50 protein-coding genes and 2 tRNA genes are annotated in these 50,246 nt (G+C 71.7%); 32 read left to right on the forward strand and 20 right to left on the reverse strand.

What is annotated here, in order from left to right; genetic code table 11:
* The 3 genes from NUV38_RS06910 to NUV38_RS06920 all read left to right on the forward strand — a co-directional run.
* The coding region (locus NUV38_RS06910; RefSeq protein ID WP_308219664.1) for a holo-ACP synthase at nucleotides 1–395 on the forward strand (395 nt) is incomplete at its 5' end.
* A 9-nt stretch (nucleotides 396–404) separates the two neighbouring features.
* Complete coding sequence (locus NUV38_RS06915) at nucleotides 405–782, forward strand: YidH family protein (protein WP_257728422.1); 378 nt, start codon at nucleotides 405–407, stop codon at nucleotides 780–782.
* On the forward strand, nucleotides 779–1,093 hold the full coding sequence (locus NUV38_RS06920) for a DUF202 domain-containing protein (RefSeq protein WP_257728423.1): 315 nt from the start codon (nucleotides 779–781) through the stop codon (nucleotides 1,091–1,093). Before NUV38_RS06915 ends, NUV38_RS06920 begins: the two co-directional genes overlap by 4 nt.
* A gap of 7 nt (nucleotides 1,094–1,100) precedes the next feature.
* Here NUV38_RS06920 and NUV38_RS06925 read toward each other — a convergent pair whose 3' ends face one another.
* The 3 genes from NUV38_RS06925 to NUV38_RS06935 form a co-directional block, all read right to left on the reverse strand.
* Nucleotides 1,101–1,724: a TetR/AcrR family transcriptional regulator gene (locus NUV38_RS06925; RefSeq protein WP_257728424.1), complete on the reverse strand. Its 624-nt coding sequence runs from the start codon at nucleotides 1,722–1,724 to the stop codon at nucleotides 1,101–1,103.
* A gap of 109 nt (nucleotides 1,725–1,833) precedes the next feature.
* On the reverse strand, nucleotides 1,834–2,865 hold the full coding sequence (locus NUV38_RS06930; protein WP_257728425.1) for a phosphotransferase family protein: 1,032 nt from the start codon (nucleotides 2,863–2,865) through the stop codon (nucleotides 1,834–1,836).
* 6 nt (nucleotides 2,866–2,871) lie between these two features.
* Nucleotides 2,872–3,630 (reverse strand): SDR family oxidoreductase, encoded by a 759-nt coding sequence (locus NUV38_RS06935; protein ID WP_055964923.1) that lies wholly within the window; start codon nucleotides 3,628–3,630, stop codon nucleotides 2,872–2,874.
* Between the two features lie 178 nt (nucleotides 3,631–3,808).
* On the opposite strand from NUV38_RS06935, the gene NUV38_RS06940 reads away from it, so the two are divergent.
* The 3 genes from NUV38_RS06940 to NUV38_RS06950 are packed head-to-tail and all read left to right on the forward strand — an operon-like array spanning nucleotide 3,809 to nucleotide 6,370.
* A complete protein-coding gene (locus tag NUV38_RS06940; RefSeq protein ID WP_257728426.1) occupies nucleotides 3,809–5,359 on the forward strand; it encodes an acyl-CoA carboxylase subunit beta in 1,551 nt (516 codons plus the stop codon).
* Nucleotides 5,356–5,613: a biotin/lipoyl-binding carrier protein gene (locus NUV38_RS06945; protein ID WP_257728427.1), complete on the forward strand. Its 258-nt coding sequence runs from the start codon at nucleotides 5,356–5,358 to the stop codon at nucleotides 5,611–5,613. The genes NUV38_RS06940 and NUV38_RS06945 overlap by 4 nt, the downstream gene beginning before the upstream one ends.
* 25 nt (nucleotides 5,614–5,638) lie before the next feature.
* Nucleotides 5,639–6,370 carry an acyl-ACP thioesterase domain-containing protein gene (locus NUV38_RS06950; RefSeq protein WP_257728428.1) on the forward strand — a complete coding sequence of 244 codons (732 nt, stop codon included), beginning with the start codon at nucleotides 5,639–5,641 and terminating at the stop codon, nucleotides 6,368–6,370.
* On the opposite strand, the gene NUV38_RS06955 is transcribed toward NUV38_RS06950, so the two are convergent.
* Nucleotides 6,357–6,806 carry a globin gene (locus tag NUV38_RS06955; protein WP_257728429.1) on the reverse strand — a complete coding sequence of 150 codons (450 nt, stop codon included), beginning with the start codon at nucleotides 6,804–6,806 and terminating at the stop codon, nucleotides 6,357–6,359. The two genes, NUV38_RS06950 and NUV38_RS06955, sit on opposite strands and share 14 nt — an antisense overlap.
* A complete protein-coding gene (locus NUV38_RS06960; RefSeq protein ID WP_257728430.1) occupies nucleotides 6,803–7,717 on the reverse strand; it encodes a mechanosensitive ion channel family protein in 915 nt (304 codons plus the stop codon). Before NUV38_RS06960 ends, NUV38_RS06955 begins: the two co-directional genes overlap by 4 nt.
* Before the next feature lie 32 nt (nucleotides 7,718–7,749).
* On the opposite strand from NUV38_RS06960, the gene NUV38_RS06965 reads away from it, so the two are divergent.
* On the forward strand, nucleotides 7,750–8,031 hold the full coding sequence (locus tag NUV38_RS06965; RefSeq protein WP_257728431.1) for a hypothetical protein: 282 nt from the start codon (nucleotides 7,750–7,752) through the stop codon (nucleotides 8,029–8,031).
* 274 nt (nucleotides 8,032–8,305) lie between these two features.
* On the opposite strand, the gene pepN is transcribed toward NUV38_RS06965, so the two are convergent.
* Both pepN and NUV38_RS06975 read right to left on the reverse strand, forming a co-directional pair.
* On the reverse strand, nucleotides 8,306–10,822 hold the full coding sequence (gene pepN / locus NUV38_RS06970; protein WP_257728432.1) for an aminopeptidase N: 2,517 nt from the start codon (nucleotides 10,820–10,822) through the stop codon (nucleotides 8,306–8,308).
* A gap of 63 nt (nucleotides 10,823–10,885) precedes the next feature.
* Nucleotides 10,886–11,560, reverse strand: coding sequence for a class I SAM-dependent methyltransferase (locus tag NUV38_RS06975; RefSeq protein ID WP_257728433.1), 675 nt, complete (start codon nucleotides 11,558–11,560; stop codon nucleotides 10,886–10,888).
* A 47-nt stretch (nucleotides 11,561–11,607) separates the two neighbouring features.
* On the opposite strand from NUV38_RS06975, the gene NUV38_RS06980 reads away from it, so the two are divergent.
* The 8 genes from NUV38_RS06980 to NUV38_RS07015 all read left to right on the forward strand — a co-directional run bounded on the left by NUV38_RS06980 (nucleotide 11,608) and on the right by NUV38_RS07015 (nucleotide 18,461).
* Nucleotides 11,608–12,792 (forward strand): glutamate--cysteine ligase, encoded by a 1,185-nt coding sequence (locus tag NUV38_RS06980; RefSeq protein WP_257728434.1) that lies wholly within the window; start codon nucleotides 11,608–11,610, stop codon nucleotides 12,790–12,792.
* A gap of 2 nt (nucleotides 12,793–12,794) precedes the next feature.
* Nucleotides 12,795–13,412 carry a DsbA family protein gene (locus tag NUV38_RS06985; RefSeq protein WP_374626377.1) on the forward strand — a complete coding sequence of 206 codons (618 nt, stop codon included), beginning with the start codon at nucleotides 12,795–12,797 and terminating at the stop codon, nucleotides 13,410–13,412.
* A gap of 80 nt (nucleotides 13,413–13,492) precedes the next feature.
* Nucleotides 13,493–14,395, forward strand: coding sequence for an alpha/beta hydrolase (locus NUV38_RS06990; RefSeq protein WP_257728435.1), 903 nt, complete (start codon nucleotides 13,493–13,495; stop codon nucleotides 14,393–14,395).
* Nucleotides 14,396–14,418: 23 nt separating this feature from the next.
* Nucleotides 14,419–15,858, forward strand: a complete 1,440-nt coding sequence (locus NUV38_RS06995; protein ID WP_257728436.1) for a CDP-glycerol glycerophosphotransferase family protein — start codon at nucleotides 14,419–14,421, stop codon at nucleotides 15,856–15,858.
* Nucleotides 15,859–15,891: 33 nt separating this feature from the next.
* Nucleotides 15,892–16,350 (forward strand): ribose-5-phosphate isomerase, encoded by a 459-nt coding sequence (locus tag NUV38_RS07000; protein WP_257728437.1) that lies wholly within the window; start codon nucleotides 15,892–15,894, stop codon nucleotides 16,348–16,350.
* A gap of 15 nt (nucleotides 16,351–16,365) precedes the next feature.
* A complete protein-coding gene (locus NUV38_RS07005; protein WP_374626382.1) occupies nucleotides 16,366–17,214 on the forward strand; it encodes an Fpg/Nei family DNA glycosylase in 849 nt (282 codons plus the stop codon).
* Complete coding sequence (locus tag NUV38_RS07010) at nucleotides 17,211–18,323, forward strand: PP2C family protein-serine/threonine phosphatase (protein WP_257728439.1); 1,113 nt, start codon at nucleotides 17,211–17,213, stop codon at nucleotides 18,321–18,323. Before NUV38_RS07005 ends, NUV38_RS07010 begins: the two co-directional genes overlap by 4 nt.
* Before the next feature lie 64 nt (nucleotides 18,324–18,387).
* A tRNA-Gly gene (locus NUV38_RS07015) sits at nucleotides 18,388–18,461 on the forward strand.
* Nucleotides 18,462–18,630: 169 nt separating this feature from the next.
* Here NUV38_RS07015 and NUV38_RS07020 read toward each other — a convergent pair.
* The 3 genes from NUV38_RS07020 to NUV38_RS07030 form a co-directional block, all read right to left on the reverse strand.
* Nucleotides 18,631–19,167: an AAA family ATPase gene (locus NUV38_RS07020; RefSeq protein WP_257728440.1), complete on the reverse strand. Its 537-nt coding sequence runs from the start codon at nucleotides 19,165–19,167 to the stop codon at nucleotides 18,631–18,633.
* A gap of 53 nt (nucleotides 19,168–19,220) precedes the next feature.
* On the reverse strand, nucleotides 19,221–20,171 hold the full coding sequence (locus NUV38_RS07025; RefSeq protein ID WP_257728441.1) for an NAD(P)/FAD-dependent oxidoreductase: 951 nt from the start codon (nucleotides 20,169–20,171) through the stop codon (nucleotides 19,221–19,223).
* A 92-nt stretch (nucleotides 20,172–20,263) separates the two neighbouring features.
* The gene (locus NUV38_RS07030; protein WP_257728442.1) at nucleotides 20,264–21,340 is read right to left on the reverse strand and encodes an alkene reductase; all 1,077 of its coding nucleotides are present in this window, start codon (nucleotides 21,338–21,340) and stop codon (nucleotides 20,264–20,266) included.
* Nucleotides 21,341–21,519: 179 nt separating this feature from the next.
* Here NUV38_RS07030 and NUV38_RS07035 point away from each other — a divergent pair.
* Nucleotides 21,520–21,593: transfer RNA gene (locus NUV38_RS07035), tRNA-Pro, on the forward strand.
* A 25-nt stretch (nucleotides 21,594–21,618) separates the two neighbouring features.
* Here the strand turns inward: NUV38_RS07035 and NUV38_RS07040 are convergent.
* From NUV38_RS07040 to NUV38_RS07050, 3 genes are all read right to left on the reverse strand, one after another.
* Nucleotides 21,619–23,448 carry a carboxypeptidase-like regulatory domain-containing protein gene (locus tag NUV38_RS07040; protein WP_257728443.1) on the reverse strand — a complete coding sequence of 610 codons (1,830 nt, stop codon included), beginning with the start codon at nucleotides 23,446–23,448 and terminating at the stop codon, nucleotides 21,619–21,621.
* Nucleotides 23,449–23,503: 55 nt separating this feature from the next.
* Complete coding sequence (locus NUV38_RS07045; RefSeq protein WP_257728444.1) at nucleotides 23,504–24,259, reverse strand: NADPH-dependent F420 reductase; 756 nt, start codon at nucleotides 24,257–24,259, stop codon at nucleotides 23,504–23,506.
* A 73-nt stretch (nucleotides 24,260–24,332) separates the two neighbouring features.
* Nucleotides 24,333–25,298 carry an MsnO8 family LLM class oxidoreductase gene (locus NUV38_RS07050; protein WP_257728445.1) on the reverse strand — a complete coding sequence of 322 codons (966 nt, stop codon included), beginning with the start codon at nucleotides 25,296–25,298 and terminating at the stop codon, nucleotides 24,333–24,335.
* Nucleotides 25,299–25,463: 165 nt separating this feature from the next.
* Between NUV38_RS07050 and NUV38_RS07055 the strand changes: the two genes are divergently transcribed.
* Complete coding sequence (locus NUV38_RS07055) at nucleotides 25,464–27,077, forward strand: alkaline phosphatase (protein ID WP_257728446.1); 1,614 nt, start codon at nucleotides 25,464–25,466, stop codon at nucleotides 27,075–27,077.
* A gap of 68 nt (nucleotides 27,078–27,145) precedes the next feature.
* Here the strand turns inward: NUV38_RS07055 and NUV38_RS07060 are convergent, their stop codons facing one another.
* Complete coding sequence (locus NUV38_RS07060; RefSeq protein ID WP_257728447.1) at nucleotides 27,146–27,652, reverse strand: calcium-binding protein; 507 nt, start codon at nucleotides 27,650–27,652, stop codon at nucleotides 27,146–27,148.
* 283 nt (nucleotides 27,653–27,935) lie between these two features.
* On the opposite strand from NUV38_RS07060, the gene tig reads away from it, so the two are divergent.
* From tig to NUV38_RS07085, 5 genes are all read left to right on the forward strand, one after another.
* Complete coding sequence (gene tig / locus NUV38_RS07065) at nucleotides 27,936–29,342, forward strand: trigger factor (protein WP_257728448.1); 1,407 nt, start codon at nucleotides 27,936–27,938, stop codon at nucleotides 29,340–29,342.
* A 191-nt stretch (nucleotides 29,343–29,533) separates the two neighbouring features.
* Nucleotides 29,534–30,790: an alpha/beta hydrolase gene (locus tag NUV38_RS07070; protein WP_257728449.1), complete on the forward strand. Its 1,257-nt coding sequence runs from the start codon at nucleotides 29,534–29,536 to the stop codon at nucleotides 30,788–30,790.
* Nucleotides 30,791–30,877: 87 nt separating this feature from the next.
* Nucleotides 30,878–31,354 (forward strand): SRPBCC family protein, encoded by a 477-nt coding sequence (locus NUV38_RS07075; RefSeq protein ID WP_257728450.1) that lies wholly within the window; start codon nucleotides 30,878–30,880, stop codon nucleotides 31,352–31,354.
* Entirely contained in the window at nucleotides 31,344–31,838 is a 495-nt protein-coding gene (locus NUV38_RS07080; protein WP_257728451.1) for an SRPBCC family protein, read from the forward strand. The genes NUV38_RS07075 and NUV38_RS07080 overlap by 11 nt, the downstream gene beginning before the upstream one ends.
* Nucleotides 31,839–32,013: 175 nt before the next feature.
* On the forward strand, nucleotides 32,014–32,901 hold the full coding sequence (locus NUV38_RS07085; protein ID WP_257728452.1) for a TIM barrel protein: 888 nt from the start codon (nucleotides 32,014–32,016) through the stop codon (nucleotides 32,899–32,901).
* A gap of 600 nt (nucleotides 32,902–33,501) precedes the next feature.
* Here the strand turns inward: NUV38_RS07085 and NUV38_RS07090 are convergent.
* The 6 genes from NUV38_RS07090 to NUV38_RS07115 form a co-directional block, all read right to left on the reverse strand.
* Nucleotides 33,502–34,995: a CoA-acylating methylmalonate-semialdehyde dehydrogenase gene (locus NUV38_RS07090; RefSeq protein ID WP_055965023.1), complete on the reverse strand. Its 1,494-nt coding sequence runs from the start codon at nucleotides 34,993–34,995 to the stop codon at nucleotides 33,502–33,504.
* A 54-nt stretch (nucleotides 34,996–35,049) separates the two neighbouring features.
* Nucleotides 35,050–36,972, reverse strand: a complete 1,923-nt coding sequence (iolD, locus tag NUV38_RS07095) for a 3D-(3,5/4)-trihydroxycyclohexane-1,2-dione acylhydrolase (decyclizing) (RefSeq protein ID WP_257728453.1) — start codon at nucleotides 36,970–36,972, stop codon at nucleotides 35,050–35,052.
* A 1-nt stretch (nucleotide 36,973) separates the two neighbouring features.
* Complete coding sequence (gene iolB / locus NUV38_RS07100; RefSeq protein WP_257728454.1) at nucleotides 36,974–37,894, reverse strand: 5-deoxy-glucuronate isomerase; 921 nt, start codon at nucleotides 37,892–37,894, stop codon at nucleotides 36,974–36,976.
* The gene (locus NUV38_RS07105; RefSeq protein WP_257728455.1) at nucleotides 37,891–38,796 is read right to left on the reverse strand and encodes a deoxyribose-phosphate aldolase; all 906 of its coding nucleotides are present in this window, start codon (nucleotides 38,794–38,796) and stop codon (nucleotides 37,891–37,893) included. Before NUV38_RS07105 ends, iolB begins: the two co-directional genes overlap by 4 nt.
* Nucleotides 38,797–38,801: 5 nt before the next feature.
* Nucleotides 38,802–39,776: a 5-dehydro-2-deoxygluconokinase gene (gene iolC / locus NUV38_RS07110; protein WP_257728456.1), complete on the reverse strand. Its 975-nt coding sequence runs from the start codon at nucleotides 39,774–39,776 to the stop codon at nucleotides 38,802–38,804.
* 123 nt (nucleotides 39,777–39,899) lie between these two features.
* Nucleotides 39,900–40,643 (reverse strand): GntR family transcriptional regulator, encoded by a 744-nt coding sequence (locus NUV38_RS07115; protein ID WP_257728457.1) that lies wholly within the window; start codon nucleotides 40,641–40,643, stop codon nucleotides 39,900–39,902.
* A 170-nt stretch (nucleotides 40,644–40,813) separates the two neighbouring features.
* On the opposite strand from NUV38_RS07115, the gene NUV38_RS07120 reads away from it, so the two are divergent.
* From NUV38_RS07120 to NUV38_RS07165, 10 genes are all read left to right on the forward strand, one after another.
* Complete coding sequence (locus NUV38_RS07120; protein WP_257728458.1) at nucleotides 40,814–41,770, forward strand: sugar ABC transporter substrate-binding protein; 957 nt, start codon at nucleotides 40,814–40,816, stop codon at nucleotides 41,768–41,770.
* 87 nt (nucleotides 41,771–41,857) lie between these two features.
* Nucleotides 41,858–42,892 (forward strand): ABC transporter permease, encoded by a 1,035-nt coding sequence (locus tag NUV38_RS07125; protein WP_257728459.1) that lies wholly within the window; start codon nucleotides 41,858–41,860, stop codon nucleotides 42,890–42,892.
* Nucleotides 42,889–43,761, forward strand: a complete 873-nt coding sequence (locus NUV38_RS07130) for an ATP-binding cassette domain-containing protein (RefSeq protein WP_257728460.1) — start codon at nucleotides 42,889–42,891, stop codon at nucleotides 43,759–43,761. Before NUV38_RS07125 ends, NUV38_RS07130 begins: the two co-directional genes overlap by 4 nt.
* Before the next feature lie 142 nt (nucleotides 43,762–43,903).
* Entirely contained in the window at nucleotides 43,904–45,064 is a 1,161-nt protein-coding gene (locus tag NUV38_RS07135; RefSeq protein ID WP_257728461.1) for a Gfo/Idh/MocA family protein, read from the forward strand.
* Entirely contained in the window at nucleotides 45,061–46,059 is a 999-nt protein-coding gene (locus tag NUV38_RS07140) for a Gfo/Idh/MocA family oxidoreductase (RefSeq protein WP_257728462.1), read from the forward strand. Before NUV38_RS07135 ends, NUV38_RS07140 begins: the two co-directional genes overlap by 4 nt.
* 8 nt (nucleotides 46,060–46,067) lie before the next feature.
* Nucleotides 46,068–46,856 (forward strand): TIM barrel protein, encoded by a 789-nt coding sequence (locus NUV38_RS07145; protein WP_257728463.1) that lies wholly within the window; start codon nucleotides 46,068–46,070, stop codon nucleotides 46,854–46,856.
* Between the two features lie 47 nt (nucleotides 46,857–46,903).
* Complete coding sequence (locus NUV38_RS07150) at nucleotides 46,904–48,106, forward strand: phytanoyl-CoA dioxygenase family protein (protein ID WP_257728464.1); 1,203 nt, start codon at nucleotides 46,904–46,906, stop codon at nucleotides 48,104–48,106.
* 1 nt (nucleotide 48,107) lies between these two features.
* Complete coding sequence (locus NUV38_RS07155; RefSeq protein ID WP_257728465.1) at nucleotides 48,108–48,881, forward strand: SDR family oxidoreductase; 774 nt, start codon at nucleotides 48,108–48,110, stop codon at nucleotides 48,879–48,881.
* 149 nt (nucleotides 48,882–49,030) lie between these two features.
* A complete protein-coding gene (locus NUV38_RS07160; protein ID WP_257728512.1) occupies nucleotides 49,031–49,618 on the forward strand; it encodes an ATP-dependent Clp protease proteolytic subunit in 588 nt (195 codons plus the stop codon).
* The gene (locus NUV38_RS07165; RefSeq protein ID WP_055965072.1) at nucleotides 49,615–50,217 is read left to right on the forward strand and encodes an ATP-dependent Clp protease proteolytic subunit; all 603 of its coding nucleotides are present in this window, start codon (nucleotides 49,615–49,617) and stop codon (nucleotides 50,215–50,217) included. The genes NUV38_RS07160 and NUV38_RS07165 overlap by 4 nt, the downstream gene beginning before the upstream one ends.
* The last annotated feature ends 29 nt before the right edge of the window (nucleotides 50,218–50,246 follow it).

Below are 50,246 nucleotides of genomic sequence, written 5' to 3' on the forward strand. Positions count from 1 at the left end.
ACGTGCCGACGTTCGTGGACCAGCTCGACCTCCCCGGCACCCGGTTCGCCGGGGTCTTCACCCCGGGGGAGCGACGCGACGCGGCCGAGCGCGCCGCGCAGGTCGGTCGTGGGCAGCACGGTGGCGGCGAGGGTCGCCACCTCGCGGCGCGCTGGGCGGCGAAGGAGGCCTTCGTGAAGGCCTGGTCGGCCTCGATCTTCGGCGAGCCGCCGGTCATGGGCGACGAGGTGCTGGGACTCGTCGAGGTGGTGTGCGACGCGTGGGGCCGTCCCCGCCTGCGCCTGCACGGGGAGGTCGCGGAGCACCTGTCCGGCGTGGAGGCGCACGTCAGCCTCAGCCACGACGGTGACCATGCCGTCGCCTACGTCGTCCTGGCAGAGGGTGTGCGTCGCTAGGGTCGTCCCATGACCACCGAGGGCCGTGGCGACCGTCGTTGGCCGCGCAGCGTGTACGGCGTCGGCGACGAGCCTGATCCGCGCTTCTCGCTCGCGAACGAGCGCACGTTCCTCGCCTGGATCCGTACCTCGTTGGCCCTGCTGGCCGGGGCGGTGGCGGTGCACGTGCTCGATCTCGAGCTGCCCGACCTCGTGGTGGCCCTGACGTCGACCGGGCTCGCGCTCGCCGGTGCGCTGTGCGCCACGCATGCCTGGCGGAGCTGGGCGCGTACCGAGCGCGCGATGCGCCAGGGTCGGCCGCTGCCCTCCAACGGGGTCGGGGTCCTGCTCGTCGGAGCGGTGGTCGTGGCCTGCGTCGTCCTGGTCGTGCTGGCGGTGCCCGGGTGAGTCCTCCGCCGGCTGTTCCGCAGGAGCGGACCTGGCTCGCCTGGCGGCGCACCGCCGCGTCGTGCGTGGTGCTGGGGCTGCTGGTGGCGCGGGTCGCCTGGATCGAGGGCACGGCGGTGACCGTGGTCTCCGCCGTGCTCGTGCTCGCGATGGTCGGATGGGTCGGCGCCCTGGTGCTTCGGGATCGAGGAGCGTCGTCGAGCGTCGGTGAGGTGTCGATCGAGCTCATCGGCGACGGCCGGGTGCCGGCGAGCGTGGCTGCGCTGGCGCTCGCGGTGGCAGCGGTCGTCGTGCTGCTGGCCTGGTCCTGAGACGCCGTCAGCGCGCGTCGGGCTCCGACGACAGCAGGTACGAGGCGAGCAGCCGCTTGAGCTCGATGACGGCCTCGGCGTGGCCCTGGCCGTCGCGGACCGAGAAGTTGAGCATCGAGTACGTCACGTGCACCAGCACCTCGGCCATGATCCTGCGGCGCTCGCGCGGGGTGCCGGGGGTGAGGGGAGCGAGGAAGCGGGCCACGTCGGCTGCGAGCTCTCGTTCGGTGACGGCAGCGGTCGCGCGGGTGGCCGGTGTCGACTGCACCGCGAGCCAGACGGCCCGCCGCGACGGGTCGTCGGCCCACAGCCGCGCCATGTGGTCGATCATCCGGTCGAGGAAGCGCAGCCAGTCCAGCGACGGGATCATCTCCGAGAAGCTGGTCAGCTCCTCGTGGACGGCCACGGCATCCTGCCGGTCGAGCTCGCACACGATCACGTACTTGTTCGCGAAGTACTGGTAGAGGGTCCCGGTGGGGAGTCCGGCCCGCTGCGAGACCTCCTCGCAGGTGAACGACTCGAAGCCGACGTCGAGCAGGAGGTCGCGCGACGTGCGCAGCAGCAGCTCGAACTTCGCCCGGCTGCGGTCCTGCGTCGGGCGACGTCGGGGTTCGAGGATCTCCGCGGTCACGCGGCCCACCCTAGGGGACGGGCGCCGCGTGGCAGGCCACTTCGGCGCTCGACCTACTGATGAGTCACCTCACGGAGCCCGACCGACCGGCTGGTGCTCGTCGACGCCGTCAGGCGCGCAGGCCGGCCTGGATGAGCGGCTCGATCAGGTCGCCGATGCCGTCGAAGCCTGCGCCGAGCGTCTGTCCGTGCGCGTGCCGGTAGTGGATCCCCTCGAGGATCACGGCCAGCTTGAAGAACGCGAGCGCCAGGTGGAAGTCGATGTCGGAGACGTCGCGTCCGGACCGTTCGGCGTACCGGCGCAGCACCTCCTCGCGCGGGAGGTAGCCCGGAGCCTTCGCGGCGTCGGTGACCATGGCGGCACCCGGGCCGTCGGCCGCGCTCTCGGCGAGCTGCTGGTAGGCCAGCAGGATCGCGACGTCGGTGAGCGGGTCGCCCAGCGTGCTCATCTCCCAGTCGAGGACGGCCGTCAGACGGTCGCCACCCTCGGGGCGGGTGTCGACGAGCACGTTGTCGAGGCGGTAGTCGCCGTGCACGATCGTGCCCTCGCTGCTCGTCGGGATCGACGAGTCGAGCCGGGCGATGAGGTCGTCCATGCCGGGCAGGTCGCGGCTGCGGGACGCGTCGAGCTGCTTCTTCCAGCGACGGACCTGCCGCTCCAGGTAGCCGTCGGGGCGACCGAAGTCGCCGAGTCCAACTTCGTCGGGGGAGACGGCGTGCAGGTCGGCGAGCACGTCGACCATCCGCTCGGTGATGGTGCGGGTGCGCTCCTCGCCGATCTCGACCAGCTGGGCGGCGCGGGCGAAGGGTGTGCCGACGACCCGCTCCATCACGTAGAACGGCGCGCCGATGACCGCGTCGTCCTGGCAGAGGCCGTAGGTCGCGGGGACCGGCACGGCGGTGCCCGCCAACGCGTCGATGACCCGGTGCTCCCGCGTCATGTCGTGCGCGGTGGCGAGCACGTGCCCGAGGGGCGGGCGACGCACGACGACGTCGCGCTCACCGTCGGTGACGGCGTACGTCAGGTTCGACTTGCCGCCGGTGATGAGCGTGGCCTCGAGCGGTCCGGCGAGCAGGCCGGGGGCCTGGTCGTCGAGCCAGCGTCGAAGCGCGTCGAGGTCGAGCCCCTCGGGTCCGGTCACGTGCGATCAGTCCTTCGGTCCGCCGGCGACGTAGATGACCTGGCCCGAGACGAACCCGGCACCCTCGCTCACGAGGAACGAGGCGGTGTGGGCGATGTCGTCGGGCTGGCCCACGCGCTGCACGGGGATCTGCTCGGCGCTGAACTTGATGAAGTCGTCGAACGGGACGCCGATGCGCTCGGCGGTGGCCGCGGTCATGTCGGTCTGGATGAAGCCGGGCGCGATCGCGTTGGCGGTGACGCCGAACTTGCCCAGCTCGATGGCGAGGGTCTTGGTGTAGCCCTGGAGCCCGGCCTTGGCGGCGGAGTAGTTGGCCTGGCCACGGTTGCCGAGCGCCGAGGTGCTGGAGAGGTTCACGATGCGGCCGAACTTCGCCTCGACCATGTGCTTCTGGGCGGCCTTGACCGTGTTGAAGGAGCCGCGCAGGTGCACCGCCATGACGGCGTCCCAGTCGTCGACGGTCATCTTGAACAGCAGGTTGTCGCGGATGATGCCGGCGTTGTTGACGACCACCGTCGGTCCGCCCAGCTCGGCGGCGATGCGCTCGACCGCGGCGTCCACGGCGGCGGCGTCGGACACGTCGGCCCCGACGGCGATGGCGGACCCGCCCGCGGCGGTGATCGCGTCGACGGTGCCGGCGCAGGCTCCCTCGTCGAGGTCGACGACGGCGACGGCGAGGCCGTCGGCGGCCAGGCGCTGGGCCACGGCGGCGCCGATGCCCTGGGCGGCTCCGGTGACGAGTGCGGTGCGGCGGTTCTCGCTCATGCAGATTCTCCTGAGGTAAGCGCTTGCTTAGGTCTGGGCTCACGGTAGCGCACGGGTGCAGCCGCGGCCAGACCCCTCGGCGGGCGCGCGACTCCCGGGGCGAGGTGGGTCACAAAGATGAGGGATTCCTCGGCTTTGAGGTACAGTTGAGGAAACCCTCACGTTTACAGGAGATCGCATGACGCAGCTCGACGTGCCCACCGCCCTCGACGCGGGAGCCGACGCAGCAGTCGACAGCGGGCTGGACGCCGGCCGACCGCACCACCGTGACGTCCTCGCGCAGCGACGTCAGGAGCGGACCGCCCGCGTCGAGCCCCGTGGCCGACGCGTCAACACCGCGCGCGAACGCGCGCACCTCCTGGTCGACGAGGGCACGTTCGTGGAGATCTCGCCGTTGCGCACGGCGGGACCCTCCAGCGGCAGCGGTGTGGTCATCGGGTGGGGGCTCGTCGGCGGTCGACCCGTGGTCGTCGCGAGCCACGACGCGGCGGTCGCCTCCGGGGCCATCGGTGCGGTGTTCGCCGAGACGGTCCAGCGGGCCCAGCGCATCGCGATCGACCGTGGCCACCCGATCGTCTACATCAACGACTCCGGCGGAGCGCGGATCCACGACGGCATCCACGCCCTCCACGGCTGCGGCGGCATCTTCGCCAACAACGTCGAGGCGAGCCGGAAGATCCCTCAGATCTCGCTGATCCTCGGCCCGTGCGCCGGTGCCGCGGCGTACTCGCCCGCGCTCACCGACTGGACCATCATGGTCAAGGAGCAGGGCCAGATGTTCCTCACGGGACCGGAGATCGTGCGGGCCGCCACGGGCGAGGACGCCACCGCCGACGAGATCGGCGGGTCCGGCATGCACACCCGCACCAGCGGGGTCGCCCACCTCGAGGTGGACGACGAGCAGGCCGCGCTCGACGCAGCCCGCGGCATCCTGTCCTTCCTGCCGTCGCACGTGGGGGGCACCCAGGCCCTCGTCGAGCCGGTGCCCGCTCGCCCCGAGGCCGTCGCGCGTCTGCCGCACGTGGTGCCGGACAAGTCGAGCATCGTCTTCGACATGCACGAGGTCCTCGACGGCGTCCTCGACGACCGTCCCCGGCTCGAGCTCAGCCCTGAGCACGCCCCGAGCGTGCTCACCGTGCTGGCCCACCTCGACGGACGCCCGGTCGGCATCATCGCCAACCAGCCGAAGGCCCGCGGCGGCATCCTCGACGCGAAGGCGTCGGTCAAGGCGTCCCGCTTCGTCGACTTCTGCGCCCGCTACGGCCTGCCCGTCCTGACCTTCGTCGACGTGCCCGGCTTCCTGCCCGGCACGGTCGAGGAGGGTCGCGGCGTGATCACCCAGGGCGCCACGATGCTGCGCGCCTACGTCGAGGCGCAGTCGCCCGTGCTCACCGTCGTGGTGCGCAAGGCGTACGGCGGTGCCTACATCGCCATGGGCTCGCGCTCGCTCGGTGCCGACTTCACGTGGGCCTGGTCGGGCTCCGAGATCGCCGTCATGGGTCCCGGTGGCGCCGTCGCGCTCCTGCACCGACGTGCACTGAAGGACGCCGAGGACCCCGACACCCTGCGCGACGAGCTGGCCGCGGAGTACCGCGAGAACGTCGCCCGCCCCTACCTCGCCGCGGAGGCCGGCATCCTCGACGACGTGATCGTCGCCGAGGAGACCCGCGACCGCATGGTCCAGGCGCTCGGCGTCCTCGCTCCGCGCGGCCAGGGGAACCTGGCGTGAGCGCCCCCGGGACGTCGGCCGCGAAGGCCGACATCGTCTCCAACGTCTGGAAGCTCGTCACCGAGGTGGGAGCCCAGGTGGTCGAGGGCGACGTGCTGGCGGTCCTGGAGTCCATGAAGATGGAGCTGCCGGTGCACGCGCCGGCCACCGGCACGGTCTCCGAGGTGCTCGTGACCGAGGGCCAGATCGTCCAGGAGGGCGACACCCTCGTGGTCATCGAGACGACCGACCAGGGCGTCCCCACCCCGGCCTGAGAGCACGGTCTGAGAGCATCGTCGGGTGTCGAACCCGCCTCATGACCCGACCCGGCTCGAGCACGAGCTGCCCATGCGCTGGGCCGATCTCGACGAGCTGAGCCACGTCAACAACGTCGTGTACCTCGACTACGCCTCCGAGGCGCGCGCCGTGCACGTGGCCGCCGGTGAGCTGGCCGACCGCCCGGCCCGCTCGATCTCCGTGGAGTTCCTGCGCCCCCTGCTGCTCAGCCGCACGCCGCTGCGCGTGACGTCCACCGACGACGGCAGTCGGCTGGTGCAGGAGATCGCCCCCGCCACCAGTGCGTCGCCCTTCGCGCGGGTCACGTGGTCGGACGCCCTGGCGCCTGAGGGCGACGTGCCGGGTGGGGGCGAGGGCTACGACGTGGCGGTCCGGCGCAGCGACCTCGGGACGGGTGACGTGGCCACGCCGATCGCGGTGTTCGAGTACGCCCAGGAGGCGCGCATCGCCTCGGTGGCACGGGTGCGTGGCGCCGGTGGTGCCGGGCGCTTCGTCGTCGCCCAGGTCGACCTCACCCTCGGTGAGCCCTTCGGGTGGCAGCGCGAGCCCCACCCGGCCCGGACGGTCGTCACGCGGGTCGGCCGCTCGTCCTTCACCGTCACGACGCTCTTCGACGAGGGGCGGCGCGGGCGGGCCGACGCCGTGCTCGTCGGCTTCGACCTGCAGGCGCAGCGCTCACGGGTGCTCGACGACGACGAGCGCGCCGCGCTCTCGGAGCAGCTCAGTCCTCGTTGAGCGGCGCCGCGCCGCGCCGCACGGTGGGCGTGAGCCCGGGTGAGGCCTGGTCGGGGGAGGGCTCGTCGGCGGTGTTCACCATGAACGTCGCCGCGTGCTGCACGTAGGCCCAGAACTGGGCGTCCTGCTCGGGCGTGAGCTGCGCGGCGTCGAGCCCGGCCCGGAAGTGGTGCAGCCACCGGTCGCGCGCGGCCATGGTGACGGCGAACGGGGCGTGTCGCATGCGCAGGCGCGGGTGCCCTCGGGTGTTGCTGTAGGTGGTCGGCCCGCCCCAGTACTGCTCGAGGAACAGCGTGAACCGCTCCGCCGCGGGGCCGAGGTCCTCCTCGGGGTACATCGGGCGCAGCAGCTCGTCGGTGGCCACACCCGCGTAGAACACGTCGACGATGCGCGCGATCGTGGCGTGGCCGCCGATCTCGTCGTAGAACGAGCTCACTCGGGGGTCCTCTCGAACGGGATGGCCGCCGTGGACGGGATGCGGATGCCGGACTGGTCGAAGCGCCGCTTCACGCGCTGACGCAGGGTGCGGGCCACCAGCCACTGCTGCAGCGGTGCGGTCTTGAGCACGACACGGACGACCACGCCGTCCTTGTCGAAGCGCTCGACGCCCCAGACCTCCGGCTCCTCGATGATCACTCCGGCGAAGCGCTCCTCGTGGTACATCGCCTCCGCCTCCTCGGCCAGGATCGCCTGCACGACGTCGAGGTCGGAGTCGTAGGCGACGGTCACGTCCAGGACCGTCCGGGCCCAGTTCTGGCTCTGGTTGCCGACCCGCAGGATCTCGCCGTTGCGGACGTACCAGACGGTGCCGTTGACGTCGCGCAGCCGCGTGATGCGCAGGCCCACCGCCTCGACGATCCCGCTGGCCTCGCCGAGGTCGACGGAGTCGCCCACGCCGTACTGGTCCTCCAGGATCATCGAGACGCCGGCGAGGTAGTCCTTCACCAACGTCTGGGCGCCGAAGCCGAGCGCGATGCCCACGATGCCGGCGCTGGTGAGCAGCGGCGCGATGGGGACGCCCACGACGTCGAGGATCATGACGAAGGCGACACCGGCGATGACCAGGCCGACGATGGAGCCGAGCAGGTCTCCCATCGCCTGGGCCCGCTGCTTGCGCCGCTCGCCCGCGCCGGGGCGCATGTCCGACAGGATGGCGCCGGCCCGGGTGTTCGCGATGGCGCCGGGCACCTGGCCCTCTCCGGTCTTCTTGACGATGCGACCGATGGCCCGGCGGGCGACCCAGCGCAGCAGCAGCGCCAGGGCGATGATCGCCACGATGCGGGTCCCGCTGGTGGTGAGGGTCTCCCACGTCCAGGACTGGGGAAGGTTCACGTCGAGGCCGAGCATGGCTCCAGCCTACGGGCGATACGATGGTGGCCATGAAGGCTCCCGCGCGCACCCTCGCCGTCGTCGTCTCCACGCTCGTGGTGCTCGGCACGACCTCTGCCACCGCCTGGGCCGACTCGCCGGCCTCCGAGGCCTGGCCTGCGGCCCCCGAGCGCAGCACGCTCGAGTGGCTGCTGCTGTTCGGCGGCGGCACCATCGGCCTGTTCGTGGTCGTGTCGCTCTTCGGCCTCCTCACGGCGCGCAACAACTACGTGCCCCCGCCGCCCTCCACCGACCTCGAGGTGGCCCCGGGCAACGAGGCCGCCCACCACTGAGCCCGGCCGTCTCGGTGATTCCCATCAGCTGATGGGAATCACGAGCTCACCTGCGTTCTCACCCACTCACCATGGCGTGCCCGCCATGGTGAGTGGGGCGTTCCCATCAGCTGATGGGAATCGCGGAGCGGGCGCACCCGCTCCGACGCGTCACGCAGATTCCCAGGTCGACCTGGGAATCCCAGGGGCGCACGGCGTGCTTGCCGTGCACGGCTGAGATCCCCGTGCGTGGGTGGGAGATTCCCAGGTCGACCTGGGAATCTCCCGGCCGTGGTCAGCGGGGAGCGCGGGCGCGCAGGGCGCGGGCGAGGTCGTCGCGACCCTCGCTCACGTAGCGCTTGGCCGCGGCCGAGGCCTCGGTGGAGCCGAGCCACGCGTCGACCGCGTCGAGGGTGGACGGCACGGGGTTGGCGAGCGGGAACAGGTAGACCAGCGCCACCTGCCCGATCCAGACGCCCTTGTCCTCGATGACCGACTCGGCCATCTCGAGGTAGCGCTGCACGTAGGGCTCCAGCACGTCACCCTGCCCCGAGACCTGGAAGGCCGAGGCCGTCTGGCGACGGGTCTCGTTGGGGGTCGACTCATCGACCACCGCGGCCTGCCAGGCTGCCTCCTTGGCCTCCGCCGTGGGACGGATGGCGCGTGCGGCGGCGGCGCGCTCACGGCCGGAGATGGTGTTGTCGCGCTCCAGCTCGGCCGCGATGTCGGACTCGTCGGCCGCGCCCAGGCGGGCGAGGGCGGTCACGAACGTCCAGCGCAGGTCGGTGTCGACGTCGAGCCCGGGCAGGCCGTCCTCGAGCAGCGCACGCAACTGGTCGGCCGACGTGGCCGCGGCGGCGTAGCCGCGCACGAACGCCAGCTGGTGGTCGCTGCCCGGCTCCGCCGCATCGACGAGGGCACGCACCCCGGCCTCCCAGCGCTCGGCGAGCGGCGGCCGGTCCTCGTCGGAGGTGTACAGGTTGACGGCGGACTGACCCTGGCGCAGCAGCGACGCGACGGCGGTCAGGTCGGTCTCGGAGCCGACGCCGGCCAGCACGAGCGACACGAAGTCGGCCGACGCGAGCTCGGCGTCGCGCGTCATGTCCCACGCCGAGCCCCAGCAGAGGGCCCGTGGCAGGGACTCCGCGAAGGCCATGTCGTGCTCGACGAGCTGGCCGAACGACTGCTCGTCGAGGCGGATCTTGGCGTAGGTGAGGTCGTCGTCGTTGAGGAGCACGAGGGCCGGCCGACGCAGGCCGACGAGCTCGGGGACCTCGGTGAGCTCGCCCCGGACGTCGGTCTCGATGCGCTCGGTGCGCACGAACCGGCCGTCGACCACGTCGTAGAGACCGATGGCGATGCGGTGGCGACGCAGGGTGGGGTACTCCTCGATCGCGGTCTGCTCGACGGCGAAGGAGCTGAACGTGCCGTCGTCACCGGTCTCGAACCGGGCGCGCAACGTGTTGACGCCCGACGTCTGCAGCCACTCCGCCGCCCACGAGTCGAGCTCGCGGCCCGAGGCCTCCTGCAGCTCGACGAGGAGGTCCTGGAGCGTGGTGTTGCCGTAGGCGTGCTTGGTGAAGTAGGAGCGCAGGCCGGCGAAGAAGTCGTCGACGCCCACCCAGGCCACGAGCTGCTTGAGGCTCGAGGCGCCCTTGGCGTAGGTGATGCCGTCGAAGTTGGCCTCGACCGCGTGCAGGTCGTAGTTGTCGGCCGCGATGGGGTGCGTCGACGGCAGCTGGTCCTGGCGGTAGGCCCAGTTCTTGCGGTTGTTGGTGAAGCCCGTCCACGCGTCGGTGAAGCGGGTGGCCTCGACCGACGAGTGGTGCGCGGCGAACTCGGCGAACGACTCGTTCAGCCACAGGTCGTCCCACCACTTCATGGTCACGAGGTCGCCGAACCACATGTGCGCCATCTCGTGCAGGATCGTGTTGGCCCGCTGCTCGTAGGCGGCGACCGTCTGGCGGCTGCGGAAGATCATCTCGTCGCGGAACGTCACGCACCCCGCGTTCTCCATCGCGCCCATGTTGTACTCCGGCACGAAGAGCTGGTCGTACTTGCCGAACGGGTACGCCATCTGGAACGCGTCCTCGAAGAACGCGAAGCCCTGCTTGGTGACGAGCAGGATGTCGTCGGCGTCGAGGTGCTCGACGAGGGACTGGCGGCACCAGACGCCCAGCGGGATCTCGCCGTACTCGCCGACGTAGACGTCCTCGACGCCGTGGTACTCACCGGCCACGAGGGCGGTGATGTAGGTCGACATGGTCTTGGTGGTCTCGAAGACCCGGGTGCTGGCGGCGTCGGAGACCTCGATGGTCTCGGCGACGGGGGAGTTGGACACGACCGCCCAGTGCGACGGGGCCGTGACGCGGAAGTCGAAGGTGGCCTTGAGGTCGGGCTGCTCGAAGGTCGCGAAGACCCGGCGCGCGTCCGGGACCTCGAACTGGGTGTAGAGGTACACGCGGTCGTCGACGGGGTCGACGAAGCGGTGCAGGCCCTCACCGGAGTGGGAGTAGGCGCACGTGGCCTCGACGACCAGCTCGTTCTCGGCCTGCAGGTCGGGCAGCGGGATGCGGCTGTCGGCGTAGGTGGCCGGGTCGAGCGACGTGCCGTTGAGCGTGATGGCGCCGATCTCGGCACCGACCAGGTCGACGAAGGTCGACGAGCCCGGGACCGCCCCGAACCGCAGGGTCGTGGTGGAGCCGAACCGCTCCTCACCCGTGGTGAGGTCGAGCTCGACGACGTAGTGGTCGGTGGAGACGAGGCCTGCGCGCTCGGTCGCTTCTTCACGGGTCAGGTTGGTTCCGGGCATGCCGCCCACTCTATGCACGACGGCGGACACCCCGGAGCGCGGTCGGCGGCCGACCGTCCGGGATCAGGCGAGGGTGGCGTCGGCGTACGTGAGCCCACCGGCCTGGTCGAGCCGCAGGTCCACGAAGCCGGCCTCCACGAGCCACCGCCTCACGTCGCCGCGCCGGACCCCGGGGCCGAGCACACCGACCGCGCGACCGGCGAGGTGGACCGGGGCGAACCGCAGGCCGGCGTCGGAGCAGAACACGCTGACGACGATGCGTCCGCCGGGCTTGATCACGCGGGCCAGCTCGTGGACCGCGGCCTCCGGGTCGGGGAAGCAGTGCAGGCTCGTGAAGGCGAGCACGAGGTCGTACGTGTCGTCGGCGTCGTCGAGGTCCTGCACGTCGGCCTCGCGGGTCCGCACGGCGAGCGGTCCCGCATCGGGCAGGCCGAGTCGGTCGGCCTCTCGGCGCGTGCGGCCGAGCATGGCGGGGGAGATGTCGGCGGCGACGTACTGCAGCGTCGCCCCCGAGGGGATGTCGCGCAGGACCACGCCCCCGCCGCAAGGCACGTCGAGGACCGCGGACCCGGGCGGGAGCGCGGTCAGCTCGCGGCGGGCTCGCCGGTGCAGCTCGTCGATGCTCGACCCGACGCCCACACGCCACAGGAGCGCACCGAGCCGCGGGTCACCGCTGACCTTGTCGTACACGACCGCCCACGGGTGGTCGGACCGCCAGGCCCCGCTCACGTCGCGCATGCTGGGACGATAAGGCCTCGGCCGACGTCCTGGGGCAGGATGAGGGGGTGGATCTTCCCTTCGCGCGCTCCGAGCGCTCGTCCGTCGGGATCGAGTGGGAGCTCGCCCTCGTGGACGCGGACTCCGGCGACCTGCGCCAGGTCGCGCAGACGGTGCTCGACGCCGTCGCCCCCGCGGGTGGGGGCCAGCACCCGCTGATCCGCCAGGAGCTGCTCCTCAACACGGTCGAGGTGGTGTCCAGGCCGCGACGGACCGTGGCCGAGGCCGGCGCCGACCTGCAGGAGGCGATCGACGAGATCCGCGCCGTGACCGACCCCCTCCGGGTCGAGCTGATGTGCGCCGGCACCCACCCGTTCGCCCGGTGGGACAACCAGAAGGTCACCGACCAGGAGCGCTACGCGACGCTCATCGACCGCACGCAGTGGTGGGGCCGCCAGATGCTGATCTACGGCGTGCACGTGCACGTGGGCATCGAGGACCGCGACAAGGTGCTGCCCATCAGCAACGCGATGCTCGCGTACTACGGGCACCTGCAGGCGCTCAGCGCCTCCTCCCCGTTCTGGGGCGGCAAGGCCACGGGGTACGCCTCCAACCGGGCCCTCATGTTCCAGCAGCTCCCGACGGCGGGGCTGCCGTTCCACTTCCAGGAGTGGTCCGAGCTGGAGCACTACGTGCAGGACCTGACCACGACCGGCGTGATCGACGTCTTCGACGAGATCCGGTGGGACCTGCGTCCGTCGCCGAAGTTCGGCACGCTGGAGGTCCGCGTGTGCGACGGCATCCCGACGATGAGTGAGCTGATGAGCATCTCCGCGCTCACCCACTGCCTGGTCGAGCACTTCTCGAGCGAGCTCGACGCCGGTCACGACCTGCCCGACCTGCCGCCGTGGTTCGCCCAGGAGAACAAGTGGCGGTCCGCGCGGTACGGCATGGACTCCTGGCTCATCCTCGACCAGCACGCCCACGAGGACCTCGTCACGGCCGACCTCGCCCGGCTGCTCGTCACGCTCGAGCCCGTCGCCGAGCGGCTCGGCTGCACCGACGAGCTGGCCGGCATCGACGACATCGTCCGACGCGGGCCGTCGTACGAGCGCCAGCGCAGGGTCGCCGCCGCGCACGACGGTCGCCTCGACGCGGTCGTCGCCTCGCTCGTGGAGGAAATGCGAGCCGGTCGTCCGTTGTTGACCCAGACCGGCGCCGCACCCACCCCCGTCCCTCAGGAGGACCTGTGACCGTGAACGAGAGCACCCAGACCGAGACCGTCGACTTCTGGTTCGACCCGCTCTGCCCGTGGGCGTGGATGACCTCGCGCTGGATGCTCGAGGTGGAGCAGGTGCGCGACGTGCACACCGTGTTCCACGTGATGAGCCTGTCGGTGCTCAACGAGGACAAGGACGTCCCCGACGAGTACAAGGAGATGATCCAGGCCGGGTGGGGACCGGTCCGGCTGGCCATCGCCATCGAGCAGCAGCACGGCCAGGAGAAGCTGCGCGCGTTCTACACCGCCATCGGCACGGCTCGCCACCCCGGCGGACGCGACTTCACCCGTGAGCTCTACGAGGAGGTGCTGGCCGAGGTCGGCCTGCCCACCGAGCTCGCCGACGCCGCCGAGGACACGTCGCTCAACGACGCCGTCCGCGCGTCGCACGCCGACGGCATCGACCGGGTCGGCCAGGAGGTCGGCACGCCCGTCATCTCCGTCGCCGGCACCGCGTTCTTCGGCCCGGTGCTGTCGCCCGCACCGAAGGGCGAGGACGCCGGCAGGGTGTTCGACGGCGCACGGCTGCTCGCCGGGTACGACGGGTTCTACGAGCTGAAGCGCACCCGCGACCGCGACCCGATCTTCGACTGAGCCCGGGTCAGCCTTGTGAGCGACGCCCGGGTGTCGCTCACGGGCACGACGACGCGACGCCGGAGTCCTACGCTGGCCCCATGACGCTGCACCCCCAGGCCCGGGCCTACCTGGAGGCCCTCGGGTCCGACGAGGCCGGGCCGCCGCTGGACCTCGAGGCCGTCAGGACGATCCGTGCGCAGTCGCGGGCGGCCGCCCTGGAGCAGGACCGCATCGGCCTCGACCACGTGGCCGACGTCGACGCCGACGGTGTGCCCTGCCGCCTCTACCGTCCGAGGCTGGGCGCCCCCGTGGCCCTCTACGTCCACGGCGGTGGCTGGGTCATGCACGACGTCGAGACGCACGACGTCTTCTGCCGCTACCTCGCGCACGTCACCGGCTGGGCCCTGCTGTCGGTCGACTACCGACTGGCTCCGGAACATCCCTTCCCGGCCGGCCTCGACGACGTGGAGCGCGCCGCCCGGTGGCTCCGCGCGAACGGCCGCGGCCACCGGGTCGACGCCGACTGGGTCCCCGCGATCGGGGACTCCGCCGGTGCCAACCTCGTCGCGGGCCTGTGCGTGCGCGACCCTGCACTCCTCGACCACCAGGTCCTGCTGTACCCCGTCACCGACCGCCGGGCCCAGCTCGACCCGTCGCTCGATAACGCCGCGCTCCGCATCGACGACATGACCTGGATGTGGGAGGCGTACGCACCGGGGGACCGGGCCGATGATCCCGAGGTGAGCGTGCTCCGCGCAGCCGACCTGGCCGAGCAGCCGCCCGCCGTCGTCGTCACGTGCGAGCACGACGTGCTCCGCGACCAGGGCGAGGCGTATGCGGCCGCACTCGCCGACGCCGGCGTGCAGGTCACCGCGCACCGAGCCCTCGGGATGATCCACTCCTTCTGGCGGCAGCCGGCCGTCTTCGACGCGTCACGAGCCCTCGTGGTCGCGGTCGGCGGATGGCTCGACACGGCGCGGTCCGCGGCACGGGAGACATGATCGCGGCTGGCATACTGTCGCGCGTGGTGGAGCAGGCCGAGCCGGGGCAGACCGAGCGCCCAGCCTGGCGCCGCTTTCTCGACCGGCAGCTCAGCCGGGAGCCCCTGGTGGTCGTCCCCACCCACGCCTACGGCCTGCGAGGCGTCGCGGACGGACCTCCGGCTCCGCACCGTGTGGTGCCGCTGCAGCGGACCGCGCTGCTCGGCGCGGCCGTCGTCGTGCTGGTCGTGCTCGCCCTCACCCGTCCGACGGCCCTCGTGGCCGTGCCCGTGGTCGTGGCGGCCGTCGCGCTCGCGATCGCCGCGTCGGAGGGGACGCTGCGGCACTGGCGGCACCGCAGGCGTCTACGTCGCGCCCTGGTCCGTCACGCCCCGACCACGGCGATGGCCTACGCCGGCAGGTCGGGCGGTCCGTGGCAGCTGCGCATGTGGGAGCCCTACCTGCTCCGCTCCGGCGAGCCGAACGTCATCATCAACCTGCACGCCAAGTACGTCGAGCGGATCCTGACCGAGGGCGACGCCCCGCTGCGATCGCCCTTCGTGCAGCTGGGGTCGAGGGGGATGAAGGACCTCGACGCCGCGCTGGTCCCCAGCCTCCGCGCCTTCTTCTACGTGCAGAACGCCCAGACCAACGCCCGGTTCATGGCGCGCAAGGGCATCACCCACGTGTGGCTCAACCACGGTGACTCCGACAAGCCGGCCAACTACAACCCGCGCCACGCGGACTACGACGTCCTCGTCGTGTGCGGCCAGGCGGGCATCGACCGGTACGCCAACCACGGCATCCACGTGGACGCCGACAAGTTCGAGGTGCTCGGCCGGCCCCAGGCGTGGGACATCGAGCCTGCTCGCGGTGCCATCGGGTCCCTCGAGCAGCCGACCGTGCTCTACGCGCCGACGTGGCACGGTCTCGATCCCGCGGTCAACTTCTCCTCGCTCGAGCAGGGACCGAAGATCGTGGCCGCACTCCTGCGACGGGGGGTGCGCGTGGTCTTCCGCCCGCACCCGCTCAGCTACCGCTGGCGCATCCGCCGGGCCGTGGTGCACGAGATCCACGGGCTGCTGGAGGCCGACCGGGCCGCCGGCGGTCCCGCGCACGTGTGGGGGCCGCGCGCCGACGTTGAGTGGAGCGTGGCCGACTGCACCAACGCCTCCGACGCCCTCATCTCCGACGTCTCCAGCGTCGTGTCGGACTGGCTGCAGTCCGAGAAGCCCTACAGCATGACGGCGATGCGGTCGAGCGTCGAGGAGTTCCGCGACGAGTACCCCATCGCCCAGACCGCGTACGTGCTGCGCGGCGACCTCGAGAACCTCGACGAGGTCCTCGGCGACCTCCTCGTGGACGACCCGCTGGCCGAGGCCCGATCGGCTCGCAAGCGCTACGTGCTCGGGGAGTTCCGGGGAGAGGAGTCCGCCGACGCCTTCGCCGACTTCGTGCGACGCGTCGTGCGCGAAGGCCGCTGAACCGGCAACCGCCCGCTCTGGGACACTGAGCGCATGCGCGTGCACCTCGGAACCGACCATGCCGGCCTCGAGCTGAAGGACGCCCTCGCGGCGTGGCTCACCGACCACGGGTACGAGCCCGTCGACCACGGAGCGCACGAGTACGACGCCGACGACGACTACCCGCCGTTCTGCGTCGCTGCCGCCCAGGGCGCCGTCGACGAGCCGGGGTCGCTGGCCATCGTGATCGGTGGGTCGGGCAACGGCGAGCAGATCGCCGCCAACAAGGTGCGCGGTGCTCGCGCGGCGCTCGCCTGGAGCACGGAGACGGCCGCGCTCGCTCGTGAGCACAACGACGCCCAGGTGATGGCCATCGGCGGGCGCATGCACACCTTCGAGCAGGCCGTCGAGATCGTCGAGACCTTCCTGACCACGCCGTTCAGCGGAGCCGAGCGTCACCAGCGCCGGATCGACCTGCTCGCCACGTACGAGCGCACCGGCGGGTTCGCCTGATCGCCGGGACGTCCCGTGCCTGAGGGCCACACCCTCCATCGGTTGGCAGGACGGCTCACGAAGGCGTTCGCGGCGGACCGGGTGCGCTCGAGCAGCCCGCAGGGGCGCTTCGTCGACGGAGCCGGCCGGCTCGACGGGCTGGTGCTCGCCGGTGCCGACGCGTGGGGCAAGCACCTGCTGGTGCGGTTCGAGGACCTCGAGGAACAGGTGCACGTCCACCTCGGCCTCTACGGGGCGTTCCGGATCTCGAAGCACGCCGAGGGCGAGGTCCCCGAGGTGAAGGGCCAGGTTCGCTGGCGGCTCGAGGGGCCGGCGGAGTGGCCCAGGCGCACGGCGGACCTGCGTGGTCCCACGGCCTGCGAGCTGCTGCTGCCCGACGAGGTGGAGGCGCTCGTCGCGCGGCTGGGTCCCGACCCGTTGCGGACGGACGCCGAGCCCGACCGTGGCTGGCAGCGGATCCACCGGTCGAGGGCGCCGATCGCCACCTTGCTCATGGACCAGTCGGTCGTCGCCGGCATCGGCAACGTGTACCGGGCCGAGGCCCTGTTCCGGCACCGCATCGACCCGTTCCTGCCCGGGCGGGACCTGCCCGAGCCGATCTGGGACGCCCTCTGGGCCGACCTCGTCGCCCTGATGCGAGAAGGCGTGCGCACGGGCCGGATCGACACCGTCCACGTGGCGCACGGCCCGGCCGTCATGGGTCGGCTCCCGCGACGTGACGACCACGGGGGAGAGGTCTACGTCTACCGTCGTGACGGGCGGGAGTGCTACGTCTGCGGCGACACGGTGCGCACCCAGGTCCTCGCGGCAAGGAACCTGTTCTGGTGCCCGACGTGCCAGGCCGCGGGTACGCTCGGCCGGTGAGATCACGTCTTCGCCGCGCCCGGCACACCGTGGGGCGCTACGTCGACGACCGGGTCGTGCGGTGGCAGACCGGGACGCAGGAGGGCCAGGTCGCGGTCCTCGGGGCGCTGGCCGTCCTCAGCGCGGTGATCCTCGCCCTCTCCCTCGTGTCGTACCCGGTGTTCCCGGCGTTCACGTTCGTGATCCCGCTGCTGCTCGGCAGCATCACGCTCCGTTTCGAGCCACTGCTCGTGCTCGTGGGCACGATCGCCCTGTTCGTCGCCGTCACCGTCACCGTCGAGTCCCTCGAGGCCGGCATGACGACGAACCGGGTGAGCTCGCTCGTCATGATGACCATCGTCGCCGGCATCCAGCTGTGGGAGGCGCGGCGTCGGCGCAGCGGCCTTCCCGGTCCTCTGGGTGAGGCGATGCTGGTCGACCTCCGCGACCGGCTGCAGGCGCAGGGCAAGGTCCCGCCACTGCCGGCTCCGTGGCACGCGGAGTCCGCGATGCTGACCGCCGGCGGGGTGCACTTCTCCGGTGACTTCATGGTCGCCAACCTCAGCGAGGACGAGCGGAAGCTCGAGATGGTGCTCGTCGACGTCTGCGGCAAGGGTGTGGCCGCCGGGACACAGTCCCTGCAGCTCGCCGGCGCGCTCGGCGGCCTGATCGGGGCGCTGCCACCGCTGGCCCTGTTCGCCGCAGCCAACGACTTCCTCATGCGGCAGGACTGGGACGAGGGCTTCGCCACGGCGGTGCACGTGACGATCGACCTCGGCAGCGGCGACTACGGGATCATCAACGCCGGCCACCCGCCGGCGCTGCACTGGCATCCCGGCGCATCGGACTGGAAGACCGACCACGCCCGCGGCACGGCCCTCGGCATCCTGCGTCACCCCGACTTCCACGAGACCCGGGGGACCCTCGCGCCGGGAGAGGCCCTGCTGTTCTTCACCGACGGCGTGGTGGAGTCCCGCGAGCAGGGCGTGGAGGAAGGTGTCGAGTGGCTCCGGTCCGTGGCCGCGCGTGCCGTGCGGCCCGGCTTCGAGGGCGCCGCCGGCCGCATCATCGGACGGGTGAAGACCAAGGACGACGACCGAGCGGTGCTGCTGCTCGCACGTCGCGACTGACGCGCGGGCCGCAGCATCACCGGCCACGCGCATGTGGCATCCTGGAGTCGCTTCGGCCCCGAGAGCGGACGTAGCTCAATTGGTTAGAGTCTCTGCCTTCCAAGCAGAATGTTGCGAGTTCGAGTCTCGTCGTCCGCTCTCGGGGCCGAAGCCTGTTCCCAGCCGCGAGGCGTGGTCGAGCAGTCGGAGCCCGTTCGGGCCATCCCGTTCCCCGAGCGTGTCGAGGGGTGGGCGGTGGTCCCTCCTCGACGGCGGATCGGACGAGAGACGAGCGCGTGCCCGGATGCGTGACCTGGGTCCCGGGTCGTCAGGGTCGATCGGTCCGGAGCACGAGATCGGCCGCGCCGCGGGTGCCTTCGGCGGCGAAGAGGGCGCGCTCCTGCGCGGCCCACACGTCCCACCATGGCTCGTAGGTCTCGCCGTCGCGCGCGAGTGCGCGGGCCTTGCGGGTCTCGACGTCCGCCTCGACCCACACCAGGGCGCTCAGGAACGGGCGGAGTGGTCGCGAGCCGCTGCCGCAGCCGTCGAGCACCAGCAGCGGTACGGGCTCGACCGGCAGGCCGGGCAGCCAGGTGTCGCGCACCCAGCTCCACCGGCGGGGCCGTGCGACCTCGTCACGAGCGAGCGGAGCCAGCAGGTCCAGGGCCAGCGCAGGGGGCATCTGCGACAACCCTCGCCATCCCGGCACGAAGGTGTCGGTGCGCAGCACCAGCGCGTCGCTCCGCCGCGCCAGCTCGTCCGCGAGCGACGACTTGCCCGACCCGCTCGGACCGTCGACCGCCACGACCGTGGTCGATCCGCACGCCGGCAGTCGTCCGCGCACCAGCTCGACCACGGCGTCCATGCGGCCAGCGTAGGTTCGTGCCCGTCGCGGAGGACGCCCGGCAGTCGGTCCGGTCAGGCGAGTCGTTCGACGAGCGCGCGACCGAGGGCGCGGCCCGACACGAAGGCCGCCTCGACGGACGACGTCGGACCCCAGGAGTCGCCGCACGCGCCGATGCTGTCGTCGTCGAGGTGGAAGGGCGCCTCGCGCTCCTGTGCCGGGCGTGCGAAGGTCCACCGCTGGACGTGCGTGAGGGTCGGCTCCTCGCGCGGCACGTCGACGACCTCGCGCAGGGCGGCGAGCATCGGATCGGCGGCCGAGGCGGGGTCGGCCAGGTGCCGGCGGGCGCGCTCGGCGGTGCTGTGGGCGACGAGGACCGGGGCCCGGTCGCCACGGCGCAGCCCGTCGTCGGCGACCCACGTCAGGTCGGGGTGGTCACCGACGAAGATGCCGTCCTCCTCGGGCCAGGTGCGCCGGTCCCAGCCGACGGTGAGGGCGAGGGCCGGCTCGTACGGGTCGCCGAGGGCGTCGTGGGCGGCGGTGCCGGGCGCCACGATCCTGCGGGCCTGGGGGTCGGGCATGGCGAGCACGACGGCGTCGGTCTGCTGACCGTCGACGCTCGGCCGCTCCCCGACGGTCACGTGCTCCACGGGGTCCGCGCTGCGGACGTCGAGACCCTCGGCCAGGTCCTGGACGAGGGAACGGAGCCCGTGGGGCGCGGACCACCGGACAGGGCCGGGCTTCGGCTCACGCTCGCCGTCGGACCATGCCGTGAACGTGTCGGTCCACGGTCGTGCGAGCCCACGGCGCTCCCAGTCCTCCGCGACGGCGGCGAAGGCGTCGTCGCGGACCGTGAAGTAGCTGGCACCGATGTCGACCACCCGGTCGCCGTAGCGGCGCAGGGCCATGCGGCCGCCGGGTCGACGGCCGGTGTCGCGCAGCACCACCGTGTGTCCTCCCGCCACCAGCTCACGAGCGCACGCGACGCCGGACACGCCGGCTCCCACCACCACGACCTCTGCCATGTCCAGATCGTCGCACCCGTCGGCGAACCCGGCAGGACGAGACGAGCCCCCCGACCCGGGCGGGTGGGGGGCTCGTCGGAGCAGGCGTCGGCTCAGGCTGCGTCGCGCGTGGGGTAGTCGGTGTACCCCTCTGCGCCGCCGCCGTAGAACGTGTCCGGGTTCGGCTCGTTGAGCTCGTCGCCGTCGCGCCAGCGCTCGACGAGGTCGGGGTTGGCGAGGAACGGGCGACCGACGGCCACGAGGTCGGCAAGACCGCCGTCGACGATGTGCTTCACCTCGTCGAGGTCCGTCACCGTGGTGAAGCCGGTGTTGGCGACGACCACGCCGCCGAAGCGGGTGCGCAGGTCGCGGAACAGCTCGCCGTCGGGGTCGCCGAGGATGCTGAGGTACGCGATGCCGAGGTCGGCGATGCCGTCGACGAGCGCCTCGTACGTGGCACGGGTGTCGGCGGCGTCCTCCTCGAGCACGCCCTGGATGTTGTGGGCGGGGGAGATGCGCAGGCCGACCTTCTCGGCGCCGATCGCGTCGGCCACGGCTCGGACGACCTCGATCGTCAGGCGGGCCCGGTTCTCGGGGCTGCCGCCGTACTCGTCGGTGCGCTCGTTGGTGGTCGGTGCGAGGAACTGGTGGAGCAGGTAGCCGTTGGCCCCGTGCACCTCGACGCCGTCGAGGCCGGCCTCCACGGCGTTGCGGGAGGCCTGGACGAACTCCTCGACGATGCCGGGGATCTCCGACGTCTCGAGGGCGCGGGGCTCGACGTGCGGCTTCTGGCCCTCCGCGGTCACCATCTGGTTCGGCGCGGCGATGGCGCTGGGCGCGACCGTCTCCAGCCCGTCCTTGTTGTCGGGGTGGGCGATGCGACCCACGTGCATGAGCTGCGCGACGACGCGGCCGCCGCCGGCGTGCACGCCCTCGGCGACACCACGCCAGCCCTCGACCTGCTCGGGGGAGTGCAGGCCCGGCGTGGCGAGGTAGCCCTGCCCCACGGCCGACGGCTGCGTGCCCTCCGTGACGACCAGCCCGGCACCGGCGCGCTGGCCGTAGTACTCGGCGGCGAGGGCTCCGGGCACGCCTCCGGCCTCGGCGCGGTTGCGGGTCAGCGGCGCCATGACGAAGCGCTGGGGCAGCTCCCAGGCGCCGACGGTGATCGGGTCGAAGACGGTGGTCATGTCTCTCCTTCAGCTCGGGTGTCCCGGACGCTGTCCGGGCGGGGCCGCGGACGGCCCATCTCCTTCACTGTTCAACCATCTGCGCCACGACGCATTCCGAATCGCGGTGACTGTGGGGGGTCTCACCCGCTGGCGTAGGCTGACGTCCGCCGTCGCCGCTGGCGCGGGTCCGACGGCACCGGGATGTAGCGCAGCTTGGTAGCGCATCCGCTTTGGGAGCGGAGGGTCGCAGGTTCAAATCCTGTCATCCCGACCCTGTTCGGCCATGGGCGCGACGGTCAGCGCACCCGTACGCTCGCCCGCGCGCCCTGTGACGTCGTCATCCCGTCGCGCGAGGGTCGGAAGCGGACCCAGTAGGTCCGCTTCCCCTTCGGCTGGCGGGTGAGGGTCGTCGTCGCGCGACCGTCCACGACGCGGATCGTCCCGATGCGGTCCGAGCCCTTCCTCGACCGGTAGACGTCCAAGGAGCCGTCGACGTAGGCCGCGCTGACCTTCGCGACGGTCACTCTCCCCGACACGGCGACGCGACGGCCACCGCGCGGCGTCAGCGTGGCCTTCACGCTGCTGCGGGCGGACGTGACGTCGCGCGACGTGCTTCGCACGACCGCACGGGCGTATCCCGGACGCTGGACCGTCGCCTGCGCGACGACGTTGCGCCCGACGTCCGACGCGGTGGGTCGGTACCGCGTGCCGGTCGCGCCCTTGATCGCCTTCCCGTCGCGGAGCCACTGCCAGGTCGTGGTGCTGGGCGTGGGGGACAGCGTGCCGGTGCGGGCGGTGAGCAGCTCGTGGGCGACGGGCGCCGTCGTCGACGTGGTCGGTCTGCCGGTGAAGTACTCGGGGTCGCGCACCTCGACGGCCGGGGACGACAGGCTGCTCTCGATGCCCTTTCGCTGCGCCGTCACCTCGGCACTCACGAAGCTGCCGTCCAGCGTGCGAGGTGCCGTGAAGCTCGATCCGGTCGCGAGCAGGACCCGCCCTGGCCCGGAGCCTTCGTACCATCGCACGCCGGTGATCACGGCGTCGTCCTGGAACAGGACACCGGGGTCGACCGTCATGGGCCGGTCCCAGGCAACGGCGTGGGGGCCTACATCGAGGGTCGGGCCGACCCGCCAGTACGGCGCCCGGTGGGCGAGGTCGGTCCGGACGTCAGTCGCTCGTCGTGGCTGGACCGTGGCGTCGCGGCGGGCGTACTCGATGCGGTGCAACGGATCGCTGATGGAAAGCCCGTAGGTGCCCTCGCGCAGCCCGCCCAAGGTCCAGGAGCCGTCCGGGCCGGTGGTCGCCTCGGCCCGAGCCGCGTCGGAGGTGATTCGCACACCGTTCAGCGGCAGGCCGTCGGCGGTCCGGACCACACCCGAGAGCGTGCCGTTCGGCACCATCACGATCGGCTCGGCCACGGTGGTGCGGCCGGCAACGACGTCGACCCGCTGCGCCGCGTCCTCGCTGGTTGCGCCACCGGAGTAGGTCTGGGCGTCGGCTCCCTGCGTCCCGTAGCCGACCCCGGTCACCGAGGGTCCGCTGACCCGCACGACGGTAGGTCCGGAGTCGAGGCCACCTAGGTCGTAGTCGCCGTCGGAGGTGATGTCGCTGCGGCTCACCGGCATCCAGCCCTCGTCGCCTCTCTGCTGGAAGGCCTCGACGTAGGAGACGCGGGGCAGCAGCGACCCGTCCGCCCGTGACACGAGACCGGTCAGGTGGCCTCCCGGCCGCGGAACGAAGGAGGTGAGGTCGACGGAGGAGTCGGGCTCCACCCGGAGGACCCTCGCGTCGTCGGGACTCTCCGAGGTCGGGAAGTAGGTGGTGGAGACGTCCTCGAAACCAGATCCGAAGGTGGGGTAGGGCTTGCGGTACCAGGCGACCCGATAGTCGCCCGTCGGAAGGTGGAAGTCCACGGTCTCGGCCCCGACGACGAACGGGTGCTGCGTCCAGTCGACGGTCCTCCACGTGCCTTCGTCGAGTCGTTCGAACCGCAGCTGCGTGCGCTCGGCCCAGGTTCGTCCGATGGTGATCGTCCCGGACGCCGAGGCGACGGCTGGTGCCGACAGGAGCGTGACGCCCAGCATGGTCGCGAGGAGGGCGGCGACGAAGCGGGATGCGCGGTTCATGACCGAAATCTAGGACGTTCCCCCCGGTTGTGCCTCCCGAACGTCGAGGACGGTCTCACATGTCGCGGTAGCGCTGCGCCGCGTCGAGCTTCTCACGGAGCATGTCCGCGGTGACCTGGCGCGGCGGCGCGTCGACGTCGCCGGTCTCGGGGTCGATGTAGAGCCCGGCGTAGGCGGCGGTGTCGCGCTGGTAGCGCCAGCCCTCGGCGAGCGGGCCGACGTCGTACGCGTCGTAGCCGAGGGCGTCGAGGACCTCCGTGACCGTGCGCTTGGCCTCGTCGTGGTCCCCGGCGATGGCCAGGACGGACCGCTCCGGATCACCGGTGGGGCGCTGCAGTGTTCCGAGGTGCTTGAAGTAGATGTTGTTGAACGCCTTCACGACGTGCGACTCGGGCAGGTGCTCCTGCGTGAGCTCGCTCGTGGTGGTCGACTCGTCGTCGAGCCGCGCCACCTGGCCGTCGCGCTGCGGGTAGTAGTTGTTGGTGTCGATGACGACCTTGCCCCGCAACGGCTCGACAGGGACGTCGGACAGCGCCTTCAGCGGCACCGTCACGACCGCGACGTCTGCGGCCTCCGCGGCCTCGACGGGTGTCGCCGCTCTGGCCCGCGGTCCGAGGCGGTCGACGAGCTCGGTCAAGGTCGCGGGGCCGCGACGGTTGCTGAGCACGACGTCGTAGCCCGCGTCGACGGCCAGCTGTGCGACCGTGCTGCCGATGTGTCCGCTGCCGATGAGTCCGATGGTGGTCATGCCCAGATCAACACGACGGATGCATCGGGTGTTCCACTCGCTCGCCCATCGATGGATCCTCAACCACAGGCGGACGTCTGAGGTTGAGGATCCACCGATGCGGGCGCTGATGTTGAGGATCCACCGATGGGGGGAGTCAGACGAGGGCGCGCAGGGCGGTGTCGGCGGCGCGCAGGGCGTCGCGGTCCCAGGTGGAGGTGGAGGCGAGCAGCTCGTCGGCGCCGGTGCGGTCGGCCAGGTGCTCGAGGGTGCGCCGCACGGTCGCCGGGTCGCCAGCGATCGCCCGGTCCAACGACGTCTCCACCCGCCTCCGCACCTGGTCGGGCCAGTCCTGGGCGCGGATCGACGCGGGTGGCTCCAGGGGTGGGAACTCGCCCGTCCGGCGCGAGACCGCCATGGCCCACGCCTCGGGCAGTGCCAGCTCGCGGGCCGTCTCGACGTCGTCGGCCACGTGCACGTCGGCCGACACCACGACGGACGGTCGGTCCTGCTCCGACGAGGGCACGAAGGTGCGTCGGTAGGCCGCCAGGGCCGACGGGAGCTCGTCGGACCACAGCACCGGTCCACCGACGACCACGGGCAGACCCAGCTCGGCAGCCAGCGCGATGCCGCGACCAGTGGCGAGCAGGAACATCGGGACGGGACCGCCCTCCGGCCGCACCGTCACCGGGCCTGCGCCGGACAGGTGGTCGCGCAGCTCGCGCACGTCGTCGGCGAAGCGGTCCGGTGCGTCCGCGGCCTCCCGCAGGGCGGCACGGACCGGCGGGGTGAAGCCCGACGAACGACCGAGCCCGACGTCGACGCGACCCGGGTTGAGGGCCTCGAGCATCCGCAGCTGCTCGGCCACCACGAACGGCTGGTGGTGGGGGAGCATGATGCCGCCCGACCCGATCCGGATGCGTGACGTCGCCGCTCCGATCGCCGCCATGAGCACGGGCGGTGACCCGCTGGCGATGCCGGGGACGCCATGGTGCTCGGCCACCCAGAAGCGCTCGTAGCCGAGCTGCTCGGCCCAGACGGCACGCTCCACGCTGCCCGTCAGCCCCTCGGCGTCGGGGCGGCCGACGCGGGTCCGGGAGCGGTCGAGCAACGAGAGCCTCACGTCGTCGTCAACACCGGACCGGGCCGATGGCTTCCGCGTCCGGACCGTCTCCTGGTCGTCCCGCCCCGTTCACCGCGGCATCGCCGTCCCGTACCCCGCCCCTGCCTGACTGGAGGCGTGAGGACCGGGACCGCCCGCCAACCCCCCACCCGCCGCCGACCCCCGATGAGCCGCCGCGAGCTCGTGGTCAGCGGGGTCGGCTTCACCCTCGGTGCCGGCGTCGTCGCCTCCACCCTGCGGCCCTCGGCCGCGCCCGCCAGCCGGCACCAGCACTTCCAGCACGGCCTGGCGTCCGGGGACCCGCTGCCCGACGGCGTCGTGCTGTGGACCCGCGTCTCGCCGACGCCCGACGCCACGCCCGGCTCGGGACGCGGGGCTCCGGTCGACGTGGCCTGGCAGGTGGCGCTCGACGACGGCTTCGCCGAAGTGGTGGCGGAGGGCACGGTGGGCACCGACGCGGGACGCGACCACACCGTGAAGCTCGACGTCCGCGCGCTCCGACCTGCCACGACCTACTGGTACCGCTTCTCCCACGGCCCGGACGCGGTCACGGGTCGCACGCGGACCGCCCCGGCCGTCGACGCGGCCGTGGACCGGCTCCGGCTCGGCGTGGTCTGCTGCGCCAACTGGCAGGCCGGCCACTTCGGCGCGTACCGCCACCTGCTCGACCACGACCTCGACGCCGTCGTCCACCTCGGCGACTACCTCTACGAGTACGAGCCGGGTCGCTACTCCCACGGAGCGGACTGGACCGACGTCCGACGCCACGACCCCCCGCACGAGACCGTCACGCTCGAGGACTATCGACGTCGTCACGCGCAGTACAAGACCGATCCCGACCTGAGCCGCCTCCATGCCGACCTGCCGATGATCGCCACGTGGGACGACCACGAGGTCGCGGACGGCTGGTTCCCGGAGGGTGCGTACGAGCACGACCCCGCCACCGAGGGTCCCTGGACCCGCCGGCGCGGCGCCGCGCTGAGGGCCTACGACGAGTGGATGCCGGTGCGGATGTCGGGCACGGCGACGGTCGGCGACGGGGTGACGATCCACCGCCGGTTCCGCTTCGGCGACCTCGTCGAGCTGACGATGCTCGACCTGCGCAGTCGCCGTGACGAGCGGGTCGAGCCGCGCGACGTCGCCCTTGCCGACGAGCGGCGCACGCTCACCGGCACGGACCAGGAGTCCTGGCTGGCGCGGGGGCTGGCGGCCTCGACCGCCCGGTGGAAGCTCGTCGGCAACCCGGTCATGGTGGCGCCGATGCTCATGCCGCCGCGGCCACGCGGGGAGGAGCTGGCGCTGCGCGACACGACCGACCCCATGACCTGGGGCTCACCGGAGCCGAACACCGACACGTGGGACGGCTATCCCGCCGAGCGGCGGCGGCTCCTCCAGGGTCTGGCCGAGGCGGGCGTCGGCGACGTGGTCTTCCTCAGCGGCGACGTCCACACGGCGTGGGCCAACGAGGTGGAGCTCGACGGCCGGCCGGTGGCCACCGAGCTCGTGTGCAGCTCGATCACCAGCAACAACGTCGACGACTTCATGGGCACCGCGCCACGGACCGTGTCCCTCGCGATGGAGGAGGCGATCGGTGCGCTCAACCCGCACGTGCGGTTCGTCAACCTCGACGACCACGGCTACAGCGTGGTCGAGCTGACGCCCTCGGAGGCGAGGTGGGAGTGGCACGCCGTCAGCGACCGTCGCGATCCCGACGCGTCGTCGCGGCTGCTGGCCGCGCGCCGGGTCAGGTCCGGCTCGGCGCGTGTGCTGCCCGTCTGAGGGCGAGCCACGCCGACGGACGGAGGGGCCGGGCCTCGGGAGCCCGACCCCTCCGCACCACGTCGCGGTCAGTCGTCGTCGGGCTCGCTGCCCTGGTAGACGCGGTCCTTGCCGGAGCCGCCGCTCACGACGTCCTTGCCCGATCCGCCCTCGACGACGTCGCGGCCTCCCTGGCCGTAGAGCTTGTCGTTGCCACCGCTGCCCTCGATGTCGTCGTGACCCGGCCCGCCGTAGATGCGGTCGTTGGCGCTGTCGCCGTCGATCTCGTCGCTGCCGCTGTCGCCGAAGATGCGGTCGGTCCCCGACCCGCCCTCGACCTCGTCGTTGCCGGCGCCCGCGCAGATCACGTCGTTCCCGCCGTTGCCGTCGATCTCGTCGTTGCCGCTGAGCGCGACGATGACGTCCCGTCCGTTCGCCCCCTCGATCTCGTCGGAGCCCGGCGTGCCCACGATGGTGGCGCGGCTCCCGTCGCAGGAGTACGACGAGGCGGCCTGGGCGGGGGAGGTGACGACGAGGGCGAGCGGGACGACGCCGATGACGGCGGCCGCTGCTGCTGCGAGGGTGGTGCGCTTCATGGTGGTCCTCCAGGAGTGGGATGGGGTGGGGAGCGTCGCCGCTCGACTGCCCTCATCACATCGACGCACCATGAGGCGGCGATGAGCCGGTCATGAGGGCTCTCTCATGAAGGCCGTGCGGTCCTGGACAGTGCGGGTTCGCCCTGGGCTGGTGGGCCGTGAGAGACTGGCCGGAGGTCCTGCCGCAGGCTCGGAGAGCCAGCGCGACCTCCCGTGCCCGCAGCACGTCACGTGCGGATGCGGCACGCACCCCGACCCCCATCACCGCAGGAGCAGCACGAACGTGAAGAGCACCACCGAGTCCCTGAGCCCCACCCGCGTCAAGCTCACGATCGAGGTGCCGTTCGAGGAGTTCCAGCCCAGCCTCGACAAGGCCTACAAGACGATCGGCGCGCAGATCACCATCCCCGGCTTCCGCAAGGGCAAGGTGCCGGCGGCCATCGTCGACCAGAGGATCGGCCGCAGCGCCGTCCTCGACGAGGCCATCAACGGTGCACTGCCCGGCTGGTACAGCGAGGCGCTGCAGCAGGCCGAGATCCAGCCGCTGAGCCAGCCCGAGATCGACCTCACCAAGTTCTCCGACGGTGAGGACATCGAGATCACCGCCGAGCTCGACGTGCGCCCGACCATCGAGCTGCCCGACCTGGCCGCCATCGAGGTGCAGGTCGCCGACGCCGAGGTCACCGACGCCGACGTCGACGAGCAGATCGACGCCCTGCGCGACCGCTTCGCCGTCACGCTCGACGTCGACCGCGCGGCCGCCGACGGCGACGCCGTGACCATCGACCTCGTCGCCCGCGACAAGGACGGTGCCGACATCGAGGGCGCCGACGCCAAGGGCCTGCCCTACACGATCGGCTCGGGCACGCTGCTCGACGGCCTCGACGAGGCGCTCATCGGCCTCGAGAAGGGCGCGACGACGACGTTCTCCACCGAGCTGGTGGGCGGTGAGCTCAAGGGCACGCCGGTCGACGTCACCGTCACCCTCAACGACGTCAAGGAGCGCCAGGTCGCCGACCTGGACGAGGAGTTCGTCCAGACGGCGTCGGAGTTCGACACCGTCGAGGAGCTCAAGGCCGACGTCCGCGAGCGTCTCGTGCGCGGCAAGCGCATGGAGCAGGCCGCGGAGGCCCGCGACCTCGTGCTCGAGGAGGTCGTCGGCACGGTCGAGGCACCGCTGCCCGAGACCGTCGTCGCCGAGGAGCTCCAGGGCCGCCGCGATCAGATCATGCAGCAGCTCTCGTACGCCGGCATCTCCTTCGACACCTACCTCGAGGACGAGGGCCAGACGGCCGAGGAGTTCGAGGCCGAGCTGGAGCGTCGGGTCCGCGACTCGATCGTCGCCCAGTTCGTGCTCGACCAGGTCGTCGCCGACTCCGAGATCGGCATCGAGAACGACGAGCTGACGCAGCACATCATGCGCCGCGCCCAGGAGTCGGGCGAGGACCCGAACTCCTACATCCAGCACATCATGGAGCACAACCACGTGCCCGAGATGGTGAGCGAGGTGCTGCGCGGCAAGGCGCTCGCCACCCTCATGCAGCAGGCCACGGTCAAGGACGCGTCCGGGACCGTGCTCGAGCTCGGCAAGCTGCGCGCCGACGGCTCGATCGCCGACGACGAGGTCGAGACGACCGACGAGTCCGCCGCCGCCGAGCCCGAGGTCTCCGAGGAGTCCGACAAGGCCTGACGCGACGTCGTCCGACGACGGCCCGGCGCCCCTGGGGGTGCCGGGCCGTCGTGCGTCCGGAGCCGCTGGACCTGCTGCCGGCCCTCCGCGGCGAGGTCGACCGGTGGGTCGTGGGGCCACCGGCCGGGAAATCGCTGAGAACCTCGCCACCTCCGGTTCCCATCGCGTCCGGATACCGGCAGTATGTAGACATGCCCGGCACACCTGCACGCACCACCGACGTGGCAGCCCTCGCGCTCGACCACCTCGACCGGTTGGTCGTGGGCACGGTCCGCGAGGTGCACCAGGCGGCTGCGGCGAGGGCGTTCCGCGCCACCCGTGTCGTCGGCGGACGCGTCCCGGAGTCGTTGCACGACGCGGTCGTGACCTCGGTCTACGGCGCGGTGTCGGGGGTCCTGAGGGTCGGCAGCGGCACGGTGCGCGCGCTCTCCGCGCGGGGTGTCGGGTCGCCGGTCGAGTCCAGCCGGTTCGGCCGCAGCGTCGTCGCCGCCGTCAACGGGCTCATCGGCGACGAGCTGCGCATGCTCGACGACCCCCAGGCGATCGTCATGTCGGTACGTGTCGACGGTGAGGACCTCCCGGTCACCGAGTGGCAGGTCGCCGAGGCGTTCCGGGGTGCGTCCAGCCACCTGGTGGTGTTCCTGCACGGGCTCTGCGAGGACGACGAGTCGTGGGGCCTGGGCTCGAAGGTCAGCGGCTCCACCTACGCGTCGCGGCTCACCGCGGAGACCGACGCCACGCCCGTCATGATCCGGTACAACACCGGCCTGCACATCTCCGAGAACGGCAAGCACCTCGACGCGCTGCTCACCCAGCTCGTCGACGTCTGGCCCACCGCCGTCTCGCGCATCACGCTCGTCGGCCACTCCATGGGCGGTCTGGTCGTGCGAGCCGCCACCAACCACGCCACGGCGGGCGGCAAGACGTGGCAGCACCTCGTGCGCGACGTCGTCTGCCTGGGCACCCCGCACGCCGGCGCCAACCTCGAGAAGGTCGCCCACCTCGGGTCCTCCGTGCTCCGGTTCCTGCCGGAGTCCCGCCCCTTCAGCACCATCCTCGACACCCGCTCCGCGGGCATCGTCGACCTGCGCCACGGCTACATCTCCGCCGACGAGTGGGAGGGGCAGGACCTCACCCGCGCCTGGGGTCTCGACCGCATCGCCGCGGCCCCGCTCCCGCACGCCGAGTACCACTTCGTGGCCGCCACGCTCGGTGCCACGCAGCGCCACGCCGTGAGCGCCGTGCTCGGCGACCTCCTGGTGCACTTCTCCTCGGCCACCGGGGTCGGGCGCACCGGGCCGGTCGTCGACGGCGCCCGTTTCGAGTACGTCCCGAGCGCTCACCACTTCGCCCTGCTGAACCACCCGACGGTCGGCGACTGGATCGTCGAGTGGGTGCGCGCCGGGCACCGTCCCGTGCGTGCGCTCTCCGCCTCCGGTCGCGCCTAGGCCCGCCCAGCGCCTTGGCCCGCCGGGCCCCACGTCCCCGCTCCGATCGACCCACCCCGCCCCCGCACCACCACCTGGAGGACCACCGTGCCGAACCGCAGCCTGATCGAGGACTCCGTCGAGATCGACGCGACGCCCGCCGCCGTCTGGGCCGTCGTGTCCGACCTCAAGCGCATGGGGGAGTGGAGCCCGCAGTGCAAGAAGATGATCATCCGCGGGGGCGAGGTCAAGCAGGGTGCCCGCACGATCAACGTCAACCGGCAGGGCTGGAAGGTCTGGCCCACGCGCGCGTACGTGAAGGTCTTCGAGCCCGAACGTGAGCTGGCGCTCAAGGTCGCCGAGAACGGCACGGTCTGGACCTACCGCCTGGAGGCGCTCGACGGTGGACGCACCCGGCTGACGGAGTCGCGCACGGCCCCGAACGGGGTCTCGAACCTGTCGAACCTGCTCACCAAGCACGTCCTCGGTGGCACCGACGCCTTCGAGACCGAGCTCGAGCAGGGGATCGCGCACACGCTCCAGCGGATCAAGTCCGAGGTCGAGCGGACCGCCCGTGCCGCCTGAGTTCCCGAGCCAGGGCCTGCCGCCCCTCGAGGCGGAGACCGTCGTCGCCGCCCCGGTCGAGACGGTGTGGACCTTGCTGTCGGACCTGCGCTCGATGAGCGAGCGCAGTCCCGAGACCGTGCGGATGTTCATCGCTGCTGCGCCGAAGGTCGGCTCGCGCGGTCTGAACGTCAACCGCAAGGGTGCTGTCGTGTGGCCCACGACGACCCGCATCACCCGGTGGAAGCCGCCGACCCACGACGGCTCGGCCGCGTTGGCGTTCCACGTCGGCCCGACCGACGTGGAGTGGTCCTACGAGCTCACCCCCGAGGGGGCCGGCACGCGCGTCGTCGAGCGTCGCACGGCGCTGCCGCGCGCAGGACTCACCGTGCGCCTGGCGGGGAAGTGGTTCATGGGCGGAGCCGAGAACCACGACGTCGACCTGCTCGACGGCATGCACCGCACCCTCGAGGCCCTGCGTCGCGACGCGGAGGCGCTGGGCTGATCAGTGGCCTGCTGACACCGATCCGCGCGGATCGGTGTCAGCGGCATGGGCGTGCGAGGACATCCACGTCAGTATGTCAGGACATGGACTTGACGCGGGGCTGTGAGCGCGCCCACACTAAGGACATCCCCCTTTGTCACGACAAACAACGCCCCTGTCGAAAGGACATCGCCCGATGTCGACCACCGCTTCCGTCCGCACGCGTGTCGCGGGCGCTCCCATCTCGTGGGGCGTCTGCGAGGTTCCCGGCTGGGGCCTGCAGCTGCCCGCCGACCGAGTCCTCGGCGAGATGCGCGAGCTGGGCCTGACCGCCACCGAGTTCGGTCCCGACGGCTTCCTGCCGGACGAGCCCGCCGAGAAGGCGGCCTTCCTCGAGCAGTACGGCCTCGCCGCCGTCGGCGGCTTCCTGCCCGTCGTGCTGTTCGACGCCGACCACGACCCGCTGCCCGAGGTCGACCGCTTCATCGACGCCTGCCTCGCGTCCGGTGCGGGCGTCGTGGTCCTGGCCGCGGCCACCGGCCAGGAGGGCTACGACGCACGTCCCGTGCTCGACGACGTGCAGTGGAAGACGCTGAACGCGAACCTCGACCGCATCGCCGACCACGCCGTCTCGCGCGGCGTCGTGGCCGTCATCCATCCGCACATGGGCACGATCGTCGAGAACGCCGCCGACGTGCAGCAGGTCCTCGACGGCTCGCACATCGGCCTGTGCGTCGACACCGGCCACCTGGCCGCCGCCGGTGCCGACCCTGTCGCCATCACGCTCGCCAACCTCGACCGGGTGGGCCACGTCCACCTCAAGGACGTCGACGCCGAGAAGGCCGCCCGCGTCGTGGCCGGCGAGGTCACCTTCTCCGACGCCGTCGCCGACGGCATGTGGCAGGTCCTGGGCCGCGGCTCCGTCGACGTCGCCGCCATGGTGAGCGCGCTCGAGAGCCACGGATACACCGGCTGGTACGTGCTCGAGCAGGACCTCATGCTCACCGACGGCGAGCCCGAGGGCGAGGGCCCGGTCGCCGACGTGCGCCGCTGCCTCGCCTACGTGGAGGGCCTGCTGGCCTGACCCGCACCCGACCCCCTGACGGACGGGCCCCGCGCAGCTGCGCGGGGCCCGTTCGTCGTGGTGGGGGTTCGCGACCCTCGATCGGTGCGCCGCCGTCGCTCCCGCTCGGGGTGGGGCCGCGCGGCCTCCGCTGGTCCTGGTGGTGGGCTCCGCAAGGGCCTCGACTGGAGCAGGGGGCATCGGGTCGGTCGGCTCTGCCGGGCGGACGCAGGATTCTGCGTTGGTGGGTGCGAGCCCGAACGATGCTGCGTTCGAGGCGGGATCCGAGCACGAACGCAGGATCCTCGGGCGTTCCGTTCGCGAACGCAGAATCTTGCGTCGCCCGGCCGCATCCGGCGAGCTCAGGGTGGCCCGGGCTCGTCCGCTCCGTCGAGGCTCTTTCGGAGACCAGGTCCGACGGGAGCCGCGGCTGCACAGCACCACCCCGGGCGGGAGTCGCGGCGGCGCACCCTTGGTCGAGCCGGCGCGGGCCTCGGAGCCACCCCCACCACCGACGCAGGGCCCCGACCGTGAGGTCGGGGCCCTGCGCCGTGCGGTGGCAGCCGCAGGTCGGTGGAGTGTCAGGCGTGCGGTGTCGCGCGCCGCGTCATGCGTGCGGCGTCATGCGTTCTGGGGGAAGCCCAGGTTGATGCCGCCGTGGCTGGGGTCGAGCCAGCGCGAGGTGACGACCTTGCCGCGGGTGAAGAAGTGCACGCCCTCGGTGCCGTGGGCGTGGGTGTCGCCGAAGAGCGAGTTCTTCCAGCCGCCGAAGGAGTAGTACGCCATGGGCACGGGAACCGGCACGTTGATGCCGATCATGCCGACCTCGACCTCGTTCTGGAAGCGCCGGGCGGCGCCGCCGTCATTGGTGAAGATCGCGGTCCCGTTGCCGTAGGGGTTGCTGTTGATGAGCTCCAGGGCCTCCTCGTAGGAGTCGACGCGCAGCACCGAGAGCACGGGGCCGAAGATCTCCTCGGTGTAGATGCTCATGTCGCGGCTCACGTGGTCGAACAGGGTGGGGCCGACGAAGAAGCCCTCCCCGGCGGCGTCGACCTCGGGGTTGCGGCCGTCGACCACGAGCGTCGCGCCCGCGGCCTCGCCCGCGTCGACGAACCCGGCCACGCGGTCGCGCGACTGCGACGTGACGAGCGGGCCCATGTCGCAGCCGCGCGTGCCGTCACCGGTGCGCAGCGCCTCGGCGCGCTCCTTGACCTTCGCGACGAAGGTGTCGGCGACGTCGCCGACGACGACGGCGGCGGAGATCGCCATGCAGCGCTCTCCCGCGGAGCCGAAGCCGGCGTTGATGGCCTGGTCGGCGGCGAGGTCGAGGTCGGCGTCGGGCAGCACGATCATGTGGTTCTTCGCGCCGCCGAGGGCCTGGACCCGCTTGCCGTGCGCGGTGCCGGTCTCGTAGACGTACTGCGCGATGGGGGTGGAGCCGACGAACGAGACGCTCTTGATGTCGGGGCTGGTCAGCAGTCCGTCGACGGCGACCTTGTCGCCGTGCAGCACGTTGAACACGCCGTCGGGCAGGCCGGCCTCCTTCCACAGCTCGGCCATCCAGACCGCGGCCGTGGGGACCTTCTCCGACGGCTTGAGCACGACGGTGTTGCCGGCGGCGATCGCGACGGGGAAGAACCACATCGGCACCATGGCCGGGAAGTTGAACGGGCTGATGATCGCGACCGGGCCCAGGGGCTGACGCACGGAGTGGACGTCGACGTTGGTGGACGCGTTCTCGGTGAAGCCGCCCTTGAGCAGGTGCGGCATGCCGCACGCGAACTCCACGACCTCCTGGCCGCGGGCGACCTCGCCGGCGGCGTCGGAGAGCACCTTGCCGTGCTCGGAGGTGATGATCGCGGCCAGCTCGTCGGCGCGGGCGTTCAGCAGCTCGCGGAACGCGAACATGACCTGGGTGCGGCGGGCGAGCGACGTGTCGCGCCAGGCCGGGAACGCGGCCTTCGCGGCGGCGACCGCCGCGGCGACGTCGTCCTCGGACGCGAACGACACGCTCGACGTGACCTCGCCCGTGGCGGGGTTGGTGACGTCGCCGAAGCGTCCGCTCGTGCCCTCGACGGGGGCGCCGTTGATCCAGTGGGTGACGGTGGTGGCCATGGTGGCTCTTCTCCTCGGTGGTGCAGGTGCTGGTGGGGTGTGGCGGCGTCGTGCCTAGGCGCCCGGCGTGGGCGGCGGGGTGAGGTGCAGGTGCTGGTCGGCCTTGGCGGACCGATAGGTCTCGTAGGCCTGCTGGGTGGACTCGAGGGTGGAGGTCTCGCTGACCGGGACGTCCCACCACGACTCGCTGCTCGGTGCCGGGACGAGCGGGTCGGTCTCGACGTGGATGACCGTGCTCGTCGGCGACTCCTTGGCCGCGGTGACGGCCTTGCCGAACGCCTCGGCCGAGCCCACGCGCACGACCTCGACGCCGAGGCTCTCGGCGTTGGCCGCGAGGTCGACGGGGAGCTTCTCCCCGTCGAGCCGGCCGGATCCCTCCGCGCGGTAGCGGTAGCGGGTGCCGAAGCGCTGCGAGCCGAGGCTCTCCGACAGCGAGCCGATCGAGGCGTAGCCGTGGTTCTGCACGAGGACGACGATGATCTTCACGCCCTCCTGCACCGCGGTCACGAGCTCGGTCGCCATCATCAGGTACGAGCCGTCGCCGACCATGACGAAGACGTCGCGGTCACCCCGCTCGGCCATCGCGGCGCCGATGCCCCCGGCGACCTCGTAGCCCATGCAGGAGTACCCGTACTCCACGTGGTAGCCCTTGCTGTCGCGCGTGCGCCACAGCTTGTGCAGGTCCCCGGGCATCGAGCCGGCAGCGCAGAGCACCACGTCGCGCGGGTCGGACAGCTCGTTCACCAGGCCGAGCACCTCGCCCTGGGTGGGCAGGCCGCCCGCACCGCGGTCGGGCGTCTCGGGCACGTAGGTGGCCTCGACGGTGGCGTCCCAGTCGGCCGCGAGGCGCTGGTACTCCTCGACGTAGGCGTCGTCGACGCGGTGGCCGTCGAGGGCCACGCGCAGGGCGTCGAGCGTCTCGCGGGCGTCGGCGGTGATCGCGAGGCCGGACTGCTTCACCGAGTCGATCGCCGCGACGTTCACGTTCACGAAGCGCACGCCCTCGGCCTGGAACGCCGTCCGGCTGGCCGTCGTGAAGTCGGAGTAGCGCGTGCCGACCCCGATGACGAGGTCGGCGTCGCGGGCGATCGCGTTCGCGGCCGTCGTGCCGGTGGAGCCGATGGCCCCCAGGCACTGCGGGTGGTCGTAGACGAGCGTGCCCTTGCCGGCCTGGCTCTGGCCGACGGGGATCCCGGTGGCCTCGCTGAAGGCCGCCAGCGCCTCGGTGGCCTGGCTGTAGTGCACACCGCCGCCGGCGACGAGGACCGGACGTCGCGCCGAGCGGATCGCCTCGGCGGCGACGTCGACCAGCGGACGCTCGGGGACCGGGCGCGCCACGTGCCACACGCGCTTCTCGAACAGCTCGACGGGCCAGTCGTGGGCCTGCGCCTGCACGTCCTGCGGGAAGCAGATCGTCACGGCCCCGGTCTCGGCCGGGTCGGTGAGCACCCGCATGGCCGCCAGCAGCGCCGACGGCAGCTGCTCGGGTCGCCACACGCGGTCGAAGTAGCGCGAGACGGCGCGGAAGGTGTCGTTGACGGTGACGTCGCCGGACTGGGGGAGCTCGAGCTCTTGCAGCAGGGGCGAGGCGCTGCGGTCGGCGAACGTGTCGGCGGGCAGCAGGAGGACGGGCAGGCGGTTGATCGTCGCCAGCGCGGCGCCGGTGACCATGTTGGTCGCCCCCGGCCCGACGCTCGTCGTCACGGCCCAGGTCTGCAGCCGGTCCTTCTGCCGGGCGTACGCCACGGCCGAGTGCACCATGGCCTGCTCGTTGCGGCCGAGCACGTAGGGGAGCAGGTCGGGGTCCTCCAGCTCGGCCTGGAGCAGCGCCTGACCGAGGCCGGCCACGTTCCCGTGCCCGAAGATGCCGAACGCCCCGGCGAACAGCTTGTGCTCCACGCCGTCGCGCTCGGAGTACTGCGCGCCCAGGAACGCGATGGTGGCCTGCGCGACGGTGAGCCGTCGGGTCTGCGTCATGTCAGTCGCCTTCGGTGAGTCGGGGGTCGATCTCCTGGTGCTCCCAGGTGGACCTGACCCAGGTCTGGTCGGGGTGGTCGCTGATGAGCCACGCGCGCTCGGCGCCTGGTCCGGCCATGACGTTCAGGTAGTACATGTCGTGGCCGGGGGCCGCGGTGCACGGTCCGTGCCACCCGTGCGGGACGAGCACGGTGTCGCGGTCGCGCACCTCGTGCAGCACGTCGATCTCGCCCGCGGGCGTCGAGCTGGTGCGGTGGAAGCCGAGCCCGGGCTGGCCCTGCGGCCCCTCCTGCACCTCGAAGTAGTAGATCTCCTCGAGCGCGGACTCGTGCTCGGACTCCTCGTCGTGCTTGTGGGCCGGGTAGCTCGACCAGTTGCCGCCGGGGGTGATGACCTCGCAGGCGATGATCGACCCGGCGTCGAGGACGCCCACGGTGCCGAAGTTGCGCACCTGGCGGCTGCTCTGCCCGGCCCCGCGCAGCTCGACGGGGACGTCGGCCGCCGGCAGGTGCCGGGCGGGCAGGACCACGTCGGTCGTGGCGCCGCAGACCGCGAAGCGTCCACCGTCGGCCGACGTGAGCGTGACGGGGGTGTCGAGCGGTGCGTAGGCGACGTCGGTGGGTCCGGCGAACACGTCGGGTCGCCCGGTGAGGGTGAAGGTCTCCCCGTCGACGGTGCTGCCGACGCTCACCTCGGTGCCGCCGGACAGCGGCACGACCAGCAGCTCCTGGCCTGGTGCCGTCACGGTGCGGCTCTCGCCGGCCGCCAGCGTCACGGTCCACAGGCTGGTGTGCGACCAGCCCTCCCGCTCGCCGGCGACGACCGCGAGGTCGAAGCCGTCCTCGGCCCCCGCGCCTGCGGGCACGACCCAGTTCGTCGCCGCCCGCGGCCCGGCACCCCCGCCGGGGTCGGAGGTGGTCACCGGACGAGTCCCACGGCCGTGTCGACGGCGCCGGCGACGTCGTCGTCGTGGGGGAAGAGCATGGTGCGGCCGACCATCAGGCCGCGGACGCCGGGCTGGGCCAGGGCCCGCTCCCAGCTGCGGTACACCGTCTCGGGGTGGCCGGTCGGGTCGCCGCCCAGCAGGAGCGTGGGCAGCGTCGTGGACCGCATGACGCGCTCCATCTCCTCCACCACGGGCAGCTTGAGCCACGTGAAGGCGCTCGCGGCACCGAGTCCCTGTGCGATGGCCACGGACTTGATGACGGCGTCGGGGGAGAGGTCGTTGACGACCTTGCCGTCGCGCCGGCTCGACATGAATGGCTCGACCATGGCCACCACCTCGGCGCGGTTGAGCTCGGTGATGGCGGCGGCCTGGGTCTCCAGCGTGCGCAGGGTGCCGGGGTCGTCCAGGTCGATGCGGGTCAGCATCTTGGCGCCCTCGAACCCGGCGTCGATCGTGCCCCGCACGTCGTAGCCCGTCATCCGGTCGTCCATCTCGTAGGACGAGCCGGCGAGGCCCCCGCGGTTCATGGAGGTGAAGACCACCTTGTCCTCGAGCGCGCCGAGAAGCAGCAGGTCCTCGAGCACGTCGGAGGTCGCGAGCACACCGTCGACGCCGGGCCGGCCGAGCGCGGTGACCAGTCGGGCGAGCACCTCGTGGCGGTCGGCCATCGCCGTCGGGTTGCCCGTCGCCGCGAGCGCACCACGCGCGGGGTGGTCGCACGCGACGATCATGAGGCGTCCGTCGGCCGGCAGCAGCGGCCGCCGACGGCGCGAGCTCAGCAGCTTCGTGACGCGTTGGGGGTCGTGCGCCCGGACCTCGCGCAGCTCGGCGATGTCGGCGACGAAGGGGGTCGTCGGGTCCTGGGGGGTGGGGGACATGCGGGTCACGACTCCTGCGGGAAGCGCTCTCGGACGAGCTCGTCGATCTCGTCCTGGGTGGGCATGGCGGTCGAGCACTCGAGACGCGACGCGACGATCGCGCCGGCTGCGTTGGCGTTGCGCAGCAGCTGCTCCAGCGGGAGGCCCGCGAGAAGCCCGTGCACGAGCGAGCCGCCGAAGCTGTCGCCGGCGCCGAGGCCGTTGACCGGCTCGATGAGGATCGGTGGGGACTCGACCCGCTCGTGGCGGGTCTTGGCGAGGACGCCCTTCGGGCCCTGCTTGACCACGGCGAGCTCCACGCCGGCATTGAGCAGGGCGTCGGCGGCGCGGTCGGGATCGGTCTCGCCGACGGCGACCTCGCACTCCTCGCGGTTGCCGACGGCGACCGTCACGTGGGGGAGCATCTTCTGCACCTGGACCGTCGCGTCCGCGGGATCGGCCCAGAACATCGGGCGGTAGTCGAGGTCGAGCACGGTGTGGTGGGGCTGATCCTGCCGCGAGCCAGAACGGGCCTCGAGCATCGCGAGCTGCGTGGAGCGGCTCGGCTCCTCGCTCATGCCGCTCGTGGTCAGCCAGAGCAGCTCCACCTCGCGCACGAGGTCGAGATCGACCTGGTCGACGGTCAGGTTCATGTCCGGGGCGCTGGGCTTGCGGTAGAAGTACAGCGGGAAGTCGTCGGGCGGGAAGATCTCGCAGAACGTGACGGGCGTGGCCAGCTCCGGCACGACCACGACCTGGGAGTCGTCGACGCCCAGGTCACGGAACGCCCGCCGGACGAAACGTCCGAAGGGGTCGTCGCCGACACCGGTGAGCGCTGCCACCCGGTGACCCAGCCGCGCCGCGGCGACCGCGACGTTGGCCGTGGTCCCGCCGAGGAACTTGCCGAAGCTCTCGACGTCCTCGAGACCCACGCCGATCTGCAGCGGGTAGACGTCGACGCCTGCCCTGCCGTAGGTCAGGACCTCGGGGATGGTGCTCATGGCGGCCTCTCTGCCGGGCGGGGTGCGACGTGGACGACGTTACGGTCGTCCCGACGACGATGTCAACTGTTTGTCATGACAAACAAATGTCAGGACATATATGCGCCGCGCGTGCGGCGTCGTTCAGCGGTCGACCAACGTCATCTCGAAGGAGTAGCGGTCCGGCCGGTACAGGTGGGTGCCGAACTCCACCGCGTTGCCGGCGTCGTCGTAGGAGGTGCGCTGCATCGTGAGCAGGGGCGCCGAGCGCCGCTCCTCGAGCAGGCGGCACTCCCGCGCATCGCCCTTGCGCGCGCCGATGCGCTGCTTGGCCACGCGCATGAGCACGCCGGCATTGCGCAGGGACTCGTACAGCCCCTCCCGCTCGAGGTCCACGGTGTCGAGGTCGAGCACGTCGACCGGCAGGTAGTTGTGCATGAGGGCGAGCGGGGCGGACCCGACGAAGCGGACCCTCTCGAGCGACCAGATCTCGGCGCCGACGTCCACCCGCAGCTCGTTCGCGAGCTCCTCGGTGGCCGGGATGCGCTCGTAGGACTCGACCTTGGTGTGGGGCTCCTGGCCGGCGGCCCGCAGGTCGTCGTGCAGGCTGGTCAGCTCGACGGAACGGCTGATCTTGCCGTGCACGACCTGGGTGCCGACCCCGCGCTTGCGCACCAGCATGCCCTTGTCGACGAGCACCTGGATCGCCTGGCGCACGGTGGGCCGCGAGAGGCCGAGGTGACCGGCGAGGCTGATCTCGTCGCTGATCCTGGCGCCGGCGCCCAGGTGGCCGTCCAGGATGGCGCGCTCGAGCTGCGCGGCCACCTGGAAGTACAGGGGAACCGGGCTGGAGCGATCGAGCTGGATGTGCTGGGCTGTGTCCGACACGTCAAAGTCCTTCCTTTGTGAGGACATGCAACACGGCGTGAAACGTTTCGTCAATATGTCTTGACAATGAACCCGTCCCTGCTGTGAAGTGGGGCACACTGTGGCGCGTCGCACCTGACGAGGTCACGAAGGGCCTGACCCGCAGGCCCCGAGAACAGGAGAACCCCCGCATGAAGAAGCTCAAGCTCGCCGGCGCGGTCATCGTCGCCGGCGCCCTCCTGGCGGCGTGCAGCGGCACCGGCCAGGAGGACGACACGGCCGAGTCCAAGGACCTCACGTACGCGGTCATCACGCACTCCAGCCCCGGTGACGCGTTCTGGGACCGGGTGAAGAGCGGTGCCGAGCAGGCCGGCAAGGACTACGGCGTCGAGATCAACTACAGCAACGACCCGGACCCGGCCAAGCAGTCGCAGCTGATCGACGGCGCGGTCGCCGACAAGGTCGACGGCATCGTCGTCTCCATGGCCAACCCGGACGGTCTCGAGAGCAGCATCAAGAAGGCCGTCGCCGCGGGGGTCCCGGTCGTCTCGATCAACTCGGGCATCGACCGTTGGCAGGAGTTCGGCGCCATCACGCACATCGGCCAGTCCGAGGCCATCGCCGGCGAGGCCGTCGGCGAGCGGCTGAAGGAGGAGGGCCTCTCCAAGGGCATCTGCGTCGTGCAGGAGGCCGGCAACGTCGGTCTCGAGGAGCGCTGCAAGGCGGCCGCCGGCACGTTCGGCGGCGACATGGAGAACCTCCAGGTCGACGGCACCGACGACAACGCGGTCACCTCGACCATCACCTCCAAGCTGCAGGCCGACAGCGACATCGACGTCGTGCTGACGCTCGGTGGCCAGTACGCGATCGACGCCGTCTCGGCCGTCGACGCCGCCGGCAGCGACGCCACGGTCGCGACGTTCGACCTCTCGGCCGACGTCGTGAAGAACATCGAGGACGGCAAGATCCTGTTCGCCGTCGACCAGCAGCCCTACGTCCAGGGCTTCCTGGGTGTCACGACGCTCTACCTCAAGAGCATCAACGGCAACGACGTCGGCGGTGGCCAGCCGATCAACTCCGGCCCCGCCTTCGTCACGAAGGACAACGCGGCCGACGTCGCGAAGTTCGCCGAGGAAGGCACGCGCTGACGCAGCGGTCACGGGCGGGGGCCCGAACGGACGCACCGACGTCGTCCGGGCCCCCGCCGCCCACCCTCCACGAAAGGCACCCACACCATGACGACAGCCTCCGTCGCCGATGAACGCGTCGCCAAGACGTCGACGCTGACCAAGCTCCTCAAGCGGCCCGAGATCGGCGCCCTCGTCGCCGTCATCGTCATCTTCAGCTTCTTCGCGCTGACCACCAGCGCCTTCGCCACCTCCAGCGGCGCCAGCACCTGGCTGCGCTCGGCGTCGACGATCGGCATCATGGCCGTCGCCGTGGCCCTGCTCATGATCGGCGGCGAGTTCGACCTCTCGGCCGGCGCCATGACCGGGTTCACCGGGCTCGCGGTCGGCATCCTCTGCACGGAGTACGGCCTCAACATCTGGGCCGCGATCCTCGTCTCGCTGGCCCTCGCGCTGGCGGTCGGCTTCTTCAACGGCGTGATCGTCATGCGGACGGGGCTGCCGAGCTTCATCGTCACGCTCGGCACGTTCTTCGTCCTCCAGGGCATCAACCTGGCCCTCACGAAGGCCCTCACGGGCCAGGTGGCGATCCAGGGCATGGCCCAGGTGCCCTTCTACGACCAGCCGAAGGCCGTCTTCGGCTCGTCGGTCGACATCGCCGGCGGTGCGGTCTTCGCGTCCGTCTGGTGGTGGCTGGCCATCACCGCCGTGGCCACCTGGGTACTGCTGCGCACGCGCGTCGGCAACTGGATCTTCGCGGTCGGTGGGGCGCAGGTCTCCGCACGGCAGGTCGGTGTCCCCGTCTTCAAGACGAAGGTCGGGCTCTTCATGACCACGGCCGGCGCCGGCTGGCTGGTCGGCATGCTGCTGCTGTTCACGACGTCGACCGTGCAGTCCAACACGGGCGTCGGCCAGGAGTTCATCTACATCATCTGTGCCGTCGTCGGCGGCTGCCTGCTCACGGGTGGCTACGGCTCGGCGATCGGCGCGGCCTTCGGCGCCCTGATCTACGGCATGGCGAACCAGGGCATCGTCTACTCGGGCTGGGACAACAACTGGCTCCGGGCGTTCCTCGGCATCATGCTGCTGGGAGCGGTCCTCCTCAACGAATGGGTACGCAAGCGAGCGGAGCTGTCCCGATGAGCAACAAGTCCACGCAGTCCACCGTCACGACGACGGAGCCGCCCGCACGCGGCACGACGATCGTCGAGGTCCAGGACATCGGCAAGCGCTACGGCAACATCATCGCGCTGTCCGACGTCTCCACCACGGTCAAGGCCGGCGAGGTCACCTGCGTGCTCGGTGACAACGGTGCAGGCAAGTCGACGTTCATCAAGATCCTGGCCGGTGCGCACCAGCACACCGACGGGACGCTGGTGGTCGACGGCGAGTCCACGTCGTTCTCCAACCCGCGCCAGGCGCTCGACGCCGGCATCGCGACGGTGTACCAGGACCTCGCCGTCGTGCCGCTCATGCCGGTGTGGCGCAACTTCTTCCTCGGGAGCGAGGTCCGCACGGGCGTCGCGCCGTTCAAGAAGCTCGACGTCGACTTCATGAAGCGCACCACGCGCGACGAGCTCGCGGCGATGGGCATCGACCTGCGCGACGTGGAGCAGCCGATCGGCACGCTCTCCGGCGGAGAGCGCCAGTGCGTCGCCATCGCCCGGGCGGTGTACTTCGGCGCCCGGGTCCTCATCCTCGACGAGCCGACGGCCGCCCTGGGCGTCAAGCAGTCCGGTGTGGTGCTGAAGTACATCGCCAAGGCCCGCGAGCGAGGCCTGGGGGTCGTGTTCATCACCCACAACCCCCACCACGCCTACCCGGTCGGCGACCGCTTCATGCTGCTGCGTCGCGGCAAGAGCATGGGCGACTACGCCAAGTCCGAGATCACGCTCGACGAGCTGACCTCGATGATGGCCGGCGGCGCCGAGCTGGAGTCCCTGGCGCACGAGCTGGCCCGCACGATGGGCGACGACAGCGAGGTCGCGCAGGAGATGGCCGCCGAGGCCTGACCCTCGACCGCGCGGTCGACCGGGAGCCAGGGGGACCCGGCCGACCGCGTCGCGCTGCCCGCGCCAGGTGCATCCGCACGCCGAGCCCCACCCGGCACCCCACGAACGATCGCCGTCGCCGACGGCGGAGAGGCAGGACCCCGTGAGCACACCCGAGCTGCGCGTCGGCGTCGTCGGCTTCGGCTGGATGGGACAGGTGCACGCCCGAGCCCTCACCCGGCTCGTCCAGCACTACCCCGACACGGCGCTGCGCCCCCGCCTCGTGGCGGTGGCCGACAACGCCCCCGACGACCGGACGGCGCGAGCCGCCGCCGCGTACGGCTTCGAGCACCTCCTCTCGGACTGGCGCGAGCTGGTCGAGCACCCGGAGGTCGACCTCGTCTGCGTGACCGGACCCAACTTCATCCACCGCGACGTCGCGGTCGCCGCGGCGCGGGCGGGCAAGCACCTCTGGGTCGAGAAGCCCGCCGGCCGCGACGCCGGGGAGACCGCCGAGATCGTGGCCGCGGTCGAGGCCGCCGGCGTCCAGGCTGCCGCCGGCTTCAACTACCGCAACGTGCCGGCCGTCGAGCGGGCCCGGCGCATCGTCGCGTCGGGGGCCATCGGCGAGATCGAGCACTCCACCGTCCGGTTCCTCGCCGACTACTCCGCCGACCCGGACGCGGCCCTGTCCTGGCGCTTCCGGACCGAGTTCTCGGGCTCCGGTGTGCTGGGCGACCTCGTGAGCCATGCGACGGACCTGCTCGGGTACGTGGTGGCGCCGGTCGCCGAGCTCGTCGTGGACCGCGCGACCTTCATCGCGCAGCGTCGCGAGGCCGTGCCGGGTGCGATGCACTACGAGAAGGGGGCCGGCGCGCTCGGCGACGTCGAGAACGAGGACTACGTGAGCGCCCTGCTCCGCCTCGCCGACGGCTCGCGGGCGGTGCTCGAGTCGAGTCGCGTGGCCGTGGGGGAGCAGAACACCTACGGCTTCGAGGTCCACGGCACCCGCGGCGCCGTCGCGTGGGACTTCCGTCGCATGAACGAGCTGCACGTCGCGTCGGCGCGCGACGACGCCTACACCGACACCTTCTACGCCACCGAGTACGCGGGTCCGGGCGATGGCGAGATCGGTGCCTTCCAGCCCGGGACGAACAATCCGGTCGGCTTCGACGACCTGAAGGTGGTGGAGGCCCGACGTCTGGTCGAGTCGATCGCCACCGGCACGCCCGTCGGCGCGACCATCCACGACGCGCTCGCCGCGGCGCGGGTGCTCGACGCCATGATCCTGTCCTCCGACGAACGAAAGTGGGTCTCCCTGTGAACTCCTCCACCACCCGACTGAAGGTCGGCGTCGTCGGCGCCGGTGCCATGGGAGCGGCGCACGTGCGCACGCTCGCCACGAGCGTCCCCGGCGCCGAGGTCACCCGGGTCTTCGACATGGACACCGCCCGTGCCCAGGCCGTCGCGGCCGAGGTGGGCGGTGAGGCCGCGTCGTCGCCCGAGGCGCTGGTCGCCGACGTCGACGCGTTCGTGATCGCCTCGCCCGACTTCACCCACGCCGACCTGGCGATCGCGGGCATCGAGGCCGGCAAGCACGTCCTGTGCGAGAAGCCGCTCGCGGTCACCGCCGACGACGCGCGACGCGTCGTGGACGCCGAGGTCGCGGCGGGTCGTCGGTTCGTCCAGGTCGGCTTCAACCGCCGTTTCGACCCGGGCTTCGTGAGCCTCAAGGGCTCGGTCGCCGACGGGTCGCTCGGCCAGGTGAAGCTCGTGCACGGGATCCACCGGAACGCCACGAACGCGACGAGCACCGACTCGTCCACGCTGGTGACCGGTTCGATGATCCACGAGTTCGACACCTTCCGGTGGTTGCTCGACGACGAGATCGCGGCCATCCGTGTCGAGTCGCCGATCGTCGAGGGCTTCAAGGACCCGCAGGTCGCCACGATCTGGATGGCGGCCGGCCAGATGATCACGGCGGAGGTCTACTGCAACGCCGCCTACGGCTACGACGTCCGCGTCGAGGTCGTCGGAGACGGCGGGTCGGCCACCCTCGAGCCGCGGCACCCGGTGGTGCGTCGCATCGGCGGGCAGGGGAGCACCGCGATCGGCAGCGACTTCGTCGAGCACTTCATCGAGTCCTACCGCCTGGAGCTCTCCGCCTGGGTCGACGCGTCGCTCCGTGGCGAGGTCGTGGGGGCGTCGGCGTGGGACGGCTTCGCGGCCAACCTGGTCGCGGCCTCCGGCGTCGCGGCCCTGGAGTCCGGCTCGCGCGAGCCCGTCGTCGTCCCCGAGCGCCCGGCGCTCTACGCCTGAGGACCGCCATGACCTTCACCCTCGCGATCTGCTCCGAGATGGTCTACACGGAGCTGCCCCACCTGGAGCGTGTCCGGCGCATCCACGAGCGGGGGTTCGCCGCCGAGATCTGGGACTGGACCGCCAAGGACCCCGACGCCCTCGTCGCCACCGGCGCCCGGTTCACGTCGATGACCGGCTACGTGACCGGCGACCTCGTCACCGAGGACGGCGCCGACGACCTGCTCCGGACGGCGGAGGAGTCCATCGGATTCGCCCAGCGGATCGGCTGCCCGTCGCTCAACATCCACGGCACCGGACTGGGGGAGGGCGGCATCCCGGTGCGGCCGGTCGAGGTCGTCACCGGCGACATGTGGCTCGCGGCGGTGAGGACGCTCTCGCGGGTGGCAGAGCTGGCCGAGCGGCACGACGTCACCTACGTGATTGAGAACCTCAACCTCGAGGTCGACCACCCCGGCACGCCCTTCGCGCGGGCCGCCGACACGCTGGCGCTGGTGAAGGCGGTCGGCAGTCCGCACCTGCGGATGAACCTCGACCTCTACCACGCCCAGATCGGCGAGGGGAACCTCGTGGAGCTCGTGCGCCGCGCCGCCCCGTACCTCGGCGAGGTGCAGGTGGCCGACGTGCCGGGCCGCTGCGAGCCCGGCACGGGCGAGGTCCGCTGGTCCTTCGTGGCCCAGGCCCTCGCCGACGCCGGCTACGACGGCGTGGTGGCCATGGAGGCCTGGGCGAGCGACGCCTCGGTCGACGGCAGCGACCGCGCCCTCGAGGCGTTCCGCGAGGCCTTCACCGTCTGAACCACCGCCCGGGGACCCCGGGCGCCGACCGATCCGCAGGAGCAGCCATGACCGTGCCGACCTCGTCCGCCTCCCGCCGAGCCCGCTTCACGCCCGACGACGTGGATCTCGACGACTTCACCGCGCTGGTGTCCGCGCCCACCGATCCCGGTGCCTATCGCCACGCCGACCGCGTGGAGCAGGGTGTCGTCGTGTACGGCGCCGCCGACCTGCGCGCAGCGGCGTCGACCCCCGACGGCGAGGACGCCGTCCGCGCCGAGATCGTCCACGCGCTCGCCGACGGACCGGGCATCGTCGTGCTCGAGGGGGCCTGGGACGACCTGTCCGTCGTCGACCGGGCCACCGCCGCGTTCGAGTCCGTCATCGCGGCGGAGAAGGCGTCGGGAGGTGCCGCCGGCGACCACTTCGCCAAGCCCGGGGCCAACGACCGCATCTGGAACGCCCTGGAGAAGCTCGCCGTGGGCGACCCGGGCACCTTCGTCGACTACTACGCCAACGACCTCCTGGCCCTCGTCTCCACCGCGTGGCTCGGGCCGGGCTACCAGGTGACCTCGCAGGTCAACGTCGTCCGCCCCGGCGGCGTGGCGCAGGACCCGCACCGCGACTACCACCTGGGATTCCTGTCCGACGAGCTCACGGCGCGCTACCCCGCCCACGTGCACCTGCTGTCGCCGGTGCTGACGCTGCAGGGCGCCGTCGCCCACGTCGACATGCCCGTGGAGAGCGGCCCCACCCTCTACCTGCCCCACTCGCAGAAGTACGGGCCCGGCTACCTGGCCTACCGACGTCCGGAGTTCCGCGCCTACTTCGAGGAGCACCACGTGCAGCTGCCCCTGGTCAAGGGGGACGCGGTGTTCTTCAACCCGGCGCTGTTCCACGGAGCCGGGACCAACGTGTCCGCGGACGTGCAGCGGGTCGCGAACCTGCTGCAGGTCTCGTCGGCGTTCGGTCGGGCGATGGAGGCGGTCGACCGGGCGAGGGCCGCCACCGCCGTCTACCCGACGTTGCTCGAGCGCCAGGACGCCGGCTGGTCGACCGAGGCGCTGCACCACGTCGTCGCGGCGGTCGCGGAGGGCTACCCGTTCCCGACCAACCTCGACCTCGACCAGCCGGTCGACGGCATGACCCCGCTCGCGCAGACCGAGGTGCTCGAGCAGGCGCTCGCGGCCCGCTGGTCCGTCGACCAGGTCGCGACGTCGCTCGGTGCGTACGCCGACCGGCGCAGGACCGCGCCGATCGAGGGTGCCTGACATGGGGCGTCTCGACGACCGGGTGGTCCTCGTCTCCGGCGGCACGCAGGGCATCGGCCTGGCCATCGCGCGTCTCGCCCTGCGCGAGGGTGCGCGCGTGGTCGTGACCGGACGTCGTCCCGACGTCGGGGCCCGCGCCGCCGAGGAGCTGTCGGCGCTCGGCGATGCGCGCTTCGTGGTGTGCGACGTCGCCGACGTCGAGGCCTGCCGCGGGGCGGTCGCCGAGACGGTGGCGGCGCACGGTCGGATCGACGGCCTCGTCAACGCGGCAGGCTTCACCGAGCGCGGCAGCGTGCTCGACACCACGCCGGAGATGTTCGAGCAGCACGTGGCGGTGAACCTGCGTGGTCCCTTCTTCCTCATGCAGGCCGCGATCGGCGACATGGTCCGGCGCGGGCAGCCCGGAGCGGTGGTCAACGTGCTCACCATGAGCGCGCACGGCGGCCAGCCGCACCTGGCTCCCTACGCCGCCACCAAGGCCGGGCTCGCCGGCCTGACGAAGAACGCCGCGTACGCCCACCGCTTCGACCGCGTGCGCGTGAACGGCGTCAACATCGGGTGGACCGACTCCGACGGTGAGGACGCGATCCAGCGCCGGTTCCACGACGCGGGCGACGACTGGCGGGAGCGTGCCGCCGAACGGCTGCCGGCCGGCCGGCTCGCGTCGCCGGAGGACGCGGCCGGCATCGTGGTGCTGCTGCTGAGCGACGAGAGCGGCGTCGTGACGGGCTCGGTCATGGACTGGGACCAGACCGTGCCCGGCGCCTCGGACTGAGGTCCGGGGCACGGGGACGCGTCACGCTGTCAGCGAACAGGGCGTGTTCACGCGTGTCTCGCGACCGCTCGCCCTCTAGGGTCGACAACGTGAACACACCAGACGCCACCACCCAGGGCCCGACGGGCCAGGCTCAGTCGGTGCAGGGCATGGCCGGCACCGACGTCGGCCCGTCCGACCTCGACGGCCACATCTACCAGCGCCTGCTGCGCGAGCGCATCATCTTCCTCGGTTCGGAGGTGCGCGACCAGAACGCCAACGCGATCTGCGCGCAGATGCTGCTGCTCAACGCCGAGGACCCGGGCGCCGACATCTTCCTCTACATCAACAGCCCGGGCGGCTCGGTCGACTCGGGCATGGCCATCTACGACACGATGCAGTTCATCTCCAACGACGTCGCCACCGTGGCCATGGGCCTCGCCGCGTCGATGGGGCAGTTCCTGCTCGCGGCCGGTGCACCGGGCAAGCGGTACGCGCTCCCGCACGCGCGGATCATGATGCACCAGCCTTCGGGCGGCATCGGCGGCTCGGCCTCGGACATCAAGATCCAGGCCCAGCAGTCGATCCTGCTCAAGAAGCAGCTCAACGAGCTGCAGTCGGTCCACACCGGCCAGACGATCGAGCAGATCGAGGCCGACGCCGACCGCGACCGTTGGTTCACCCCCGACCAGGCCAAGGACTACGGCTTCATCGACCAGGTCATCAAGAGCGCCCAGGAAGTGGGTAAGAACGCATGAGCTACTACATCCCGCAGTGGGAGGAGCGGACGTCCTACGGGTTCCGCCGCATCGACCCCTACGCCAAGCTCTTCGAGGACCGCATCATCTTCGTGGGCACGCCCATCAGCGACGACGTCGCCAACGCCGTCATGGCGCAGCTGCTCTGCCTGCAGCAGATGGACGCCGACCGCGACATCCAGCTGTACATCAACAGCCCGGGCGGTTCGTTCACGGCCATGACGGCCATCTACGACACGATGCAGTACCTCAAGTCCGACGTGATGACCGTCTGCCTCGGCCAGGCCGCCTCGGCCGCCGCCGTGCTGCTCGCCGCCGGCACCCCCGGCAAGCGCTACGCCCTGCCGAACAGCCGCATCCTCATCCACCAGCCCTACACCGAGGGCACGGGCGGTCAGATCTCCGACCTGGAGATCCAGGCCAACGAGATCCTCCGCATGCGCGAGCTGATGGAGAAGATGATCTCCGACGCCACGGGCAAGACGCCCGAGGAGGTCAGCAAGGACGTCGAGCGCGACAAGATCCTCACGGCCGACCAGGCCAAGGAGTACGGCATCATCGACGGGATCTTCGAGACCCTCAAGGTCCCCGCCGCCTGAGGCTCCGGCCGACGCCGCCACGTGTGCAC

The sequence above is a fragment of the Aeromicrobium sp. 50.2.37 genome (assembly GCF_024655735.1).
Classification (GTDB): domain Bacteria; phylum Actinomycetota; class Actinomycetes; order Propionibacteriales; family Nocardioidaceae; genus Aeromicrobium.

Bases quoted from the DNA above. Each gene is read 5' to 3' on its own strand.
- NUV38_RS06915 (WP_257728422.1), top strand. From the start codon at position 405: ATGACCACCGAGGGCCGTGGCGACCGTCGTTGGCCGCGCAGCGTGTAC.
- NUV38_RS06935 (WP_055964923.1), bottom strand. From the start codon at position 3,630: ATGAGCGAGAACCGCCGCACCGCACTCGTCACCGGAGCCGCCCAGGGC.
- NUV38_RS06940 (WP_257728426.1), top strand. From the start codon at position 3,809: ATGACGCAGCTCGACGTGCCCACCGCCCTCGACGCGGGAGCCGACGCA.
- NUV38_RS06960 (WP_257728430.1), bottom strand. From the start codon at position 7,717: ATGCTCGGCCTCGACGTGAACCTTCCCCAGTCCTGGACGTGGGAGACC.
- NUV38_RS06965 (WP_257728431.1), top strand. From the start codon at position 7,750: ATGAAGGCTCCCGCGCGCACCCTCGCCGTCGTCGTCTCCACGCTCGTG.
- pepN (WP_257728432.1), bottom strand. From the start codon at position 10,822: ATGCCCGGAACCAACCTGACCCGTGAAGAAGCGACCGAGCGCGCAGGC.
- NUV38_RS06975 (WP_257728433.1), bottom strand. From the start codon at position 11,560: ATGCGCGACGTGAGCGGGGCCTGGCGGTCCGACCACCCGTGGGCGGTC.
- NUV38_RS06990 (WP_257728435.1), top strand. From the start codon at position 13,493: ATGACGCTGCACCCCCAGGCCCGGGCCTACCTGGAGGCCCTCGGGTCC.
- NUV38_RS07000 (WP_257728437.1), top strand. From the start codon at position 15,892: ATGCGCGTGCACCTCGGAACCGACCATGCCGGCCTCGAGCTGAAGGAC.
- NUV38_RS07020 (WP_257728440.1), bottom strand. From the start codon at position 19,167: ATGGACGCCGTGGTCGAGCTGGTGCGCGGACGACTGCCGGCGTGCGGA.
- NUV38_RS07025 (WP_257728441.1), bottom strand. From the start codon at position 20,171: ATGGCAGAGGTCGTGGTGGTGGGAGCCGGCGTGTCCGGCGTCGCGTGC.
- NUV38_RS07030 (WP_257728442.1), bottom strand. From the start codon at position 21,340: ATGACCACCGTCTTCGACCCGATCACCGTCGGCGCCTGGGAGCTGCCC.
- NUV38_RS07040 (WP_257728443.1), bottom strand. From the start codon at position 23,448: ATGAACCGCGCATCCCGCTTCGTCGCCGCCCTCCTCGCGACCATGCTG.
- NUV38_RS07055 (WP_257728446.1), top strand. From the start codon at position 25,464: ATGAGCCGCCGCGAGCTCGTGGTCAGCGGGGTCGGCTTCACCCTCGGT.
- NUV38_RS07060 (WP_257728447.1), bottom strand. From the start codon at position 27,652: ATGAAGCGCACCACCCTCGCAGCAGCAGCGGCCGCCGTCATCGGCGTC.
- NUV38_RS07070 (WP_257728449.1), top strand. From the start codon at position 29,534: ATGCCCGGCACACCTGCACGCACCACCGACGTGGCAGCCCTCGCGCTC.
- NUV38_RS07085 (WP_257728452.1), top strand. From the start codon at position 32,014: ATGTCGACCACCGCTTCCGTCCGCACGCGTGTCGCGGGCGCTCCCATC.
- NUV38_RS07090 (WP_055965023.1), bottom strand. From the start codon at position 34,995: ATGGCCACCACCGTCACCCACTGGATCAACGGCGCCCCCGTCGAGGGC.
- iolD (WP_257728453.1), bottom strand. From the start codon at position 36,972: ATGACGCAGACCCGACGGCTCACCGTCGCGCAGGCCACCATCGCGTTC.
- NUV38_RS07105 (WP_257728455.1), bottom strand. From the start codon at position 38,796: ATGTCCCCCACCCCCCAGGACCCGACGACCCCCTTCGTCGCCGACATC.
- iolC (WP_257728456.1), bottom strand. From the start codon at position 39,776: ATGAGCACCATCCCCGAGGTCCTGACCTACGGCAGGGCAGGCGTCGAC.
- NUV38_RS07120 (WP_257728458.1), top strand. From the start codon at position 40,814: ATGAAGAAGCTCAAGCTCGCCGGCGCGGTCATCGTCGCCGGCGCCCTC.
- NUV38_RS07125 (WP_257728459.1), top strand. From the start codon at position 41,858: ATGACGACAGCCTCCGTCGCCGATGAACGCGTCGCCAAGACGTCGACG.
- NUV38_RS07130 (WP_257728460.1), top strand. From the start codon at position 42,889: ATGAGCAACAAGTCCACGCAGTCCACCGTCACGACGACGGAGCCGCCC.
- NUV38_RS07145 (WP_257728463.1), top strand. From the start codon at position 46,068: ATGACCTTCACCCTCGCGATCTGCTCCGAGATGGTCTACACGGAGCTG.
- NUV38_RS07150 (WP_257728464.1), top strand. From the start codon at position 46,904: ATGACCGTGCCGACCTCGTCCGCCTCCCGCCGAGCCCGCTTCACGCCC.
- NUV38_RS07155 (WP_257728465.1), top strand. From the start codon at position 48,108: ATGGGGCGTCTCGACGACCGGGTGGTCCTCGTCTCCGGCGGCACGCAG.
- NUV38_RS07160 (WP_257728512.1), top strand. From the start codon at position 49,031: ATGGCCGGCACCGACGTCGGCCCGTCCGACCTCGACGGCCACATCTAC.
- NUV38_RS07165 (WP_055965072.1), top strand. From the start codon at position 49,615: ATGAGCTACTACATCCCGCAGTGGGAGGAGCGGACGTCCTACGGGTTC.